Annotated in this window: 46 protein-coding genes, 2 tRNA genes and 11 pseudogenes (2 of these 59 only partly in view); 34 read left to right on the top strand and 25 right to left on the bottom strand. The window is 71.4% G+C overall.

Features of this window, described 5'->3' with window-relative positions:
- Positions 1 to 403, bottom strand: partial view of a 2,3,4,5-tetrahydropyridine-2,6-dicarboxylate N-succinyltransferase gene (gene dapD / locus JN350_RS07680; RefSeq protein WP_205464132.1) — the 5' end (the start) only. Its footprint begins 584 nt before the window's first position; the window shows 403 of its 987 coding nt (coding positions 1-403); the start codon lies at positions 401 to 403; its stop codon lies beyond the left edge, outside the window.
- A gap of 131 nt (positions 404 to 534) precedes the next feature.
- On the opposite strand from dapD, the gene dapE reads away from it, so the two are divergent.
- Both dapE and JN350_RS07690 read left to right on the top strand, forming a co-directional pair.
- The gene (dapE, locus tag JN350_RS07685; protein WP_205464133.1) at positions 535 to 1,617 is read left to right on the top strand and encodes a succinyl-diaminopimelate desuccinylase; all 1,083 of its coding nucleotides are present in this window, start codon (positions 535 to 537) and stop codon (positions 1,615 to 1,617) included.
- Entirely contained in the window at positions 1,602 to 2,846 is a 1,245-nt protein-coding gene (locus JN350_RS07690; RefSeq protein WP_205464134.1) for a hypothetical protein, read from the top strand. Before dapE ends, JN350_RS07690 begins: the two co-directional genes overlap by 16 nt.
- Here JN350_RS07690 and JN350_RS07695 read toward each other — a convergent pair.
- A complete protein-coding gene (locus JN350_RS07695) occupies positions 2,825 to 4,051 on the bottom strand; it encodes an AI-2E family transporter (protein ID WP_240347609.1) in 1,227 nt (408 codons plus the stop codon). The two genes, JN350_RS07690 and JN350_RS07695, sit on opposite strands and share 22 nt — an antisense overlap.
- Before the next feature lie 127 nt (positions 4,052 to 4,178).
- Between JN350_RS07695 and JN350_RS07700 the strand changes: the two genes are divergently transcribed.
- Positions 4,179 to 4,349: a DUF3117 domain-containing protein gene (locus tag JN350_RS07700; protein WP_017887054.1), complete on the top strand. Its 171-nt coding sequence runs from the start codon at positions 4,179 to 4,181 to the stop codon at positions 4,347 to 4,349.
- A 92-nt stretch (positions 4,350 to 4,441) separates the two neighbouring features.
- A complete protein-coding gene (locus JN350_RS07705; RefSeq protein WP_240347610.1) occupies positions 4,442 to 5,155 on the top strand; it encodes an AAA family ATPase in 714 nt (237 codons plus the stop codon).
- Positions 5,156 to 5,171: 16 nt separating this feature from the next.
- Here JN350_RS07705 and JN350_RS07710 read toward each other — a convergent pair.
- Positions 5,172 to 5,803 (bottom strand): annotated as a pseudogene (locus tag JN350_RS07710) (O-methyltransferase).
- Positions 5,804 to 5,867: 64 nt separating this feature from the next.
- Here JN350_RS07710 and JN350_RS07715 point away from each other — a divergent pair.
- Positions 5,868 to 6,242, top strand: coding sequence for a Sec-independent protein translocase family protein (locus tag JN350_RS07715; protein ID WP_205464136.1), 375 nt, complete (start codon positions 5,868 to 5,870; stop codon positions 6,240 to 6,242).
- Positions 6,243 to 6,322: 80 nt separating this feature from the next.
- Here JN350_RS07715 and JN350_RS07720 read toward each other — a convergent pair whose 3' ends face one another.
- The 6 genes and pseudogenes from JN350_RS07720 to JN350_RS07745 form a co-directional block, all read right to left on the bottom strand.
- The gene (locus JN350_RS07720; RefSeq protein ID WP_205464137.1) at positions 6,323 to 7,228 is read right to left on the bottom strand and encodes a glycoside hydrolase family 18 protein; all 906 of its coding nucleotides are present in this window, start codon (positions 7,226 to 7,228) and stop codon (positions 6,323 to 6,325) included.
- Positions 7,225 to 7,608 carry a carbohydrate-binding protein gene (locus JN350_RS07725; protein ID WP_205464138.1) on the bottom strand — a complete coding sequence of 128 codons (384 nt, stop codon included), beginning with the start codon at positions 7,606 to 7,608 and terminating at the stop codon, positions 7,225 to 7,227. The genes JN350_RS07720 and JN350_RS07725 overlap by 4 nt, the downstream gene beginning before the upstream one ends.
- A 168-nt stretch (positions 7,609 to 7,776) precedes the next feature.
- Positions 7,777 to 8,280 (bottom strand): class I SAM-dependent methyltransferase, encoded by a 504-nt coding sequence (locus tag JN350_RS19130; RefSeq protein WP_240347611.1) that lies wholly within the window; start codon positions 8,278 to 8,280, stop codon positions 7,777 to 7,779.
- A 354-nt stretch (positions 8,281 to 8,634) separates the two neighbouring features.
- Positions 8,635 to 9,839, bottom strand: a pseudogene (locus JN350_RS07735) (Mrp/NBP35 family ATP-binding protein).
- On the bottom strand, positions 9,787 to 10,287 hold the full coding sequence (locus tag JN350_RS07740) for a DUF1003 domain-containing protein (RefSeq protein WP_111085044.1): 501 nt from the start codon (positions 10,285 to 10,287) through the stop codon (positions 9,787 to 9,789). Before JN350_RS07740 ends, JN350_RS07735 begins: the two are co-directional and overlap by 53 nt.
- Before the next feature lie 52 nt (positions 10,288 to 10,339).
- Positions 10,340 to 11,658 (bottom strand): annotated as a pseudogene (locus JN350_RS07745) (magnesium transporter MgtE N-terminal domain-containing protein).
- An 83-nt stretch (positions 11,659 to 11,741) separates the two neighbouring features.
- Between JN350_RS07745 and JN350_RS20700 the strand changes: the two are divergent.
- Positions 11,742 to 12,020 (top strand): annotated as a pseudogene (locus JN350_RS20700) (YflT domain-containing protein); the annotation flags it as partial.
- A gap of 660 nt (positions 12,021 to 12,680) precedes the next feature.
- Here JN350_RS20700 and JN350_RS07750 read toward each other — a convergent pair.
- Complete coding sequence (locus JN350_RS07750; RefSeq protein ID WP_240347613.1) at positions 12,681 to 12,986, bottom strand: GNAT family N-acetyltransferase; 306 nt, start codon at positions 12,984 to 12,986, stop codon at positions 12,681 to 12,683.
- A gap of 191 nt (positions 12,987 to 13,177) precedes the next feature.
- A pseudogene (locus JN350_RS07755) lies at positions 13,178 to 14,660 on the bottom strand (aminopeptidase P family protein).
- A gap of 69 nt (positions 14,661 to 14,729) precedes the next feature.
- On the opposite strand from JN350_RS07755, the gene JN350_RS07760 reads away from it, so the two are divergent.
- Positions 14,730 to 15,602, top strand: coding sequence for a PHP domain-containing protein (locus JN350_RS07760; RefSeq protein WP_205464139.1), 873 nt, complete (start codon positions 14,730 to 14,732; stop codon positions 15,600 to 15,602).
- A 148-nt stretch (positions 15,603 to 15,750) separates the two neighbouring features.
- On the opposite strand, the pseudogene JN350_RS07765 reads toward JN350_RS07760, so the two are convergent.
- Positions 15,751 to 17,252, bottom strand: a pseudogene (locus JN350_RS07765) (DEAD/DEAH box helicase).
- 90 nt (positions 17,253 to 17,342) lie between these two features.
- Between JN350_RS07765 and JN350_RS07770 the strand changes: the two are divergent.
- On the top strand, positions 17,343 to 18,059 hold the full coding sequence (locus JN350_RS07770) for a ferritin-like fold-containing protein (protein WP_240347614.1): 717 nt from the start codon (positions 17,343 to 17,345) through the stop codon (positions 18,057 to 18,059).
- On the opposite strand, the gene JN350_RS07775 is transcribed toward JN350_RS07770, so the two are convergent.
- Both JN350_RS07775 and JN350_RS07780 read right to left on the bottom strand, forming a co-directional pair.
- Entirely contained in the window at positions 18,056 to 18,352 is a 297-nt protein-coding gene (locus JN350_RS07775) for a hypothetical protein (protein WP_123294090.1), read from the bottom strand. The two genes, JN350_RS07770 and JN350_RS07775, sit on opposite strands and share 4 nt — an antisense overlap.
- A 4-nt stretch (positions 18,353 to 18,356) precedes the next feature.
- The gene (locus tag JN350_RS07780) at positions 18,357 to 18,581 is read right to left on the bottom strand and encodes a DUF3107 domain-containing protein (protein WP_205464140.1); all 225 of its coding nucleotides are present in this window, start codon (positions 18,579 to 18,581) and stop codon (positions 18,357 to 18,359) included.
- Between the two features lie 127 nt (positions 18,582 to 18,708).
- Between JN350_RS07780 and JN350_RS07785 the strand changes: the two genes are divergently transcribed.
- From JN350_RS07785 to JN350_RS19155, 5 genes are read left to right on the top strand one after another with little or no spacing between them, the layout of a single operon-like run.
- Complete coding sequence (locus JN350_RS07785; protein ID WP_205464141.1) at positions 18,709 to 21,864, top strand: UrvD/REP family ATP-dependent DNA helicase; 3,156 nt, start codon at positions 18,709 to 18,711, stop codon at positions 21,862 to 21,864.
- Positions 21,861 to 23,675: an ATP-dependent helicase gene (locus JN350_RS19140; protein WP_240347615.1), complete on the top strand. Its 1,815-nt coding sequence runs from the start codon at positions 21,861 to 21,863 to the stop codon at positions 23,673 to 23,675. The genes JN350_RS07785 and JN350_RS19140 overlap by 4 nt, the downstream gene beginning before the upstream one ends.
- On the top strand, positions 23,633 to 23,896 hold the full coding sequence (locus JN350_RS19145) for a hypothetical protein (protein ID WP_240347616.1): 264 nt from the start codon (positions 23,633 to 23,635) through the stop codon (positions 23,894 to 23,896). Before JN350_RS19140 ends, JN350_RS19145 begins: the two co-directional genes overlap by 43 nt.
- Positions 23,848 to 24,480, top strand: a complete 633-nt coding sequence (locus tag JN350_RS19150; protein WP_240347617.1) for a 3'-5' exonuclease — start codon at positions 23,848 to 23,850, stop codon at positions 24,478 to 24,480. Before JN350_RS19145 ends, JN350_RS19150 begins: the two co-directional genes overlap by 49 nt.
- On the top strand, positions 24,408 to 25,148 hold the full coding sequence (locus JN350_RS19155; protein ID WP_240347618.1) for a PD-(D/E)XK nuclease family protein: 741 nt from the start codon (positions 24,408 to 24,410) through the stop codon (positions 25,146 to 25,148). Before JN350_RS19150 ends, JN350_RS19155 begins: the two co-directional genes overlap by 73 nt.
- Positions 25,149 to 25,380: 232 nt before the next feature.
- Here JN350_RS19155 and JN350_RS07795 read toward each other — a convergent pair whose 3' ends face one another.
- Complete coding sequence (locus tag JN350_RS07795) at positions 25,381 to 26,379, bottom strand: phosphotransferase (RefSeq protein ID WP_205464142.1); 999 nt, start codon at positions 26,377 to 26,379, stop codon at positions 25,381 to 25,383.
- Between the two features lie 117 nt (positions 26,380 to 26,496).
- On the opposite strand from JN350_RS07795, the gene JN350_RS07800 reads away from it, so the two are divergent.
- The 3 genes from JN350_RS07800 to JN350_RS07805 are packed head-to-tail and all read left to right on the top strand — an operon-like array spanning position 26,497 to position 29,344.
- On the top strand, positions 26,497 to 27,231 hold the full coding sequence (locus JN350_RS07800) for an NUDIX-like domain-containing protein (RefSeq protein WP_240347619.1): 735 nt from the start codon (positions 26,497 to 26,499) through the stop codon (positions 27,229 to 27,231).
- Entirely contained in the window at positions 27,171 to 27,431 is a 261-nt protein-coding gene (locus JN350_RS19160; protein ID WP_240347620.1) for an NUDIX hydrolase, read from the top strand. Before JN350_RS07800 ends, JN350_RS19160 begins: the two co-directional genes overlap by 61 nt.
- Positions 27,428 to 29,344, top strand: coding sequence for an ATP-dependent helicase (locus JN350_RS07805; protein ID WP_240347621.1), 1,917 nt, complete (start codon positions 27,428 to 27,430; stop codon positions 29,342 to 29,344). Before JN350_RS19160 ends, JN350_RS07805 begins: the two co-directional genes overlap by 4 nt.
- Before the next feature lie 702 nt (positions 29,345 to 30,046).
- Here JN350_RS07805 and JN350_RS20705 read toward each other — a convergent pair.
- Positions 30,047 to 31,529 (bottom strand): annotated as a pseudogene (locus tag JN350_RS20705) (zinc-dependent metalloprotease).
- A gap of 152 nt (positions 31,530 to 31,681) precedes the next feature.
- Between JN350_RS20705 and JN350_RS07815 the strand changes: the two are divergent.
- From JN350_RS07815 to JN350_RS19175, 4 genes are all read left to right on the top strand, one after another.
- Positions 31,682 to 32,791, top strand: coding sequence for a S16 family serine protease (locus tag JN350_RS07815; protein WP_240347622.1), 1,110 nt, complete (start codon positions 31,682 to 31,684; stop codon positions 32,789 to 32,791).
- Positions 32,792 to 32,905: 114 nt separating this feature from the next.
- On the top strand, positions 32,906 to 35,917 hold the full coding sequence (locus tag JN350_RS07820) for a UPF0182 family protein (protein ID WP_240347623.1): 3,012 nt from the start codon (positions 32,906 to 32,908) through the stop codon (positions 35,915 to 35,917).
- 63 nt (positions 35,918 to 35,980) lie between these two features.
- Positions 35,981 to 36,057 (top strand) — tRNA-Met (locus JN350_RS07825).
- A gap of 102 nt (positions 36,058 to 36,159) precedes the next feature.
- Positions 36,160 to 37,119: a carbon-nitrogen hydrolase family protein gene (locus tag JN350_RS19175; RefSeq protein WP_240347624.1), complete on the top strand. Its 960-nt coding sequence runs from the start codon at positions 36,160 to 36,162 to the stop codon at positions 37,117 to 37,119.
- Between the two features lie 170 nt (positions 37,120 to 37,289).
- Here JN350_RS19175 and JN350_RS07840 read toward each other — a convergent pair.
- Positions 37,290 to 38,491, bottom strand: a pseudogene (locus tag JN350_RS07840) (aminotransferase class I/II-fold pyridoxal phosphate-dependent enzyme).
- Between the two features lie 191 nt (positions 38,492 to 38,682).
- Between JN350_RS07840 and JN350_RS19180 the strand changes: the two are divergent.
- The 6 genes and pseudogenes from JN350_RS19180 (at position 38,683) to JN350_RS20710 (ending at position 44,952) form a co-directional block, all read left to right on the top strand.
- On the top strand, positions 38,683 to 40,704 hold the full coding sequence (locus JN350_RS19180) for a trypsin-like peptidase domain-containing protein (protein WP_240347625.1): 2,022 nt from the start codon (positions 38,683 to 38,685) through the stop codon (positions 40,702 to 40,704).
- 183 nt (positions 40,705 to 40,887) lie between these two features.
- Positions 40,888 to 41,932 (top strand): annotated as a pseudogene (locus JN350_RS07850) (glycosyltransferase family 2 protein).
- A 4-nt stretch (positions 41,933 to 41,936) separates the two neighbouring features.
- Complete coding sequence (locus JN350_RS07855; protein ID WP_123313359.1) at positions 41,937 to 42,758, top strand: CDP-alcohol phosphatidyltransferase family protein; 822 nt, start codon at positions 41,937 to 41,939, stop codon at positions 42,756 to 42,758.
- Positions 42,755 to 43,678 carry a glycosyltransferase gene (locus JN350_RS07860; protein WP_240347626.1) on the top strand — a complete coding sequence of 308 codons (924 nt, stop codon included), beginning with the start codon at positions 42,755 to 42,757 and terminating at the stop codon, positions 43,676 to 43,678. The genes JN350_RS07855 and JN350_RS07860 overlap by 4 nt, the downstream gene beginning before the upstream one ends.
- Before the next feature lie 42 nt (positions 43,679 to 43,720).
- Entirely contained in the window at positions 43,721 to 44,680 is a 960-nt protein-coding gene (locus JN350_RS07865; RefSeq protein ID WP_461964211.1) for a hypothetical protein, read from the top strand.
- Between the two features lie 2 nt (positions 44,681 to 44,682).
- Positions 44,683 to 44,952, top strand: coding sequence for a hypothetical protein (locus JN350_RS20710; protein WP_333926617.1), 270 nt, complete (start codon positions 44,683 to 44,685; stop codon positions 44,950 to 44,952).
- 17 nt (positions 44,953 to 44,969) lie between these two features.
- Here the strand turns inward: JN350_RS20710 and JN350_RS07870 are convergent, their stop codons facing one another.
- The 4 genes and pseudogenes from JN350_RS07870 to JN350_RS07885 form a co-directional block, all read right to left on the bottom strand.
- Positions 44,970 to 45,272 carry a hypothetical protein gene (locus JN350_RS07870; protein ID WP_111085009.1) on the bottom strand — a complete coding sequence of 101 codons (303 nt, stop codon included), beginning with the start codon at positions 45,270 to 45,272 and terminating at the stop codon, positions 44,970 to 44,972.
- A 115-nt stretch (positions 45,273 to 45,387) separates the two neighbouring features.
- The gene (locus JN350_RS07875) at positions 45,388 to 46,158 is read right to left on the bottom strand and encodes an ABC transporter ATP-binding protein (protein WP_205464143.1); all 771 of its coding nucleotides are present in this window, start codon (positions 46,156 to 46,158) and stop codon (positions 45,388 to 45,390) included.
- Positions 46,158 to 46,957, bottom strand: a pseudogene (locus tag JN350_RS07880) (ABC transporter permease). The gene JN350_RS07875 and the pseudogene JN350_RS07880 overlap by 1 nt, the downstream one beginning before the upstream one ends.
- Positions 46,958 to 47,025: 68 nt before the next feature.
- Positions 47,026 to 47,721 carry a phosphocholine cytidylyltransferase family protein gene (locus JN350_RS07885; protein ID WP_111085011.1) on the bottom strand — a complete coding sequence of 232 codons (696 nt, stop codon included), beginning with the start codon at positions 47,719 to 47,721 and terminating at the stop codon, positions 47,026 to 47,028.
- Positions 47,722 to 48,019: 298 nt separating this feature from the next.
- Between JN350_RS07885 and JN350_RS07890 the strand changes: the two genes are divergently transcribed.
- From JN350_RS07890 to JN350_RS07905, 4 genes are all read left to right on the top strand, one after another.
- Positions 48,020 to 49,336, top strand: coding sequence for an ABC transporter ATP-binding protein (locus JN350_RS07890; RefSeq protein WP_240347627.1), 1,317 nt, complete (start codon positions 48,020 to 48,022; stop codon positions 49,334 to 49,336).
- The gene (locus JN350_RS07895) at positions 49,312 to 50,652 is read left to right on the top strand and encodes an ABC transporter permease (RefSeq protein ID WP_205464144.1); all 1,341 of its coding nucleotides are present in this window, start codon (positions 49,312 to 49,314) and stop codon (positions 50,650 to 50,652) included. The genes JN350_RS07890 and JN350_RS07895 overlap by 25 nt, the downstream gene beginning before the upstream one ends.
- Positions 50,649 to 50,882 carry a hypothetical protein gene (locus JN350_RS07900; RefSeq protein WP_205464145.1) on the top strand — a complete coding sequence of 78 codons (234 nt, stop codon included), beginning with the start codon at positions 50,649 to 50,651 and terminating at the stop codon, positions 50,880 to 50,882. Before JN350_RS07895 ends, JN350_RS07900 begins: the two co-directional genes overlap by 4 nt.
- Before the next feature lie 61 nt (positions 50,883 to 50,943).
- Positions 50,944 to 51,204, top strand: coding sequence for a DUF3039 domain-containing protein (locus JN350_RS07905; RefSeq protein ID WP_111033217.1), 261 nt, complete (start codon positions 50,944 to 50,946; stop codon positions 51,202 to 51,204).
- 79 nt (positions 51,205 to 51,283) lie between these two features.
- Here the strand turns inward: JN350_RS07905 and JN350_RS07910 are convergent, their stop codons facing one another.
- Entirely contained in the window at positions 51,284 to 52,534 is a 1,251-nt protein-coding gene (locus tag JN350_RS07910; protein ID WP_240347700.1) for a nicotinate phosphoribosyltransferase, read from the bottom strand.
- Positions 52,535 to 52,612: 78 nt separating this feature from the next.
- Here JN350_RS07910 and murI point away from each other — a divergent pair, with 78 nt between their 5' ends.
- The 3 genes from murI (at position 52,613) to rdgB (ending at position 54,845) form a co-directional block, all read left to right on the top strand.
- Positions 52,613 to 53,452 carry a glutamate racemase gene (gene murI, locus JN350_RS07915; protein WP_205464146.1) on the top strand — a complete coding sequence of 280 codons (840 nt, stop codon included), beginning with the start codon at positions 52,613 to 52,615 and terminating at the stop codon, positions 53,450 to 53,452.
- Positions 53,453 to 53,526: 74 nt separating this feature from the next.
- A complete protein-coding gene (gene rph / locus JN350_RS07920; RefSeq protein WP_205464147.1) occupies positions 53,527 to 54,258 on the top strand; it encodes a ribonuclease PH in 732 nt (243 codons plus the stop codon).
- Positions 54,255 to 54,845 (top strand): RdgB/HAM1 family non-canonical purine NTP pyrophosphatase, encoded by a 591-nt coding sequence (gene rdgB, locus JN350_RS07925; protein WP_205464148.1) that lies wholly within the window; start codon positions 54,255 to 54,257, stop codon positions 54,843 to 54,845. The genes rph and rdgB overlap by 4 nt, the downstream gene beginning before the upstream one ends.
- 81 nt (positions 54,846 to 54,926) lie before the next feature.
- Here the strand turns inward: rdgB and JN350_RS07930 are convergent, their stop codons facing one another.
- The 3 genes and pseudogenes from JN350_RS07930 to JN350_RS07940 form a co-directional block, all read right to left on the bottom strand.
- Positions 54,927 to 55,628, bottom strand: a complete 702-nt coding sequence (locus tag JN350_RS07930) for a DedA family protein (protein WP_205464149.1) — start codon at positions 55,626 to 55,628, stop codon at positions 54,927 to 54,929.
- A gap of 117 nt (positions 55,629 to 55,745) precedes the next feature.
- Positions 55,746 to 55,826: transfer RNA gene (locus tag JN350_RS07935), tRNA-Leu, on the bottom strand.
- Between the two features lie 172 nt (positions 55,827 to 55,998).
- Positions 55,999 to 57,290, bottom strand: a pseudogene (locus JN350_RS07940) (MFS transporter).
- A gap of 56 nt (positions 57,291 to 57,346) precedes the next feature.
- On the opposite strand from JN350_RS07940, the gene mnmA reads away from it, so the two are divergent.
- A protein-coding gene (gene mnmA / locus JN350_RS07945; protein ID WP_205464150.1) for a tRNA 2-thiouridine(34) synthase MnmA crosses the window boundary here: on the top strand, positions 57,347 to 57,671 show its 5' end (the start). Its footprint extends 782 nt past the window's final position; 325 of the gene's 1,107 nt are visible here — the first part of the coding sequence; it begins with the start codon at positions 57,347 to 57,349; the stop codon falls past the right edge of the window.

A 57,671-nucleotide genomic window follows, 5' to 3' on the forward strand; every position in this document is an offset into this window, starting at 1 on the left:
GGCGGGTCAGGGACTCCGGGTGGACCGGCCCCGCGTTCGTCCACGCGACGATCGGCAGGTACCCGAAGACACCGTCGAGGTTGATGGTGTTCGGACGCACGTGCAGGTGGCTCAGCAGGTGCAGGCGCAGGTACGCGTCCTCGGTGCTGGTCGGGGCGGCGTCGATGGTGACCTCGGTGGTGACGGCCTCGATCCGGACCTCGCGGCGGGGGTCGTCGCCGACGTGCGCCTGCAGTTCTGCAGGGAACACCGCGTCGGTGGGCAGCGGGCCGAGGTGGGTCTCCGGGTACCAGGTGTCGAGCGTCGTGCCGTCGGCGGCGATCGTCGCGAGGCCGTGGCCCCAGGCGTGCGTCGGGCGATCGGCGGTGGCGGTCGGGTCGGTGGCAGCGGTCGTGTCGGTCACCGCACCAGGGTACCGACGCACTGGACGGGAGCACCGGACCGACCGGACGGACGCTGCGGAACCGCACCGTGCCTCCCGGCCGCCGTGCCGTGGGCCAGCGCGACGGGGGCGACGGCAGATAAGGTGACCGCATGCCGGAGCAGCTCGACCTCACCGCCTCGTCCATCGACATCACCCGTGCCATCTGCGACATCGAATCGGTGTCGGGGAACGAGCAGGCCCTCGCCGACGCGATCGAGGCGGTGCTCGCACCGCTGCCGCACCTCGAGGTGATCCGCGACGGCGACGCGATCGTCGCCCGCACGAACCTCGGCCGCGACCGCCGTGTCGTCATCGCCGGGCACATCGACACCGTGCCGCTCAACGACAACCTGCCGACCGAGTTCCGCACCACCGAGGACGGCACCGAGATCCTGTGGGGTCGCGGCACCGTCGACATGAAGGCCGGCTGCGCGGTGCAGCTCAAGCTCGCGTACGACCTGGTCGAACCCTCGGTCGACGTCACGTGGGTCTGGTACGACCACGAAGAGGTCAGCGACCTGCTGAACGGCCTCGGCCGTCTCGCCCGGACCCGGCCGGAACTGCTGGCCGCCGACTTCGCCATCCTGGGGGAACCGTCCGGCGCGCAGATCGAGGGTGGCTGCAACGGCAACCTCCGCGCCGAGATCCGTACGTTCGGCAAGCGCTCGCACAGCGCTCGCAGCTGGATCGGCGACAACGCGATCCACAAGACGGCACCGATCCTGGCCACGCTGGCCGCCTACGAGCCCCGCACCGTCACGGTCGACGGGCTCGAGTACCGCGAGGGCCTCAACGCCGTCGGGATCAGCGGCGGCATCGCGGGCAACATCATCCCGGACGAGGCGATGGTGCACGTGAACTACCGCTTCGCGCCGTCGCGTTCTGCCGAAGAAGCCGTAGCGCACATCCGCGAGCTCTTCGACGGCTACGACGTGACCATCGTCGACCTCGCTGCCGGTGCCCGCCCCGGCCTCGACGCCCCGCTCGCGCAGGACTTCGTGTTGGCGGTCGGTGGCCCGGAGCCCCGCCCCAAGTACGGCTGGACCGACGTCGCGCGCTTCTCGGCGCTCGGTGTGCCGGCGGTCAACTACGGCCCGGGTGAACCCGTCTTCGCCCACCACGACGACGAGCAGGTCCCGGTCGCGCAGATCACCGCGGTCGAGGCCGGCCTCCGTCGGTGGCTGACGGCCTGACGACGGCCGGGGCCACCCGGCCGACCCCTGCACGCACCCGCTGGCGCGCCCGATACCGGGTGGTGCCGTGGTGGGTCCGCATCACGGTCGTCTACGTGCTCGCCCGGTTCGTCACCGGACTGATGATGCAGGCCTTCGCGAGCGTGCAGGCGGCGAACTCGTTCACCGTCCAGCACCCGGCGTACCTGTCGTTCGCGTCCATCTGGGACGGCGCCTGGTACCGCGTGATCGCAACCGGTGGCTACCCGTCGACCCTGCCCGTCGACGCCGCAGGGCACGTGACCGAGAACGCGTGGGCCTTCATGCCCGCGTACCCGTTCCTGGTGCGCGGTCTCATGCTGCTCACCGGCGCATCGTTCGAGCTCGTCGCGGTGACGGTCTCGCTGCTCGCCGGGCTCGGCGCTGCGCTCGTGTTCCGGCGCCTGATGGGGCGCTTCCTCGACCCCGCGCGGGCGACCTTCGCCACGGTGCTGTTCTGCGTCGCGCCCGTGTCGGCGATGTTCCAGGTGGCGTACGCCGAGTCGATGGGGCTGTTCCTGCTGCTCGTCGCGCTGCTGCTCATGGTCGACCGGCGGTGGTGGACGATGCTGCCCGTCGTGCTGCTGCTCGGCATGACCCGGCCGACCGGGCTCGCGTTCGCGCTGCTCGTCGTGCTGTTCGTCGGCGCGTGGGCGATCCGGCCCGCGTGGGTGCGGTCGTCGGAGCCGCTCACCCTGCGCCGGCTGGTGCCGCCCGCCGTGGTCGCGGTCGTGTCCGGACTGGTCGGCCTGGCGTGGCCGGCGATCGCCTGGGCCGTCACCGGGGTGCCCAAGGCCTACACCGACACCGAGCTCGCGTGGCGGTCGTCCTACGTCGGGTGGCAGGAGCTCGTGCCGTTCGCGCCGTGGATCCAGGGCTTCGGGTGGTGGTTCCACCAGCCGGCCGGCGGGATCCTGCTGGCCGTCGTGGTCGTCGGCTTCGCGGCGTTCGTCTGCATGCCCGCGGCACGACGGATCGGGATCGAGCTGCGGCTCTGGGGCATCGCCTACGTCGTGTACCTGCTCGCCGTGTTCTTCCCGCAGTCGAGCACCTGGCGGATCCTGGTGCCGATCGCGCCGCTGCTCGGCATCGTGGCGCTGCCGCGGTCCCGCGTCTACCGGGTGGCCGTCGTGGTGGCGTTCGTCGGGCTGCAGTGGGTCTGGCTGTACTACTGCTGGTGGATCGACGGCTACGACTGGACCCCGCCGTGATCGGCACGGCGCTCACGCGCCTGCGCGCGGGCCAGGAGCCGTGCGGCGGGACCGCTCCGCTCGCGCTTCGGCACCGTCGCTGACATCGGCTCCGGGTCACCCGGCCGCCAGTTCGCCGCCGCCACGACCATCGCGTTGACGGTGGCGATGAACGGCACCGCGAAGAACGCGCCGACGACGCCCGCGATCGTCGTGCCCGCGGTCACCCCGAGGACGACCCCGAGCGGGTGCACCTTCACCGCTGTCCCGGTCAGGAACGGGTGCAGGACGTGGCTCTCGAGCTGCTGCACGACCACCACGATGCCGAGCATCACGAGCGCCGGCACCCAGCCGTTGAAGACCAGGGCGATGAGCACCGCGACCGCACCGGCGACGATCGCCCCGACGACGGGGACGAAGGCGCCGAAGAAGACGATGACGCCGATCGGGATCGCCAGCGGGATCTGCAGGGCGAGCGCGCCGATGGTCACACCGAGTGCATCGGTGACGGCGACCACCAGCTGGACGCGGATGAAGCTCGTCAGGGTCTTCCAGCCGGCGTGCCCGGCGACGTCGATGCGAGCACGTGCCCGGCGCGGGAAGAGCCGGACGACCCACCCCCAGATGCGCGGGCCGTCGATGAGCACGAACAGCGTCGTGAACACGATGATGAACAGCCCCTCGAGCACGTGCACGGCGCCGGTGCCGGCGGCCTGGAAGCCTGACAGGATCGTCGCGGCGTGCGCCTGCAGGTAGTCGAAGCCGTTCGACACCCATCCGTCGACGTCCTTCGCCGTGATCCCGAACGGCTCGCTGTCGAGCAGGGTCCGCAGGGACTGCACGCTGTGGTGGAGCCGGCGTTCGAGCGACGGCAGGTCGGACCGCACCTGCTCGGTGACGAGCAGCGCCAGCCCACCGAGCGCCAGCACCAGGGCCACCAGGCTCGACAGCACCGCCGTCCACTTCGGCCACCGGTGCCGCTGCAGGAACGACGACATCGGCATGAGCAGTGCGCACACGAGCAGCGCGATGAGGAACGGCACCACGATGTCCTGCAGCAGCACGACCAGGGCCACCAGGACGGCGAGGCCGGCACCCACGACGAGGATGCGCCAGGTGAACGCCGCGCCGATCCGCAGGCCGGCGGGTACCGCGTCGTCGGACCGACCGGTCCGCTCGGATCGTCCGCTGGGGGACTGACGGTGCATGGAGCGGATGTTCGGCATCCGCCAAGGTTACGAACGGAACCCGCGAAGAACCGCCGATCCGACACCCCCAACCTGGGCGGTTTCGCAGTTGCCCCATCAATACGAGATAATGAGCGGGCATGTACTGCACGAAAGGGGACATCTGATGGCAGCCATGAAGCCGAGGACCGGTGACGGGCCGATGGAGGCTGTTAAGGAGGGTCGACTCATCATCGTGCGGGTTCCGCTCGAAGGAGGAGGCCGCCTGGTCGTCTCGGTCAACGATGCCGAGGCCAAGGAACTCCATGACGCACTCGCTGAGGTCGTCTCGGCCTAGTAGTCGAAAGCACCAGAACGACGGGCCCGGAGCGTGTACGCGCCGGGCCCGTCGTCTGCGTCCGGCAGGATGTGCTCGTGCCGAGGACCCACATGCCGATCCGCCGCGTCGAGGAGTACCGCGACCCTGACCCGATGCCACGCGACGTGTGGCCTGCGACGCTGCCCCCGGTGCGGCAGCTGCTCGACGAGGGACTGGACCTCGACCCGGTGACGGTGTTCGTCGGCGACAACGGTGTCGGCAAATCCACCCTGATCGAGGCGATCGCGCTCCGGTTCGGCATGTCACCCGAGGGTGGCTCCACCCTGGCGAACCACTCGACGCGTCCGTCCGAGTCGTCGCTGTGGGAGCACATCGTCCTCCGCCGCGACTTCGGTGCGCCCCGCGGTGGGTTCTTCCTGCGCGCCGAGACCATGCACGGCTTCTTCACCTACCTCGAGGACCACCCCAACCACTCCCGCCCCGAGCCGGTGTTCCACGAGCGCAGCCACGGTGAGTCGTTCCTCGACTTCGTGATCGACCGCGCGCAGTGGCCGGGGCTCTGGATCCTCGACGAACCCGAGTCGGCGCTGTCCTTCTCCGGGTGTCTGACGCTCATCGCGCTCCTGCGGTCGATCGTCGACAGCGGGGTCGGGCAGGTCGTGCTCTCGACGCACTCACCGGTCCTGGCGGCGTTCCCCGGCGCGACGATCCACGAGGTCGGCGAGTGGGGGTTCCGGCGCACCGAGTGGGAGGACCTCGACCTGGTGCGCAACCAGCGGTCGTTCCTCGAGTCCCCGGAGCGGTACCTGCGGCACCTCGAGTGACCGACAGGGGACGCCGCTACGCGGTGACCTTCGTCAGCTGCAGCAGCCCGTCGCCGGCCGGCGAGAGCGCACTGCGCACCGCACCCGACGTCGACACCTCGGTCAGCAGCAGCCGGAAGTCCGTGGTCGCCCGGTCGCGCTTGACCGGGTCGGCGACACGTCCGCGCCACAGGGCGTGCGGCACCAGGACGGTGCCGCCGAGGCGCGCGAGCCGCAGCCCGTGCTCGACGTACTCGATGACGTGCTCGGGGTCGGCGTCCACCAGGACGACGTCGTACGACGCTTCGTTCATCCGGGGAGCACCTGGTTCGCGCGGCCAGGGATGAGCCGGATCCGAGCGGGGGCGGTGCCGGCGCTGATGTAGGCGTCGCGGGCGAACTGCTGGTGGTCGACCTCGACGTCGATCGTGGTCAGGGTCGCGTCCGGCGCGCCGCCGAGCAGGTACAGCCCGGAGACTCCCAGGCCCGTCCCGATCTCGATGATGCTCGTGGCTCGGGAGGCTGCGGCGATCACGCCGATCTGCGCGCCGATCGCGGGCGAGATCGCCTCGACACCGAGTTCCAGGGAGTGCTCACGAGCGCGGGCGATCGCCTCGGACTCCGAGACGATGTCCTCGGCGAACTTCCAGTTCGACTCTTTCTCTGACACGCACACTCCGTTCGGTTGACAACTCTAGGGGTGCATCGGAGCCGTACGGGTTAGGCTCGCTCACGTGAACATCCCGCTCGACAAGATCCTGATCATCGGGATCATTGCCGTGCTCTTGCTCGGGCCGCAGCGTCTGCCGATGTACGCCCAGAAGTTGGCCGAGTTCGTGAAGGCCGTCCGCCGGTTCGCCGACACCGCGAAGGAGCGGATGCGCGACGAGATGGGCCCCGAGTTCGATGACATCGAGTGGCAGAAGCTCGACCCGCGGCAGTACGACCCCCGCCGGATCATCCGCGATGCACTCCTCGACTCCGGCAGCGCCAGCAGCGCCGCCGCGGTCCAGACCGCGCAGGTGACTGCGTCCAGGGTGCGCGCGACGGCTCCCGTCGTGCCGCTGGCCGCGGGAGAAGCGCCACCCTTCGACGCGGAAGCGACCTGACGCCCGTCACGTGACCACGAGACGGACGGGAGGCCCGGTGCCAGCTGGCACCGGGCCTCCCGTGTTCGGTGTGGTGACGACTACTTCAGGTCGGCGAGGAAGCGATCCGTCCAGGCGAGTGCCGGTGCGCTCGGGACGGAACTGCAGGTGGACGACGCCGTGGTCGAGGCGCAGGGCGTGTCCCGGTCGAGCGACCAGTAGTGGATCCCGGCGAGGCCGTTCGCCTTCGCGTAGGCGGACAGGGTGTCGACGTCGGCGAGGGTGAAGACCTCGTCGGTGGTGTCGTTGACGCCGATCATCGGGGTGACCTCGATCTTCGACGACGCGATGCCGTACGTGTGCTGCAGGTTCGTGACGGCCTGGATCGAGGACTTGCCCATCTGGCAGGTGGAGCCGGAGAGCACGCAGTTCGCGGCGGTCGCGCGGCCGAAGTCCATCGTCATGAGGTTGATCGTGTAGTTCGTCAGGGTCGACGCCTTGATCGCCTTCACGGTGGCGTCGCCGGTGCCGTTCAGCCCGCCGTACGAGCCGTCGCTGGCGGCCAGGGTCGCGAGCGTGAACGAGAAGCGCATGCCCGGGTACTTCGCCTGGGCGAGGGCTGCGGCGCTGACCAGGTTCTGCACGTCCGCGGCGGACTGGCCGCTCTCGATGTCGAAGTCCACGCCGATCATGTGCGGGGTCGCGTACCGGGCGATGAAGCTCTGCAGTGCGGCGCCCGAGCACTTGAACGAACCGGCGGCTCCACCGGTGCTGACGATGTAGTTCACCCCGGCGGCATCGAGCTTCGGGATGTTGGCGTTCGCGAAGGCATCCGCCGCGACACCGCCCCAGTTCTCGCTGCCGCACGTGCCGGTCGCGAAGGCGAGGGTGATGGCCTTGAGGCCGGGCTCGCGGGTGGACACCAGGCTGTTGCTCGCCCCGACGACCGGGATGCGGGTGCCGGTGACCGCGGTGTTCATGACGTTCGTGTTCCAGTCGAGGTTCACGGTGATGTCCTTGTACGGGCTGAACACCAGTCCGCTGGCCGTGCCGCCGCTCCCGCCCGTGCCGGGGGTCGTCGTCCCCCACCGGGAGGAGTGGTGCCGCCGCCCGTGCCGGAGCAGGCACCGGTCGACGTCCACGGCTGGCCGCTGCCCGTCGCCCCGGAGTGCGTCGCGGGGTCATCGCCCTGCGTCCACCAGTTCGCGGTGTAGTTCGATCCGTTCTCGCTGACGGTGGCACCGCCGGAGTACGCGGTGCCGGCGGTCCACGCGGTCGCGCACGACGGTGTCGCGGCGATGGCCGGTGCTGCTGCGAGTGATCCCCCGGCGATCACTGCGGCGACGGTGGCCACGAGGCCGATCCGTACTCGGGTGTTCTGGTTCACACGGTTCTCCTGTCCTCGGCCGGACGTCGTCGTCCGGCGGGTGGAGCCCAGGCGGTCACATTCCGCAAGGGCATTGTGCAATGCCCTTGCATAATGCTCCGGGGTGGAACGACCTGTCCATGAACGAACGTACAGCTGTGCGCCGAGCGGACGGCAGGACGCCCGTCGTCAGTCGCGGGTAGCGACGACCGTGTACGTCAGGGGGACCCGGTCGCGGTCGGCGTCGGGCCATGCCCACGAGCCGTCACCGGTGTCCTCCATGCGAGGACTGAAGCGCCAGGGCAGGGTGCGCCCCTCGTCCAGGCGGCGGAGTCGGAGTCCGGCGTCGAGCAGGGCGTTCACGATCTCGGACAGCGGGTGCGGCCACTCGAACGTGCGGGTGTTCGCCACGGTGCCGTCGCCCGCGTAGGTACCGGCGTCGTCCCACTGCTGCGCGGTGCCGTCCGGGAAGTACCGGTACCGGGTGACGAGTTCGTCGGCGGTCTCGTCGAGGGCGTAGAGCGCGGGGTGGCCGTCGCGGATGAAGAACACCCCGCCCGGGCGCAGCAGGCCGGCGACCTGTGCGGCCCAGCGGTCGAGGTCGGGGAGCCAGCAGATCGTGCCGATGCTCGTGTAGACGACGTCGAAGTCGCCGGTGACCGCAGCGCGCGCGTCGAGCACGTCGGTCTCCACCCAGGTGACGTCGAGTCCGAGCCGCGTCGCGAGGCCGGCGGCGGAGGCGAGCGCCGCGGGGAGAAGTCGACACCGGTCAGTCGGGCGCCCTCGCGGGCGAGCGACACGGTGTCGGTGCCGATGTGGCACTGCAGGTGGCAGACGTCGAGGCCGGCGAGCGTGCCGTTCGGCAGCCACGGCGTCAACACCGGCAGGTCGTCGCGCACGACGTCGGAGCGGTGCGCCGGGTCGGACAGTTCGTCGACGGCGTAGGCGCCCTCGTGGATGGGGACCCGGTCGTCCCAGTTCGCCCGGTTCGTGTCGCGGGCGCGGTCCCAGTCGACGCTGACGTGATCCATGCTCATGCTGACGAGCCTAGGACAGCGACAGACCCAGCTTCCGTCCGGCCAGTCCGCGCCCCATCGTCGTGATGCCGTCGGCGATCGCGGCGAGTGCGACGGCCGCGGGGTCCTCCGGCGCGCCGAGCACGACCGGCAGGCCGGTGTCCCCGCCCTCGCGGAGCGGCACGGACAGCGGCACGCTGCCGAGCACCGGCACGGCGGCGTCCTGCCCGCGGGACAGCCGTGCGGCGGTCTCGGCGCCGCCGCCCTCGCCGAACAGGTGCAGGACCGAGCCGTCGGGCTGCACGAGCCCGGCCATGTTCTCGATGACCCCGATCACCCGCTGGCCCGTCTGGCGTGCAACGATCCCGCTGCGCTCGGCGACGTCGGCCGCAGCGGCCTGGGGGTGGTGACGACCAAGACCTCGGCGTGCGGGAGGAGCTGGCCGACCGAGATCGCGACGTCACCGGTACCGGGCGGCAGGTCGAGCAGGAGCACGTCCAGGTCGCCGAAGAACACGTCGGTCAGGAACTGGTTCACGGTGCGGTGCAGCATCGGGCCGCGCCAGGACACCGCGGTGGAGGCGTCGTCGACGAACATGCCGATCGACACGACCTTCACGTCGTGGGCGACGGGCGGCAGGATCATGCTGTCCACCCGGGTCGGACGCGGCGCGACGCCGTGCTCGTCGGTCAGGCCCATCAGCCCGGGGATGCTGAAGCCGTGGACGTCCACGTCGACGATCCCGACCCGCAGGCCGCGGCGGGCGAGCGCGACGGCGAGGTTGGCGGTGACCGTCGACTTGCCGACACCGCCCTTGCCGCTCGTGACGGCGATCACCCGGGTGAGCGAGTCCGCCGTGAACTGGACGCCGTTCGGCCGGCCGGCCCGCAGCCGTTCGGTCAGCGCGGCACGCGTCGCGGGGGCCATCACCGACACGTCGACGTCGACCGACGACACCCCGTCCACGGAACCGGCGGCGACGCGCACGTCGCGCTCGATGGTGTCGGCGGCGGGGCACCCCACGATCGTGAGCTGCAGGTCGACGCGCACCGCGCCTCCTGGCTGCACGTCGACACCACGGATCATGTCGAGCTCCGTGACGGGCCGACGGATCTCGGGGTCGATCACGCGGCCGAGCGCAGCGAGGACCGCCGTGCCCAGCTGCTCGTCGGCGGGGGCCGCGTCAGCCACGGGTGGAGCTGCCGGGCTCGTTCGCGTAGCCGGCGTCGTCGGCATCGCGCCGGTCGAGTTCCTCGAGCAGGGACCGCAGCTCGGCACGGATGAAGTCCTTGGACGCCATGTCGCGCATCGCCAGCCGGAGCGCGACGACCTCGCGCGCCAGGTACTCGGTGTCCGCCAGGTTGCGCTCCGCACGCTGCCGGTCCTGCTCGAACTGCACGCGGTCGCGGTCGTCCTGCCGGTTCTGCGCGAGCAGGATGAGCGGGGCGGCGTATGAGGCCTGCAGCGACAGCACCAGGGTCAGCGCGGTGAAGCCGATCGCGGCGGAGTCGAACTGCCACGGCTTCGGCGCGAGGGTGTTGTACCCCATCCAGACCACGCAGAACAGGGTGAGGCCGATGAGGAACCACGGCGTGCCCATGCCCCGCGCGATGCCCTCGGTCGCGCGACCGAACGTGTCACCGCGTCCGCCGCGGCGGCGGGTCGGGAGCACGCGCGTGCGCATGCCTTTGGGGGAGTCGAGGCGGACGTCGGAGCGCTCGCGATCACGACGGTTCTCATCCGTTCGGGCCACGGGTGGTCCTCCTTCCCGTCGTCACGGGTGTCTTGCGCGGGCGTTGGCGTGGAAGCGGTGAGGGTTCCCCCTCGCCCTGACTTCGCCAGTCGTCCGGCAGGACGTGGTCGAGGACATCGTCGATCGTCACCACCCCGACGAGGCGGTGGGCGTCGTCGACCACGGGGACGGACAGCAGGTTGTAGGTCGCCATCACGCGGGTGACCTCGGCGGCGCTCGCGTCGACCCGGACCGGCTCGGTCTGCTGGTCGATGAGCGTGCCGAGCCGTTCGTTCGGCGGGTAGCGGAGCATGCGCTGGAAGTGCACCAGCCCGAGGAACCGACCGGTCGGCGGCTCGTACGGCGGCAGCGTGACGCACACCGCGGCGCCGAGCACCGGCGCGAGGTCGTGGCGGCGGACGAGCGCGAGCCCCTCGGCGACGGTCGCGTCGGCGGAGACGATGACGGGCTCGGTGGTCATCAGACCACCGGCGGTGTCCGGCTCGTACTCCAGGAGCATGCGGACGTCCTGCGCCTCCTCCGGCTCCATGAGCTGCAGGAGCGCCTCGCTCCGTTCGTCGGAGAACTGCGCGAGGACGTCGGCGGCGTCGTCCGGCTGCATCTGGTCGAGCACGTCGGCCGCGCGGGAGTCCTCGAGCCGCGACAGGATCTCGACGCGCTCCTGGTCGGGCATCTCCTCGAGCACGTCGGCAAGTCGGTCGTCGAGGAGCTCTTCGGCGACCTCGAACCGGCGTTCCTCCGGCAGGTCGAGCAGCGTGCTCGCCAGGTCGGCGGGTACCAGGTCGGAGTACGCGGCGATGACGTGCTCGGCGGACTGGGCCTCGCCGGGAGCTCGTCCTCGGTGACCTCGTTCCACGTCGCGAACGTCGTCGGGCCCTTGCCGAACGGCGATGGGGTGGTCTTCGGCTTGCGGAGGAAGAGCTGCGCGACCTCCCAGTCGCCCTGCCCACGGTCCTCGATCGCGACGTCCTCGATGGTGGCGCGGATCCGCTGGTTCTTGATGAGCACCTTGCGACCGAGCATCTCGGCGATCACCCGGACCTCGCCGCCGCGCTGCTCGAAGCGGCGCATGTTGACGAGCCCGGTGGTGATGACCTGGCCGGCACCGATCGAGGTGATGCGGCCGACGCTGACGAAGATGCGGCGCTTGCCCGGTACCTCGACGATCAACCCCACGACGTGCGGGGGATCGGCCCGGCGGTAGACCACCAGGACGTCCCGGACCTTGCCCACGCGGTCGCCCGCGGGGTCGAAGACGGAGCACCCGGCGAGGCGGGCGACGAAGACCTTCGTGGCGCTCACCCGACCCAGCGTAGTCGGTCGCGTGCTGGCGCTTCCCCGGCGGTGCACGTGCGATTGCAAGGTGCGCGGTGAATGATGGCTGTGTGAGCAATCAGAGTCCCTTCGCCGGCAGGACCGCCCAGGCCTTCCCGACGCTGCCCAAGGGCGACGTCCTCGGCACGTACGACAGCTACCCCGATGCGCAGCGCGTCGTCGCGAAGCTCGCCGACGCCGACTTCCCGGTCAACCAGCTCTCGATCGTGGGCAACGACCTGAAGACCGTCGAGCGCGTCACCGGCAAGATGACCTACGGCCGTGCAGCCATCGCCGGAGCCCTGTCCGGTCTCTGGCTCGGCATCTTCTTCGGCATCGTGCTCACCCTGTTCTCGCCGAGCGCCGGCGGCCTGATCCTCGCCGCAGCGATCATCGGTGCCGCGTTCGGCATGCTCTACGGCATCGTCTCGTTCGCGATCACGAAGCGCCAGCGCGACTTCACGAGCGTCCACCAGGTGCTCGCCACGAACTACCAGATCGTCGTCAACCCGCAGCTGACCGGTCAGGCGCAGCGGATCCTCGGCGAGCACGGCGCGACGCCGTCCACGCACTGGAACGAGCGGCCCCAGCAGGGCGCTCCAGGAGCGCCCGTGCAGGGACAGCAGCCGTGGCGTCCCGCCCCGCCGCAGCAGTCGCCGTACGGCGGGCACGCCACACCCCACCAGCAGCCGGGAGGCCCGCAGCAGCCCGGCACGTCGGCCCCCGGCGGGCAGGCGGATGCGCCCACGGCCCCGCCGCGCTACGGCACCAACGACGGGCCCCGGTACGGGAGAACGCGGACCCGGCCGCCGCCGCCCCCGCGGACCGCCCGACCTCGGGTGGGCCGGCGATCCCCGAGCGTCGTCCGCAGGACCCGCCGCAGTACGGCGAGCGGGTGCCCGGTGCGACGCCGCCGGCACCGTCGTCTTCGTCGACCCCGTCGTCCCCGTCGTCTCCGAAGGGCGACGAGCGCCCCTGACGCTTGCGTGCTCGGGGCCGATGTGGTCGGGCTACAGCACCTTCGAGTAGCAGATCGACAGCGGGGCACCGACGTACGGCCCGAAGTTGGCGATGCGCGTGAAGCCCTCGCGCTCGTAGAACCCGACGGCGCGCTTCTGCTCGTTCCCGGTCTCGAGCACGAGCGCCGGTGACCCGAGGTCGAGCGCGGCTTCCTCGAGCCGGCGCAGCAGCGCGGCCGCCACACCCGAGCCGCGGGACTCCGGCCGGACGTACATGCGCTTGATCTCGGTGATGCCGTCGGCGACGACCCGCAGCCCGCCGCACGCCAGCGGCGTGCCGGCCTCGTCGCGCGCCACGAAGAACACCGCGATGGAGTCGGCCGTCGGCTTCTCGCCGGGTTCGGTGTCGCCGCCGTAGGCACGGTCGATCTCCAGGCGCTGCGCGGCTCGGAGTCGCTGCGCATCGGGGAGTCGAAGTGCTCGACCTCGATCGAGAACTGCGGCGTGCGGGAGTCGGTGGAGGCGTCGGGCGTCGTCACCCGCTCAGGCTAGCGGCCGGAGCGGGCGATCCACCCCTCCACTTCCGAGGGGGTCCGGGGATGCCGATCGACAGGTTCTCGGCGCCGTCCGCGGTGACCAGGATGTCGTCCTCGATCCGGACGCCGATGCCGCGGAACTCCTCGGGCACCGTCAGGTCGTCCTGCTGGAAGTACAGACCGGGCTCGATCGTGAACACCATGCCGGGCTGCACGACGCCGTCGATGTACATCTCGCGACGGGCCTTCGCGCAGTCGTGCACGTCGAGGCCGAGGTGGTGGCTCGTGCCGTGCACCATGTAGCGGCGGTGGAACTGGTTGTCCGGCTCGAGCGACTCTTCTGCCGAGACGGGCAGGAAGCCCCACTCGGCGGTCTTGCGGGCGATGACCTCCATCGCCGTGGCGTGCACCTGGCGGAACGTGATGCCCGGCTTGACGATCGCGAACGCGGCGTCCGCCGCTTCGAGCACGGCGTCGTAGACCATGCGCTGCACGGGGAGAACGTGCCGCTGACCGGCAGCGTGCGGGTGATGTCGGCCGTGTAGAACGTGTCGACCTCGACCCCGGCGTCGATGAGGATCAGGTCGCCCGGCTGCACGGCGCCGTCGTTCCGGGTCCAGTGCAGGATGCAGGCGTGGTGGCCCGAGGCGGCGATGGTGTCGTAGCCGACCGTGTTGCCGTCGGCACGAGCCCGGCGGTTGAAGGTGCCCTCGACGATGCGCTCGCCCCGGGGGTGTGCCAGGACGGCGTCGAAGTCGGCGATCACGTCGTCGAAGCCGTGCTTGGTGGCGTCGACGGCCTTGCGGAGCTCACTGACCTCGTACGCGTCCTTCACCAGGCGCTGCTCGGACAGGTCGCGGGCGAGGACGTCGTCGGTCGCCGGTGCGTCGTCGGTCTCCGGTGCGCCGCCGACGGCGCTGCCGAGTCGTGCGTCGAGGGTGCGGGTCAGGTCGTCGTCGGCCTCGCGCACGAGCAGTGCCGAGGCGTCGAGCCCGTCGGCGACGTCCGGGAAGGCACCGAGGTCGGCCGTGGCCAGCCCGAGGTCGGCAGCGACGGCGTCGAGCGAGGGACGCGGGCCGACCCAGAACTCGCCGATCTCGGGGTTCGCGTAGAACTCTTCCGAATCACGACCGGCCGTGGCGCGGAAGTAGAGCGTGGTGTCGTGCCCGGAGCCGTTCGGCGTCATCACGAGGACGGAGCCGACGACGGTGTCGGTGCCCCATCCGGTCAGGTGCGCGAAGGTGGAGTGTGGGCGGAACGGGTAGTCGCAGTCGTTCGAGCGGACCTTGGCCTGCCCGGCGGGGACGACGATCGTGCGGCCCGGGTGCAGCTCGGAGATGCGGGCCCGACGCTCGGCGGCGAAGGCGGCCTGTTCGCGGGGCTCGGGGATCGTCTGCTCGCGGTCGGCCCACTGCGACCCGATGAAGTCCTTGAAGGTCGAGGACCCGGGGGTCGTGGAACGGTTGCTCGTCGCGCGGGGAGTCGTGTCGGCCATGCCCCCATCATCGCACCGCGCTGCACCGGCGTCCTGTGCGGCCCCTCACCTGTGGATAGCATTGTCGACGTGCCCGACCCGTTCATCGACCTGCACGCGCACTCGAGTGTCTCCGACGGCACCGAGCGACCCGCGGAGCTCGTCCGAGCGGCCGCGGCCGCCGGCCTGGACGCCGTCGCGCTCACCGACCACGACACGACCGCCGGTTGGGCCGACGCGTCGGAGTCCGCACGCGAGCTGCCGCTGACGCTCCTGCCGGGTCTCGAGCTCAGCACGCGCATCGGTTTCCGCAGTGTGCACGTCCTCGGGTACCTGGTCGATCCGCAGGACCCGGGCCTGGTCGAGGAGACGGACCGCATCCGCTCCGGCCGCCTCTCGCGCGCACACCGCATGGTCGACCGCATCGGCGAGGACCACCCGATCACCTGGGCCGACGTCCTGGCGCAGGCGAGCCCCGGGGCCACCATCGGCCGCCCGCACATCGCCGACGCGCTCGTCGCGCGGGGCCTCGAGTCCGACCGGAGCGCGGCGTTCCGCGGCATCCTGCACCCGGCGTCCGGCTACTACGAACCGCACGAGGCGCCGTCGCCCCTGCGCGGCGTCGAACTCATCCGACAGGCGGGCGGTGTGCCGGTCATCGCGCACCCGGCAGCCTCGTCGCGGGGGATCGTCATCGACGAGCCGATGCTCCGCGACCTCGTCGACGCCGGGCTCGGCGGGCTCGAGGTCGACCACCGCGAGAACCTCGCGCACGGCAAGCGCACCCTGCTCGACTGGGCATCGCGCTACGGTCTGTTCGTCACCGGTTCGAGCGACTACCACGGCACGGGCAAGCCGAACCGGCTCGGCGAGCACCGGACGGCGCGGGCCGCGTTCGACGCAATCCTGTCCGAGGCCACCGGCAGCGCGCCCGTGGTCGGCCCCGGTTCGCGCTTGTCCTGACCCGAGGGCCGTCACCACCAGCCCGAGACTCACGTTCAGCGACAGTTCTCGTGTCCGCGGACGCGAGGAATGTCGCTCAGCCCGAGTCTCGGGGTGGGGACGACGAAGGGCCCGTCGCGTCAGCGACGGACCCTTCGGTCTGGAGGCGCTACTCGCCGTCCGACGAACCCTGCGGTGCCGAGGCGGTCGCCGAGGCATCGCCGGTGCCGGCCCCGCGACGGCGGCGACGACGGCGACGCTTCGCGGCGCCGTCGGTGGTCCCGCCCTCGGTGGCCGACGTGTCGTCGGCGGGCGCGGAGGTCGGAGCCGCGGACTCGGTGGCGGGAGCCTGCGAGGCGGGCTGCTCAGAGCCTCCTGACCGGGTGCGACTGCGCGACCGCGAACGTGACGCGTCACGCGGACCGGAGGCCGGACGGTCGCTGCTGCGCTTCTCGGCGGGGGCGCCGGCCGACGCGGCGTGCGACGAGGCACCGGGCAGACGGCCCTTGGTGCCCTTCGGGATGTCGAGCTCCTCGAACAGGTGCGGCGACGACGAGTAGGTCTCGACGGGCTCGGGGATGCCGAACTCGAGGGCCTTGTCGATCAGCGTCCACTTGTGCAGGTCGTCCCAGTCGACGAACGTGACCGCGATGCCGGTCTTGCCGGCACGGCCGGTGCGGCCGGCGCGGTGCAGGTACGTGTCCGGGTCGTCCGGGATCGTGTGGTTGATGACGTGCGTGACGTCGTCCACGTCGATGCCGCGGGCGGCGACGTCGGTGGCGATGAGCACGTCGCGCTTGCCGGCCTTGAAGGCGGCCATCGCGCGCTCGCGCTGCTCCTGGTTGAGGTCGCCGTGCACCGCTGCGGCGTTGAACCCGCGGTCCTTGAGCTCCTCGACCAGCTTCGCCGCCGCACGCTTGGTGCGCGTGAAGATCACGGTCTTGCCGCGGCCCTCGGCCTGGAGGATGCGGGCGATGACCTCGTCCTTGTCCAGGGAGTGCGCGCGGTAGATGAGGTGCTTGATGTTGGCCTGCATGAGGCCCTCGTCCGGGTCGGTCGCCCGGATGTGCACCGGACGGCTCATGAACCGGCGGGCGAGGGCGACGATCGGCGCGGGCATCGTGGCCGAGAACAGCATCGTGTGCCGCACCTCGGGGATGGCCTGGAAGATGCGCTCGATGTCCGACAGGAAGCCCAGGTCGAGCATGCGGTCGGCCTCGTCGAGGACGACTTCCTGCACGTGGGACAGGTCGAGGAGTCGCTGGCGCTGCAGGTCGATGAGGCGCCCGGGCGTGCCGACGACGATCTGGGCGCCGGCCTTGAGCTGCTCGATCTGGCCCTCGTACGCCTTGCCGCCGTAGATCGCCGCGATGGTGGTCGGGCGGTTCGAGGTGGCGACCTCGAGGTCCTCGGTCACCTGGACCGCGAGTTCACGGGTCGGGACGACGACGAGGGCCTTGACACCGGGGGCCGGGTCGGCACCGAGTCGCTGGATGAGGGGAGGCCGAACCCGAAGGTCTTGCCCGTACCGGTCTTGGCCTGGCCGATGATGTCCTGGCCGGTGAGGGCGAGCGGGATTGTCTGCTGCTGGATCGGGAAGGGCTCGAGGATGCCCTTGCCCGCGAGCGCGTCGACGATGTCCTGCTCGATGGAGAGGTCTGCGAAAGTCAAAGAATCACCTTAGTTCTGGTGGAAGTCCGGGCCAGTCTACCGATGGGCGGGTGGAGCGGGGCGCGAGGCGGTTCCCGCTATGCTCTCCGGGTGGTGTCGTGGTGGAACCGGAAGCGCGCGGCGCAGCTCGCAGCAGCGTGGCTCGCGTCGCGGAACCCGCGGAACGCAAGCCAGGTCAAGCGTCTGGCGCTCGACGACGTCACCCCCGAGCTCGACGTCTACCTGGGGCAGGCCGCGTACCTGCAGCTCTCCGTCTACGAGACGATGGGCCGTGCCGGTGCCTCGGCGCCGACCCTGTCCGGCCGCCTGGTGACCGGTGTGCTCGCGACGACGGCGCTCGACCGGCACCGCACGATCGTCGCCGAGATCGAACGGAACGGTTCGGACCCGGCGGAGCTCATGGCGCCGCACCGCGAGGCGATCGACCGGTTCCTCGAGCGCACCAGCGGCGCCGACTGGTACGAGTCGATGCTCACCGGTTACGTCACGGCCGGCATCCTGAACGACCTGTTCGGCAACCTGCTGCGGTCGCTGCCGAACGACGTGCGGCAGCGCTTGCGCTCCGTGTTCGACGCGCGTGAGGAACCCGCGGTCGTCGAGGAACTGAGCGCCCGGATCGAGGACGACCCCGAGGTCGGCTCGCGCCTGGCGATGTGGGGCCGACGCCTGGTCGGGGACACGCTGCTCGTGGCACGGTCGGCGCTGGCGTCGCACGCGCGCGAAGACCAGGAGCGGCTCGAGCCGGTCTGGACCGAACTGATCGCGGCGCACACCCGGCGGATGGACGCACTCGGCCTGACGGCCTAGGCCCCGCGGGCCTTGAGTCGTTCGTAGTACTCGACGTCGCTCTTGTCGCGACGCGTCCCGAGCAGCCACTCGACGACGAGGGCGACGACGCCCGCGCCGACCAGGGCCACGACCCAGATCCAGGTGGCGTCGTACCGCCACCCGGCCCAGGTCAGTGCCTCCCACAGCACGGCAGCGGCGATGCCGCCCACGGCGGGCCCGATCAGGACGCCACGACTGGCGCGCCACGGCAGGACCACGTGCGCGATCCCACCGATGATCAGGCCGCCGAGGACGGCGAAGAGCAGTTCCACGTCGTCAGGCGACGAAGCCGATGCGGCGTGCCTCTTCCGCGCCGACCTCGACGTACGCCAGGGCGGCGACCGGAACGATGAAGCGACGGCCCTTGTCGTCCTGGAGCGACAGGTGCGTCGCCTTCGACGCGAGGGCCTCAGACACGGCCTTCTCGATCTCGTCGGCGGTCTGGGCGGTCTCGAACGCGATCTCGCGCGGGCTGTTGATGATGCCGATCTTGATGTCCACGAGCACAGCGTATCCGAGCGGTCCCGGAGGACATCGGACGTTCGCCGCGGGCGCACTCGGCGGCCCGGGTACGCGCCGCGCCCGCGCCGAGCCGGGTGGTGTCGGCGGTCGTGGGTACCGTACGAGCGTGCCGCAGACCACGCTGACGCCAGCCCCCGCAGACGTCGGCGTCGCACGCGCCCTGGTCGACGACCCGTCCCAGACCGCCGTGCTCGCGCTGCCCGACGGCCGGCACGCGGCGGTCATCGGCGCCCCCGGCACGGGCAAGACGACCACGCTCGCCCGGCTCGTCGCCGACCGGTTGCGCCGACCGGGCGCGATCAGCCCCGACGGGCACGCCACCGTGCTCGCGCTGACCTCGTCGCGGACCGCTGCGACCGCTCTGCGTGACCGCCTCGCCGCTGCCGTCGACCGCGTGGTGCCCGGGGCGCTCGCCCGGACCGTGAACTCGTTGGCCTTCCAGATCGTCGCGCACGCCGCCGCGGTCCAGGGACAGGAAGCGCCCACGCTGCTGACCGGTGGCGAGCAGGACCGCATCATCGCCGACCTGCTCGCCGGCCACGAGCTGGATGGCACTGGTCCGGACTGGCCCGAACCGATCACCGCGGTGGTGCGCGAGCGCGCCGGGTTCCGGACCGCGCTGCGCGACGTCATGATGCGTGCGGTCGCGGCGGGCGTCGAGCCCGAGGACATGCGCGAGCTCGGGGACGAGGGCGGTCGACCCGAGTGGCGGGCGGTCGGTGACTTCGTCGACGAGTACCGGGCCTCGGTCACCGCGTTCCGCGCGACCAGCCTCGACTCCGGCGAGCTCGTCGCGTTCGCCACCGCGGCCGTGTTGCGCGGTGAGCTGCCCGCGAGCATCGCAGCCCTCGGACTCATCGTGGTCGACGACACCCAGGAACTCGTCGAGGGCGAAGTGGCACTGCTCGGTGCGCTCGCCCGGTCCGGCGTGCAGGTCGTGGCGTTCGGCGACCCGGACATCGCCGCCTCGGCGTTCCGCGGGGCCGAGCCGGACGTGCTCGGGCGCCTGGCCGTGCGACTCGGCGTGGACCGGGTCGACGAACTCTTCCTCGGCACCGTGCACCGGTACCCCGCGCCGATCCGGTCGCTGGTCTCGGGGATCACGGGGCGCATCGGCACGGCAGCGGCCGGTCGGCAGCGCGCCGCGACGGCGAGCGACGAGGACGCCCGAGCAGACGCCGTCGTGCACCTCGAGGCGGCGAGCCGCTCGGCGCTGCTCGTGGCCGTCGCGCGGAGGCTCCGGGAGCACCGCCTGCTCGACGGTGTGCCGTGGCACCGGATGGCCGTCGTCACCCGCAGCGGTGCCGCGATCCCCGAGCTCGTCCGTGCGCTCTCGGTGGCCGAGGTCCCCGCGACCGCCGGTGCCGCGCCCGTCCGCCCCCGTGACGACTCGGCGGCGCGGGCGCTGCTCGACGCCGCGGCGGTCGCCCTCGGGGTCCTGCCCCTCGACGCCGCCCTGGCCACGGCGTTCGCCACCGGGCCGCTCGGCGGGCTCGACACCCTGGCGATGCGCCGGCTGCGGCTCGCCCTGCGGCGTGAAGAGCTGGCCGGCGACGGCACCCGCACGGCCGACGAGCTCCTGATCGACGCGCTCGGTGCCCCGGAGCGTCTGGCCACGGTCGACGCCGGCTTCGCCAGACGGGCGACCCGACTCGCACGCAGCCTGGTGCAGGCACACGCCGACGCCGAGGCCGGATCGAGCATCGAGGAGATCCTCTGGGGCCTGTGGGAGCGCAGCGGCCTCGCGAAGTCGTGGGGCGGGCAGTCCGCGGCAGGCGGGGTCGGAGCCGGCGAAGCCGACCGGCACCTCGACGCCGTCGTCGGCCTGTTCACCGCCGCCAAGCGGTTCGTCGAACGCACCCCGGACGCCCCGGCCCGGGTGTTCGTCGACGACCTGCTCGGCGCCGACCTACCCGAGGACTCCATCGGACCCGACCGCACCGCCGGCCGGGTGCGGGTGCTCACCCCCTCGGCGACGATCGGACTCGAGTGCGACGTCGTCGTGGTGCTCGGACTGCAGGACGGCGTGTGGCCGAACACCCGGGTGCGCGGCAGTCTGCTCGACCCGGACGGGCTGGTCCGCGCGGCTTCCGGGGCCGAGCGTTCGCCGATCGACGACCGCGCCGCCGTGGTCGCCGACGAACTCCGCCTGTTCGCCCGCGCCGTCTCCCGCGCGACCACGCAGGTCGTGATCGGCACCGTCGCCAACGACGACGAGTCCCCGTCGCCGTTCGTCCGCCTGGTGCCGGTGCCGCCGGACCGGCAGCCGACCGTGCACCCGCTGTCCCTGCGCGGTCTGGCCGGGTCCCTGCGGCGGCGCGTGGTGCTCTCCGGCGACCACGAGGCCGCCTCGGCGCTCGCCCGACTGGCCGAGGCAGAGGTCCCCGGGGCCGCTCCGGACGACTGGTACGGCCTCGCCGAGCCCACCACCGACGAGCCTCTGGTCGACCTCGACGCCGACCCGGCCCCAGAGGTCGAGGGCGGCGAACCCGTCGCCCCGACGGTGTCCGTCTCGCCGTCGCGCATCGGCACGTTCGAGGAGTGCCCCGTGCACTGGTTCGTGCAGACCTTCGGCGGCGGTGCACCGAGTCCGGCGATGGGGATCGGCACGATCGTGCACGAGGCCATGGAGCACGCGACCGAGATCGACGTCGAGTCGCTGTGGGAGCGGGTCGAGGCCCGGTGGGACGAACTGACCTTCGAGTCGCCGTGGGTGGCCGATCGGGAGCGCGCACGCACCCGCCGCATGATCGAGGGGCTCAGTGACTACCTGCGGACCTTCGCGGGCGCCGGCCGCCGGTTGCTCGGCGCCGAGACCTCGTTCGCCCTGGTCACCGGCCCCGCCCGGATGCGCGGCAGCATCGACCGCATCGAGGTCGACCCCGAGGGCCGCGTCAGCGTCGTGGACCTGAAGACCGGACGCTCGATGCCGAGCGAGAAGAACGACATGCCGGAGCACCCGCAGCTCGGCGCGTACCAGCTGGCGATCGAGGACGGCGCGGTCGAGGGCGTGCCCGCCGGCTCGGCCATGACGGACGCCCGACTGGTCTTCGTGCAGAACCCCCGCGGCGGGCAGGCCTACTCGGAGCGCACCCAGCACGCGTTCGACGCCGAGGCGCGCGACGCCTACCGGGAGCGCCTGCACGGAGTCGCGCGCGGCATGGCCGGACGGACCTTCCTGGCGAACGTGGACGACCACTGTGAGAAGGCCCGGACCGGCGTCGAGTGCCGCATCCACGTGGTCTCGGAGGTGACCTGGTGACCGAAACGACGGGCACGACGGACACGACGGGCACGACGGACACGACGGGCACGACGGACACGACTGCCGCGCTCGGACCCGCCGCGCCCGCGATCCGGCACGGGGCCGACGCCATCGCCGACGCCCTCGGCCGCCCGCGTCCGACCGCACAGCAGCGCGCCGTCATCGAGTCCCCGCTCGCCCCCGCCCTCGTCGTCGCCGGAGCCGGCAGCGGCAAGACCGAGACGATGGCGTCGCGGGTGGTCTGGCTGCTCGCGAACGGCATGGTCCGCCCCGACGAGGTCCTCGGTCTGACCTTCACCCGCAAGGCCGCCGGCGAGCTCTCGGTGCGCATCAACGACCGCATCCGTGCGCTCGAGGACGTCGGCCTGATCAGCCCGGGCGACGCCTTCGAAGCGCCAACGGTCTCGACCTACAACGCGTTCGCCAACGCCGTCTTCCGCGAGAACGCCCTGCTCGTCGGGCGCGACGGCGAGTCCCAGGTCCTGACCGAACCGTCCGCCTGGCAGCTCGCCCGCCGCGTCGTGGTGGCCGCGCGTGACGACCGACTGGCCGGACTCGACCGCGACGTCGACACCCTCACCGCGGCCGTCGTGGCGCTCGCGGGCGCCACGTCCGAGCACCTCGTCGAACCGGAGGACCTCCGCCGCTTCGCCGTCGAGTTCTCCGACCTGCTCGAACTGCCCGGCAACCGGGGCAAGCCCTACAAGGCGATCACCGACGCCGTCGCCGCGATCGGTGCACTGGAACCCCTGGCCGACCTGGTCGCGGAGTTCCGGCGGCAGAAGGTCGACCGCGGCTTCGTCGAGTTCTCCGACCAGATCGCGCTGGCGCTCGCCGCGGCCGAGTCCGCGCCGCGGGTGGTCACGGACCTGCGGCAGCGGTTCGGCGTCGTGCTGCTCGACGAGTACCAGGACACCTCGGTGGTGCAGACCCGGTTCCTCGCCCGGCTGTTCCGCGGGCACTCGGTGATGGCCGTGGGCGACCCGCACCAGTCGATCTACGGGTTCCGCGGTGCGAGCGCCGCGAACCTCGCACGCTTCCCGCACGACTTCGGCGGCACCGATCCGGGTGCGGTCCGGCCCGTGACGTTCGCGCTGTCGACGAGCTGGCGGAACCCGGTCGACGTCCTCGCGGGGGCGAACGCGATCGTGGCACCGCTGTCCGAGGCGTCCGAGGTCGACGTCGAGCGCCTGTCACCACGACCCGGTGCGGACGCCGGGACGGTCCGGGTGGAGTTCCCGGAGACCCTGCCGGAAGAGGCCGACGCGGTCGCCGCGTGGTTCCAGGACCACCGGAAGCGGAACCCGACCGGGTCGATGGCCCTGCTGCTCCGCGCCCGCAAGGACCTGGCGTCGTTCACCGCGGCGCTCGGAGCGCGCGCGGTGCCCTTCCACGTGCTCGGCACCGGCGGCCTGCTCCAGCGCCCCGAGATCGTGGACCTGGTCGCCTGCCTGCGGGTGCTGCACGACCCGGCTGCCGGCAACGACCTCATCCGGTTGCTCGCGGGCGCCCGGTGGCGGGTGGGCGCAGCGGACGTCGTCGCCCTGCACCACCTCGCGCGGTGGCTGTTCCAGCGCGACCACACCCAGCAGCGGCTCGACGACGAACTGACGGCGGCGTTCCGCGCCTCGGTGGCTGCGGGGAGCACGGTTCGATCGTCGACGCCCTGGACTTCGTGGCCACCGCGCCGGACGAGCACGGCGCGCTCGAGGGCATCACGCCCGCCGGCCGCAGCCGGATGCGTGCGCTCGGCGCGCAGCTCGCGATGCTGCGGTCGCGGGCCGGCAGCGACCTGGTCGACTTCGTGACGCTCGTGGTGCAGGAGATGCGGCTCGACATCGAGGTCGCGGCGCACGAGCAGGGCAGCGGGGCGTACCTGGACGCCTTCATCGACGAGCTCGCCGGGTTCGTCTCCACTGACGACCGCGCCGACCTCGGGTCGTTCCTGGGTGGATCGACGCCGCCGCGCGTCGTGACGACATGGGCCCGCGCTCCGAGGAACCCGAAGCCGGCACGGTCCAGATCCTGACGATCCACGGGTCGAAGGGCCTCGAGTGGGACGCCGTCGCGGTGCCGCGCATGGTCGAGGGCGGGCTGCCCGCGCGTCCGCAGGAGGGCTCGTCCGGGTGGCTCGGCTTCGGCCGTCTGCCGTACGAGTTCCGCGGTGACGGCGCCGAGCTGCCGAGCCTGGCGTGGCGCGGGCAGGAGACCCAGAAGGACGTCACGACCGCGATCGACGCCTTCAAGGAGCAGGTGAAGGCCCGCAACGAGGACGAGGAACGCCGACTCACGTACGTCGCGCTGACCCGTGCCCGCCACGACCTGCTCGTGTCCGGTTCGTTCTGGGCCGGCGGCGTGCGCCCCACCGAGCCGAGCCGGTACCTGCACGACCTGGTCGAGGCCGGGGTCGTCGACGGCACCGCGATCCCGGAGACCACCGTGCACGACGAGAACCCCTCGGCGAGGACGGCGCCCAGCAGCTCTGGCCGCACGTGCCGTTCGGGCAGCGGGCGCCTCGTGTGCTGGCGGCGGCCGAGCGGGTGCGGAACGCCAACCCCGGTGCCTCCGGCCGGTACGCGGCCGACATCGACCTGCTGCTCGCCGAACGACTAGCGACCCGGAACGCGAAGCACGCGGTCGTGGTCCCGCACCGCGTGCCGGCCTCCGGCTTCAAGGACTACCTGACCGAGCCGGACAAGGTGGCCGAACGCCTGCGTCGGCCGATGCCGGAGCGTCCGTACCGAGCGACCCGGCTCGGCACGCTCTTCCACCAGTGGGTGGAGCAGCGTGCCCGCACGGGCGGGTCGCTCGAGACCCTCGACGTGTGGGGCGACGAGCTCGACCTCGACGCCGACGACCTGCTCGACGCCTCACCCGACGCCGTGGTCACGGACGACGACGCCCGACGGCTGGCGGACTTCCAGGCCACCTTCGCCCGCTCACGGTGGGCCGGCCGCACGCCGGTGGAGGTCGAGCGCGAGATCCACATCCCGTTCCTCGGGCACAGCGTCGTCTGCAAGCTCGACGCCGTCTACGAGATCGACGGGCGTGCCGAGGTCGTCGACTGGAAGACGGGCAAGGCGCCGTCCGGTGCCGACGACCTGGCGCGACGGACGCTGCAGCTCGCCCTGTACCGGGTGGCGTACGCCGAGTTCACCGGTCGACCGCTCGACCAGGTCGATGCCGTGTTCTACTTCGTCGCGGACGACCTCGAGGTGCGTCCGACCGAGCTGCTGGACCGTGCCGGACTCGAGCGCGCCTGGACGGCCGCGATCGGCTGACGGACCCTCGGGCCACCGAACCGCCGGGTCGCCGGGTCGCCGGGTCGCCGGGTCGCGGCTGGTCGGCGACGTACCGCCCGGCAGACGTGACCGCTCGGCGGAGCGCCCCGCGCCCGTCCGGCGACGCACTGGAGGCCCGGTGCCGGTCCGCCGGACCGGCACCGGGCCTCCAGGCGGTCGCGGACACCGCTTCTCAGCCGACCGACGTCGGCCGCTCGACCGACACGTGGGGTCAGCCGTGTCGGCGTTCGGTCGACGACAGCAACTGCTCGACCTCGCCGATCTCCATCGTCTCGGGGGACACCGACTGCAGCGGCTCCGCGCTCGGCGCGTGCACCGCGTCGACCAGCCGGTGCATCATCGCGACCGCGTCGTCGACGACCTCGGTGCTCTTCGCCTGCACGCCGTGCAGCAGCCAGTGCGCCGTCTCGAGTTCGTGGTGCACGCGGGCGCGCTGCGCGAGCTGGCGGTCGCGGCCGCCGCCGTTCGCCTCGTAGGCGCTGAGGACGGTGTCGAAGGCGTCACGTCGACCGGCGAGCACCCACGCGAGGTCCTTCGCCGGATCGCCGAGTCGGAGCTCGCCCCAGTCGAGGACCCCACTGACGGCATCGCCGTCGACGAGCAGGACGCCGGTGCCGATCGAACCGTGCACGACGGTGGGGGTGAACTGCCACAGCTGCTGGTCGCGCGCGGCACCCTCCCACCGTTCGACCAGGGCGGCGGGCACGAGCTTGGTGGCGACGGCGCGGTCCATCACGGACACGGCGGAGCGCAGCACCTCGAACGGGGTGAGCGACGGCAGGCCGGCGTCCGAGACGAAGCTCGTCGGCAGCTGGTGGATCGCGGCGAGGGCGCGGCCGACGCTCGTGGCGAGTTCGGGGCGCTCGGCGAACGACGCGAGCGTCGGGTGCGCGCCCGGCAGCCGGGTGGTGACGATGGCGCGGGTCGATCCGATCGGCGCCTGACCGCGGTACTCGGCCACACCGAACGGGAGGCGCGTGCGGATCCCGGCGCTCAGCGCACGGATCGCGACGAGGTCGGCCGACTGTCGGGCTTCCGCCCGCTGGTTCCGGGGACGTCGGATGACCGTCAGGGCGCCGTCGGCGTCGCGGAGGAGAGCCGACTCGTAGTCGCCGGCCGCGGCCGAGCCGAGCGTGCGCGTGCCCGTGACGACGAGACCGGGCACGGCCGTCGTCGCCAACGCGGCTAGAGTGAACTGGGATCCCGCCATGCCCCTCAGGGTAGGTGCGTGACGCCTGCACCGGTGCACGCCACGCTGTTCCCGAAGCCTTCCCAGCACGCCTTGCCCGCAGGCCCCGCCTGCACCCGAACCGAGGAGCCCTCTGCCGTGACCGTCGAGTTCGCCTCCCGGCTCCCGCTGTCCCGAAACGAACTCGACCGCGACGCCGAGTTCCGCACGACGCCGGACCTCGACCGGGTCCTGCGCGAGGACTCCGCGACCCGGTACCTGCCGGTGCACGGCTCGGAGATGCTCCGGAACGCCGACGGCACCCTGCGGTTCGTGACCGCGGCCGACGTGCCCGACGGCACCGTGACGCTGTACCTCGGCCGCGCGGTGTCCGACGCTGCCGACGCCCCCGCCGGCACCCGCTTCGTCGCGGCCCTCGTCGACGACGCCACCGCGTCGACCATCGAACCGTCCGACGACGCGTGGGAGAGCCTGCGCATGTTCGGCACCGAGCTGTCCCCGCGCGACCAGGGCCTGGCGGTCGAGGCCGTGGCGATGGCGAACTGGCACGCCGTCCACGGTTTCTCGCCCCGCACCGGGTCCGCGACCGACGTCGTCACCGGCGGCTGGGTGCGCCGTGACCCCGAAGGACACGAGCACTTCCCGCGCACCGACGCCGCGATCATCGTCGGTGTCGTCGACGCCGACGACCGCATCCTGCTCGGCTCGAACGCCGCGTGGGACGCCGACCGCTACTCGCTGCTCGCCGGGTTCGTCGAACCGGGGAGTCGCTCGAGGACGCCGTCCGCCGCGAGGTCTTCGAGGAGTCAGGCGTGCACGTCGAGGAGCCCGAGTACCTCGGCTCGCAGCCGTGGCCGTTCCCAGCGTCGCTGATGGTCGGCTTCCGTGCCCGCGCGGTGGACGGCGACCCGTCGACCGCGCGGCCCGACGGCGTCGAGATCCTCGACGTGCGCTGGTTCTCGCGCGAGGACATCCGGGAGCGTGCGGGGGACACCCTGCTGCTGCCGGGTCGGACCTCGATCGCCCGCGCCATCATCGAGGAGTGGTACGGCGGGCCGCTGGACCTGCCGTGAGCAGCGTTGGTCGTGGGCCGGTGCCGGCTGGCGCTGGTCCGGGCGGTTCGGGCGGGTCGGCCGGTCCGGCCGAGGTCCGTCCGCCGTCGCCCGATGAGCTCCTCGCCGCCCTCGACACCGAGCAGCGCACCGTCGCCCGGACCCTGCTCGGCCCCGTCGCGGTCCTGGCGGGCGCCGGCACCGGCAAGACCCGTGCGATCACCCACCGCATCGCCTACGGGGTCGCGACCGGCACCTACGCGCCGAACCACGTCCTCGCGCTGACGTTCACCACCCGCGCCGCCGGCGAGCTGCGGTCGCGGCTCCGCTCGCTCGGCGCCGGCACGGTGCAGGCGCGCACCTTCCACGCCGCGGCGATGGCGCAGCTCAGCTACTTCTGGCCGGACACCGTCGGCGGGCACGCACCGAAGATCGTCGAGTCCAAGGGCCGGATGATCGCGCACGCCGCGGACACCGTCGGCATGTCGGTCGACACCCCGGTGCTGCGCGACCTGGCCGCCGAGGTCGAGTGGCGCAAGGTGCAGATGCTCTCGCTCGAGGAGTACGAGGCCGCCGCCGCCGAACGCGTGATGCCGCGCGACACCTCGCCGCGCCGGGTGATCGACCTGATGAAGGCCTACGAGCGCCTGAAGGACGACCGTCGGCAGCTCGACTTCGAGGACGTCCTGCTCGCCACGCTCGGCATGGTCGAGTCGGAGCCGCGGGTCGCGTCCTACGTGCGGCAGCAGTACCGGTTCTTCGTCGTCGACGAGTACCAGGACGTCTCGCCCGTGCAGCACGACCTGCTGCGCGCCTGGCTCGGCGGCCGCGACGACCTGTGCGTCGTCGGCGACGCCAGCCAGACGATCTACTCGTTCGCCGGCGCCTCGAGCGACTACCTGCTCGGCTTCGGCTCGGAGTTCCCCCGCGGCTCGGTCGTGCGACTCGAGCGGAACTACCGCTCCACCCGCGAGGTCGTGCACGCCGCCAACGCCCTGATGCGCGGGCAACCTGGCGCGCTCGACCTGGTCGCCCAGACGGAAGAGCCCGGCCCCGACCCCGTCGTGGTGCCGTGCGTGCACGACGGCGACGAGGCGCAGACCATCGCCCGACGGATCGCGGAACTCGTCGCCGGCGGGGCGTCGTACGGCGACTGCGCGGTGCTGTTCCGCGTCGGCGCCCAGTCCGCGGCCCTCGAATCCGCGCTCGGACGCAACGGCATCCCCTACCGGGTGCAGGGCGGCACGCGCTTCTTCAACCGGCCCGAGGTGAAGCTCGCCGTGCACCACATGCGCGGCGAGGCGATCCGGCAGACCGACGACGAACTGACGCGCCGTGTCCGCCTCGTGCTGCAGGTCAGCGGGTGGACGTCGACCGCCCCCGAGGGCACCGGCGCCGTCCGCGACCAGTGGGAAGCCCTGCAGGCGATCATGGGCCTCGCCGAGGACGCCCCCGCCGGCACGACCATGCAGCAGTTCACCCAGGACCTGGTGGACCGTGCCGCGACCCACCACGAGCCCGAGGTCGACGCCGTCACCCTGGCGACCCTGCACTCGTCCAAGGGGCTCGAGTGGCCGAACGTGGTCATCGCCGGTGCGGCCGAGGGACTCCTGCCGATCTCGCACGCCACCACCGACACCGAGGTCGACGAGGAACGGCGCCTGTTCTACGTCGGCCTGACCCGTGCTCGGCGGACCGTGACGATCACGTGGTCGAGACAGGGTTCCACGCGTGGGGAGCCCGCGCTCCGAGTCGGTTCCTGGCAGCGCTCGGCACGCGCACCGCGGATGGAGCGGCACCGACCACCGGCTGACGGCCAGGTCGTCGCGGTCGAACACCACCTGGTCCGGGTCGGCACGTTGCGACCGGAGCGGCAGGCGCTGCACGAGCAGCCGGGTGGCGGCCGCGGCCACCGCGGCGGACCGCCACGGTGACAGCGGCGCCGGTGGTCGTCCCCACAGCTGCGACGCGATCGCCGGCCACGCCGGGTCGTCGTCCACGCGTGCGAACTCCGCGCACTGGAGGCACGGGCCGGCTCCCGGGACCACGAACGGGCCGAGGCGGATGCGGCCGTCGCCCACCACGACGGCCAGGTGCGGCACGCCCCTGCGGGTCCAGGCGGCGCGGAGCGCCGGGTCGACGACGTGGTCGGCGACCACCACGGCGAGTCGGGGCTCGTGCTCCGGCAGGTCGACGGGGCCGCCCCGCGGCGACGAGGTCCGCGCGACGGTCACGCCCTCGCCGGAAAGGTGCGCCGCGATCGTGTCAGCCAGCACGCCGGACCCGTGCACCTCGACCCGTTCGAGTGGTTCGGGCAGGACGTCGATCACCGCGGGGGACGCCGCACCGAGCACCCGCGCGGCGACGTCCGGTGGGCAGCCCGAAGTGACGGCGAGGCCGCTCAGCGCCTCGCGCCCCGTCTCACGACGGAGTGCACTGAGGAACCGTTCCTCGCCCGTGGTCGGGACGTCGACGACGGCACGAGGCGGATCGACCCCGAGCTGCACCGTCGTCGGGTCGCGCCAGACGAACTCGAGTGTCGGATCGATGCGGATGCCCATCACCCCACGGTGCCCGACTCGGGGGCACGCGTGGGGCCGGGTGGTGGATCTGTGGAGAACTCGGCGGCGCTGGACTCAGCGGGGCTGGTCGCCGGGGCGGTCCTCGTCCGTGCCGCTCTCGTCGGTGCCCGTTCCGTCGGTGCCCGTCTCGTCGGGAGCCGTCTCGCCGGTACCCGTTCCGTCGGTGCCTGGGGCGCCGTCGTCGATCCGACCGGACTCGTCCTCGTGCGGACGGGCGCCGGTGGCGTCGTTGAGGAGGTCCTCGAGCGCCTTGTCGAACGCGTCGTCCTCCTCCGTCTGCGCGGGGTTCCGCAGGCGGGCGACCAGGGCGTCCGGCGCGTCGACGTCCTCGGACGTGGGGACCAGGTCGAAGTGCGACCAGAGCGCGTCACGCTGCTCGGCACCGAGTTCGTCCGTCACCCGCTGCCACATCACGGCGGCCTCGCGCAGACGGCGGGGTCGGAGTTCGAGGCCGACGAGCGTCGCGAACGCGGACTCGGCGGGTCCTCCGGCTGCCCGGCGACGGCGGACCATCTCGGCGATGGCGCCGCTCTTCGGCAGCCGGACGGTGGCGGCGGCGGTCACCGTGTCGACCCAGCCCTCGACGAGCGCGAGCATGGTCTCGAGTCGTGCCAGCGCGGTGTCCTGGTCGGGCGTGCGCGGCGGGATGAGCGCACCCGAGGCGAGCGCGTCCGCGCAGCTGCTCCTGGTTGGTCGGGTCGATGTCCGCGGCGAGCTCCTCGACGCGGTCGAAGGGGATGTGGATGCCCCGGGCGTAGTCCGTGATCGACGAGATGATGTGCAGTCGCAGCCACCGTGCCGAGCAGAAGAGCCGTGCGTGGGCGAGTTCGCGGACCGCCAGGTAGATGCGGACCTCGTCCTCGGAGACGTCGAGTCCCTCGGCGAACTCGGCCACGTTCTGCGGCAGCAGTGCAGCGACCTGCTCGTCCAGCAGCGGGACACCGACGTCGCCGCCGGACACCACCTCCTTCGACAGCTGACCGACGACCTGGCCGAGCTGGATGGCGAAGAGCGCACCGCCGACACCGCGCATCGCCTTCGAGACGTCGCCGAGCATCGCCTTGAGTTCTTCCGGAGCACGCTGGTCGATGGCCTCGGTCAGGGCATCGGCGATGCTGAATGCCACGGGCTCGGCGATCTGGGTCCACACCGGAACCGTCGCCTTCGCCCACTGCTCCCGCGTGTACAGGCTCGGGGTGGCGGTGAGCTCGGCCACGGTCGTGACCTCGTCCAACCAAAGGGCGGCGACCTGGAACGCCTGGTCGGCCGCCTGCGAGGCCACCGGGTCGACGGCGTGGCCGCCTTCACGGGCGATCGCGGTGGCGCGCTCGGCGGTCGCGGAGAAGTCGATGCCGTCGCCGCCGGACTGCGCGGCACGCTGCAGCTGGCTCATCAGGTTCGCGACGAAGGCCGGGTCGTTCGGCAGGCCGGCTGCACCGGCGAGCTGCGACGGGTCGATCTGGCCCTCGCCCGAGAGCAGCTTGCGCAGCATCTCCTGGAAGTCGTCGTCCGGCCCCGGCTGTGGTTCATCAGGCATGCCGACTACGCTAATCGCTGCTCACGGGGCCGCACCTGGGATGCCCCCGTGGGAACGCCCGAACCGCTGCGCCGAGGGCGAACAGTCCCGCCGCACGGCGCGGACGACCGCCCCGCCGTCAGGCCCGGCGACCGCCCCTGGAAGGACCCCGCGTGACCCTCTTCACCCCCGCGCCCCGTCGTCGTTCGCGTGCCAGGACCGTCGGGTGGGCGTTCGTGATCGGTGCCGTCGTGCTGGGGATCCTGGCGAGCGTGCTGCCGAGCCCGTACCTGATCGAGGTCCCCGGACCGGTCTACAACACCATCGGGACCCAGAAGCAGGGGACGGGCAAGGACGCGAAGGACGTCAAGCTGATCCAGGTGTCCGGGCACGAGACCTACCCCACCGCCGGAGCGCTCGACATGCTGACGGTCGGCATCCAGGGCGACGCGACGAACCGTCCGTCGTGGACCAGCGTCGTCCGGGCGATCTTCACGAAGTCCGAGGCCGTGATCCCGGTCGAGGCGATCTACCCGACCGGCACCACGACCGAGCAGGTGAACCAGCAGGACTCCGCCGACATGCAGGCGTCGCAGCAGTCCGCCGTGGCCGCAGCACTCATCCAGCAGGGCAACGACCTGCCGACGGAGCTCGAGGTCGGCACGGTGCAGAAGGGTTCGGCTGCCGACGGCCCGATCGAGAAGGGCGACGTCATCACGGCCTTCGACGGCACCTCGCTCACGACGAACGCCGACGCCACCTCGCTGCGGGAGCTCGTCGCGAAGCACGGCACGTCGACCCCGGCCACCGTCACCGTCGAGCGCGACGGCGCGACGAAGGACGTCCGGGTGACCCCGCGCGACGAGCAGGGCACCGCGCTCCTGGGCGTCGGCGTCACGGAGAAGTACGACTTCCCGTTCGACGTCTCGATCAAGCTGCAGGACGTCGGCGGCCCCTCTGCCGGCATGATGTTCGCGCTCGGGATCATCGACGAGATCACACCAGGCAAGCTCAACGGCGGCAAGCACGTCGCGGGGACGGGCACGATCACCGCCGACGGCGAGGTCGGAGCCATCGGCGGCATCCGGCAGAAGCTCTACGGAGCGCGGGAAGCGGGGGCGACGGTGTTCCTCGCCCCGGCCGACAACTGTGACGAGGTCGTCGGGCACGTGCCGGACGGGCTCGACGTCTACAAGGTGTCGACGCTCGACCAGGCCGTCACCGACCTGCAGACCATCGCCGACGGGAAGAGCACCGCCGAGCTCGCCCGCTGCGGTTCCTGACCGGGTTCCTGAGTCCTCGCACAGTTTCACAGTCCGCCCGGTCCAATAGGATCAGTGCACTGACGGCCCGCCGCGAGCCGGGCCCGCCGGTCCGACACGTCTGGAGCACATCAAGTGACGACAACCTCGTCCACCTCGGGGCGGCGTTCGCCGCGGGTCCCGATCGTGGTCACGATCATCGTGCTGGCCGCACTGGTGATCGGCTTCTTCATCTTCGCCAGCCTGTACACCGACTACGCGTGGTTCGCGCAGCTCGGGTTCCAGCAGGTCCTCACGACGCGGTGGATCGCAGGGACCCTGATGTTCCTCGCGGGCTTCCTGGGCATGGCGGTGCCCGTCTTCCTGAGCATCGGGCTGGCCTTCCGGTACCGCCCGGTCTACGCGAAGCTCAACTCGCAGCTGGACCGGTACCAGCAGGTCATCGAACCGCTGCGCCGCGCAGTCATGATCGGCATCCCGGTGGTGCTCGGCATCTTCGCCGGGCTGTCGACCTCGGGGCGCTGGAGCATGGTGCTCGAGTACTTCAACCGGACCCCGTTCGGCAAGACGGACCCGCAGTTCGGCCTGGACATCGGCTTCTACGTCTTCGAACTGCCGTTCTGGCGCTCGATCGTGGCGTACTCGTCGGCCGTGGTGCTGATCGCGGGGCTCGCCGCCCTCGCTGCCTGCTACCTGTACGGCGCGCTGCGCTTCGGGGGACGTGAAGTCCGGATCTCCCGTGCCGCGCGCATCCAGCTCGCCGTCACCGCCGCGCTCTACATCGCGCTGCAGGCGGTCAGCCTGTGGCTCGACCAGTACGCGGCGCTCACCAAGTCGAACTCGCTCATCACCGGCGCGCAGTACACCGAGGTCAACGCGGTCATTCCGGGTCGCGAGATCATGGCGGGCATCGCGGCGATCGTGGCGATCCTGTTCATCGTCACCGCGGTCATCGGCCGCTGGCGCATCTCGATCGTCGGCACCGGCCTGCTGCTCGTCGCCGCGATCGTGATCGGGGGCGTCTACCCCTGGATCGTCCAGCGCCTGCAGGTCAAGCCCTCGGAGCGTACCTACGAGTCCGCGTACATCGAGCGGAACATCAAGGCCACGCGTGACGCCTACGGTGTCTCCGACGTCAAGGAACAGAACTACGACGCCACGACCGAGGCCAGCTCCGGCGCCCTCGCGCAGGACGCCCAGACGACGGCGAACATCCGCCTCATCGACCCGAAGATCGTCTCCGACACCTTCAGCCAGCTGCAGCAGTACCGGCAGTACTACCAGTTCCCGGACGAGCTCGACGTCGACCGGTACGACGTCAAGGGCGAGACCGAGGACACCGTCATCGCGGTGCGTGACATCGACCTCGACGGCCTGAGCTCCGCCGCGAACACCCAGTACAACCGGGCGTTCGTGTACACCCACGGCTACGGCGTGACCGCGGCCTTCGGCAACCAGCGCGCGAGCGACGGCAAGCCGGTCTTCCTCGAGTCTGGCATCCCCTCGAACGGTGCGCTGGGTGACTTCCAGCAGCGCGTGTACTTCGGCGAGACCTCGCCGGCGTACTCGATCGTCGGCGCGCCGAAGGGTTCGAAGGACGTCGAGCTCGACTACCCGTCCGGATCCGACGACGACAACGGCGGCAACGCCACCACGACGTACTCCGGCGACGGCGGACCGAGCGTGGGCAACTTCTTCAACCGACTCGTCTACGCGGCGAAGTTCCAGTCGGAGCAGGTCCTGCTGTCGGACGCGGTCAACAAGGACTCGCAGATCCTCTACGACCGCGACCCGATCACGCGTGTCCAGAAGGTCGCTCCGTACCTGACGGTCGACAGCGACGCCTACCCGGCGATCGTCGACCACCGCATCCAGTGGGTCGTCGACGGCTACACGACGAGCGACGCCTACCCGTACTCGCAGAGCCAGAGCCTGTCGGACAGCATCGCCGGTTCGGAGTCCTCGGCGTACCGCACCGACCAGGTGAACTACATCCGCAACTCGGTGAAGGCCACGGTCGACGCCTACACGGGCAAGGTGACCCTCTACGCGTGGGACACCAAGGACCCGGTGCTGAAGACGTGGGAGAAGATCTTCCCGACCTCGGTGAAGTCGGTGTCGAGCATGAGCGCCGAGCTGCTGGACCACGTCCGGTACCCGACGGACCTGTTCAAGGTGCAGCGGTCGATCCTCGGCACGTACCACGTGACGAACGCGAACTCGTTCTACTCGGGCGACGACGCGTGGAACACGCCACAGGAGCCCACCACCACGGGGTCGACCGACACGGAGTCGAGCGCCGCCGACACGTCGACGACCACGAACGCCCTGGGCGCGCAGACGACGACGACCGCGAGCAAGGCGAACCTGCAGGATCCGTACTACTTGACGATGAAGGTGCCGGGGCAGGAGACCGCGTACAACCTGTACACGACCTACATCCCTCAGCAATCCGCCGGTGCGAACAACCGCAACGTGCTGACGGGGTACCTGGCCGCCGACTCCGACGCGGGAGGTGCGGGCAAGGGCAAGAAGGCGTCGGGCTACGGCAAGCTCACGTTGCTGACGATGCCGAAGACCGACAACATCCCGGGCCCGGCGCAGGTGCAGAACCTGTTCAACTCGGACACCACGGTGTCGCAGGAGCTGAACATCCTGAAGCGCGGCAACTCGACGGTGAAGCAGGGCAACCTGCTCACCCTGCCGGTCGGCGGCGGCTTCCTGTACGTGCAGCCCGTGTACGTCCAGTCGACGTCGAGCGGTTCGTACCCGCTGCTGCAGAAGGTGCTCGTCGCGTTCGGCGACAAGATCGCGTTCGAGGACACCCTCGACGAGGCGCTCAACTCGCTGTTCGGCGGTGATTCGGGTGCTGCTGCCGGAGACTCCGATGCCAGTGGTTCGGGGAGCGACTCCGGTTCGGGCTCGTCCGGCTCCGGCTCCGATTCGGGTTCCGGTTCGACCGGTGGCTCGTCCGGCTCGGGCACCGTCGACAACGACGCGCTCCAGAAGGCGCTGTCCGACGCGAAGGCCGCACTGCAGGACCGTCAGGACGCCTACGCCGACAACGATCTGGTGGCCGCTGCCGAGGCCGACAAGCGCCTGCAGGACGCGATCGAGGCCGCGACCGCAGCCGAAGACGGCAGCTGACACGCCGTGGCGGGGCACACGATTTGTGCCCCGCCACGACCGTGTGTAGGCTATTCAACGTGCCGCGGGGTGGAGCAGTTCGGTAGCTCGCTGGGCTCATAACCCAGAGGTCGTAGGTTCAAATCCTGCCCCCGCAACCAAGCGTCACACGAAAGCCCCGGTCCGAATGGACCGGGGCTTTCCTCGTTCGTGGACCTGTTCCAGGACGCGTGCGTTCCGGAGCCCGCCGGTACGCTCGGCGAATGGGCACCCTCACGATCGCCGCCGCGCAGTTCGCTCCCGTGGACGACCCGGAAGCCAACCTCGAGACCGTCCGGACCGCCGCAGCCGACGCAGCGGCGCGGGGAGCGGCCCTGCTCGTCACGCCGGAGTACTCGTCGTACTTCACCCCCGACATCGACGACCGGTTCGTCGCCGCAGCGCAACCGCTGGACGGCCCGTTCGTCTCCGGGCTCCGCGACATCGCCCGCGACACCGGGGTCGCGCTCGTCGTCGGGATCGCCGAGACGACCGGCGCCGTGACGACCGGCGCCGTGACGACCGGCGCCGTGACAACCGGCGCCGTGACGACCGGCGCCGTGACGACCGGCGCCGTGACGACCGGCGCCGAGACGACCGGCGCCGCGCCCGCGGACGTACCCGCGCGCTTCCGCAACACCCTGGTCGCGGTGCTCCCCACGGGCGAGCTCGCGGCGACGTACCGGAAAGTGCACCTCTACGACGCCTTCGGGTCGCGGGAGTCCGACCGCATCGAGTCCGGCGACCCGGAGCAGCTGCCGGTCTTCGAGTTCGAAGGCCTCCGGATCGGGCTCGAGACCTGCTACGACCTGCGCTTCCCCGAGGTCACCCGCCGGCTGGCTGCACCCGAGCACGGTGCGGCCGACGTCGTCGTGCTGCCGGCCGAGTGGGTGCGTGGCCCCGGCAAGGAGCACCACTGGCGGACCCTGCTCACCGCGCGGGCGATCGAGAACACCGTGTGGGTCGTCGGTGTCGGCCAGACGCCGCCGATCGGCATCGGCGCCTCGGTGGTGCTCGACCCCTCCGGTGTCGCTGTGGCGTCGGCCGGCTCCTCGCCCGGCACGCTCGTCGCGACCGTCGACACCGCCGTGACCGAGGCGGTCCGGCAGGTCAACCCGTCGCTGGCACTCCGCCGGTACGACGTCGCGCTGCTCGCCCAGCCTGGAGGCACGGCTCGCCCCTGACAGGCGCGTTCCGTCCCATCGCGGTCGCCCTGCAATGCCACAACGCGCGTGGAGAGCAGGAACATCCGGCCTCCCACGCGCGGGACGTCCTCCCACGGGGCGGGACGTCCTCCCACGGGGCGGGACGTCCTCCCATGCGCGGAACGTCCTCCCACGGGCGGACCGTCTCGCTACGCGCCAGAGGCCAACTGTGCCAGGCGGTCGGCGGCGTCCGCGAGGACGGAGCGCCGCTTGCAGAACGCGAAGCGCACGAGGGACCGGTAGCCCGCGGCGTGGTCCGGCCGGACGAAGGCCGACACCGGCACGCCGACGACCCCGGCCAGGGCGGGCAGTCCGAGGCAGAAGGCCCGTGCGTCGTCGTACCCGAGCGGCGCGGTGTCGGCGATCACGAAGTACCCGCCGTCCGGCCGCATGACGTCGAAGCCCGCTGACCGGAGCCCCGAGGCGAGCAGTTCGTGCTTGGCGGCGAGTTCGGCGGCGATCCCGGCGAAGACGGCGTCGGGCAACCGCAGTCCGACGGCGACGGCCGGCTGGAACGGTGCGCCGTTGACGAAGGTCAGGTACTGCTTCACCGTGGTGATCGCGTCGACGAGCGTCGGGGAGCAGTGAGCCAGCCGATCTTCCAACCGGTGGTGCTGAAGGTCTTGCCGGCGCTCGAGATCGAGACCGTCCGCTCGGCGGCTCCGGGCAGTGTCGCGATCGGCGTGTGCGGGACGGTGAACGTCAGGTGCTCGTAGACCTCGTCGGTGACGATGAGGGCGTCGTACCGCGTCGCGAGCTCCACGATCGTGCGCAGGACCTCGTCGGGCAGGACCCGGCCGGTCGGGTTGTGCGGCGTGTTGACGAGCACGACGCGGGTGCGGTCGGTGAACGCGGCGCGCAGGGTGTCCTCGTCCGGCAGGAAGTCCGGAGCGGTGAGGGGCACGGTGACGTGGGTGCCGCCGGCGAGTCGGACGAGCGCACCGTAGGCGTCGTAGAACGGCTCGAACGTGATGACCTCGTCGCCCGGTTCGACCAGGGCGAGGAGCGTCGCGGCGAGGGCTTCGGTGGCGCCGGCGGTGACCAGGACCTGTCGGTCGGGGTCGACCCCGAGGCCGTACCACCGCTGCTGGTGTTCGGCCACGGCGGTGCGGAGGTCGGCCGTCCCGCGTCCGGGCGGGTACTGGTTGACGCCGTCCCTGATGGCGCGGACGGCGGCCTCGAGCACCTCGGCGGGGCCGTCCTGGTCGGGGAAGCCCTGCCCGAGGTTGATCGCCCCGGTGCTCGCGGCGAGGGCGCTCATCTCGGCGAAGACGGTGGGCGCCGGGACGCCGTCGGGTCCCAGGAGCATCGCTCCCTCGGCTGCTCGCAACCAGGGTCCTGCCTGCCGCATGTGGTTCCCTCCGGTGACGGCGACGACGTGTCGCGCTGAACGGACCCCAACCTAGCTGGCCGTCCGACGGCGATCCGGGAACGGACCCACAGCCCACGCATAAGATCGGCAGAGGATGCTTCCAGCGTCGCCAGAAGCACCGCTCAGGTGGCTGCGACAGACTGCACGAGCTTGAAAGGAGCACGTCCAGCATGACCGACACCACGCCCAACGGGCAGGGCGACGACCGCCGTCCGGACGATGCGGCATCGCCTGCCGCCAGTGAGGACGCCGCCGCAGCGGCCACGAAGGGGAACACGTCGATGCCGAACGACTCCGAGCAGTTCAACGACGCCGAGCGGTCCGACGACGCCGCGCAGCACACGGCTCCGTCCGACGACGCCACGAACGCCGACCACACCGACGTGATCCCGTCGGCGACCGACCACCCCACGGACCGCTACACGGCTCCGTACCCCACGCTCTCGGGCGACCAGCAGCGCGATGCCGGCCAGCAGCCGGCCGGGTACGGCCAGCAGACCTCGCCGTACGGGCAGGCGGCCCAGTACGGCCAGCAGCCCGCGGCCGACCAGACGAGCCAGCACGGCCAGGCCCAGCCGAGCCAGTACGGACAGTCCCCGTACGGCCAGCAGTCCCCGTACGGCCAGCAGAGCCAGTACGGCCAGCAGGCGCAGTACGGCCAGAACCAGCCGAACCAGCAGTCCCAGTACGGGCAGGGCCAGTACGGCCAGCAGAGCCAGTACGGCCAGAACCAGCAGAGCCAGTACGGCCAGAACCAGCAGCCGCAGTACGGCCAGCAGCCGACCGCGGGCCAGCCGCGGTACGGCGAGTACGCCCAGCCGGCATCTGCTGCTGCCCCCGCGTCCTCGTCGGAGTACGCGACGGCGTCGGCGCAGGCGCCGCAGTCCGCCACGAGCGCCTTCGGCGACGTGGACGGCGCGAACCAGCGCAACGGCCACTACTTCGCCGACGGGACAGCGGGTGCAGCGGCCACCACGACCACCACCCGCTCCGGTCGCAGCAAGCTCGTCCTTCCGATCATCGCCGGACTGGTCGTCGCGGGTCTGGTCGGCGGCGGCGCCGGGTGGCTCGCCGGGTCGTCGCAGGGCGGCACCGTCACGTCGTCGTCCGGTTCGTCGCAGGGCGGCAACCTCACGGTCAACGACTACGACTCCGCGACCGTCGTCACCGCGGTCGCTGCTCAGGCGACGCCGTCGGTCGTGACGATCAACGTGTCGTCCAGCAACGAGGCCGGCACCGGTTCGGGCGTCGTGATGAGCAAGGACGGCTACATCGTCACGAACACCCACGTGGTGACGCTCGACGGCGACAGCTCGAACGGTTCGATCACCGTGACGACCTCGAACGGCAAGATCTACGAGGGCAAGCTCATCGGCACCGACCCGACGGTCGACCTCGCGGTCATCAAGATCGACGCGACCGACCTCAAGCCGATGGAGTTCGCGGACTCCACGAAGCTCAACGTCGGTGACACCGCGGTCGCGATCGGTGCGCCCCTGGGCCTGTCGAACACGGTCACGGACGGCATCGTCTCGACCCTGAACCGCAGCATCCAGGTCACGTCGAGCGCTCCCAGCGAGGGTGGCGACTCCAACGAGGGCGGCAACGGCGGCAGCGGCCCGTTCGACTTCTGGGGCAACGGCGACAACGGCAGCAGCTCGTCCGCGAACACGACGGTCTCGCTGCCCGTCATCCAGACCGACGCGTCGATCAACCCGGGCAACTCCGGTGGCGCCCTGCTCGACGCGAAGGGCAAGCTGATCGGCATCAACGTGGCCATCGCCTCGGCTGGCAGCTCGTCGTCGTCGGACTCGGCGGCCGGCAGCATCGGCGTCGGCTTCTCGATCCCGTCGAACCTGGTGAAGCGCGTCGCGAACGAGATCAAGGACAAGGGCTCGGCCACGCACGGCCTGCTCGGTGCCACCGTCGGCGACGCCTCGGAGAACGCGAGCGCGACCCAGATGGGTGCGCTCATCAAGTCGGTCTCGTCCGGCGGTGCGGCGGCCAAGGCCGGTCTGCAGAAGGGCGACGTCGTCACGAAGATCGGTTCGGCGACCGTCTCGGACGCCACCGACCTGACGGCGCAGGTCCGCTACTTCGCGGGCGGCGCATCGACGACGATCAGCTACCTCCGGAACGGCCAGTCCCGCGAGGCGGACGTGACCCTGGGCACGTACGACAGCAAGGGCTGACGCCACCACGGACAAGACGGGAGGCCCGGTGCACGACGTGCGCCGGGCCTCCCGTCCGTCGGCGGGTCGCGTCGCGGGCGCCCCGCAGGTTCCGGGTTCGGGTCTTGATAGGCTCATGGTCGCTCTGCGGGGCGGCACCGCCCCGGTGCGTCCCGTGCACCCAGCCAGCACCCCGAGGTACGCATGCAGACAGACGGACAGCCCCTGCCGGGCGTCTCGTACGTGATGCCCGTGCTCAACGAGGTCACCGAGGTCCGCGCTGCGGTCGCCAGCCTGCTCGACCAGGACTACACCGGCGTGTTCGAGGTCATCCTCGCGCTCGGACCCTCGATCGACGGTACGAACGAACTCGTGGCCGAGATGAGCGCGGCCGACCCACGCATCCGGGCGATCGAGAACCCGGTCGGTTCCACGCCGGCCGGACTGAACGTCGCGATCACGGCGTCGGTGCACCCCGTGGTGGTCCGCGTCGACGCGCACTCGGTGCTGCCCCCGGACTACACGCGCATCGCGGTCCGCACCCTGCTCGAGTCCGGTGCGGACAACGTCGGCGGCATCATGCGCGCCGAGGGCCGGAGCCCGTTCGAGCGGGCCGTCGCGTTGGCGTACGGCAGCCGCGTCGGACTCGGCGGCACCCCGCACCACGTCGGTGGGACCGCCGGCCCCGCAGAGACCGCGTACCTCGGCGTCTTCCGTCGCGACCGTCTGTTCGAGGTCGGCCTGTTCGACGAGGGCATCAAGCGCGGTCAGGACTGGGAACTCAACCGGCGTCTGCGCCAGACCGGCGGCACGGTGTGGTTCACGCCCGAGCTGGTCGTCACCTACCGCCCACGGCCGAGCCTGAAGCGCCTGGTGCGGCAGTTCGTCGCGACCGGGTTGTGGCGCGGCGAGCCTCGCCCGTCGGTTCCCCGCGAACAACGGCCTGCGGTACTTCGTGCCGCCCGCGATGGTCGCCGCCATGGCCGTCGGGATCCTGGCTGGCGTCGTCGGTGTCGTCGGTGCGGCCCTCGGCAGCCCGGTCGCCTGGGCGCTGCTCGGGTTCGCCGTGCCCGCCGTGTACCTGCTCTTCGTCGTCCTCGGGTCGGTCGCCGTCGCGCGCCGGTCCGGGGTGGCGACCTTCCTCTGGCTGCTCGTGGTGCTGCCCTGCATCCACGTGGGATGGGGGCTCGGTTTCATCATCGGGTTCCTCACCCGCACCTCTGAGCTGACCACCCACACCGGACGGTGACCCCATGACCGACCACGCCACCCCCGGCCGCGGATCCGCACGCCCGACGTCGATCGCCGAGCTGCGGGCCGTCGCCCAGCCGGACGAGGTCCGCGCCCGCGCCAACGCCGAGCACTGGACGGCTTCGCTGTACCTGCGCGACGTCTCGCCCTACCTGACCTGGGTGCTGCTGAAGACCCGCGTCAGCGCCAACCAGGTGACCGGCTTGATGATCCTGGTCGGGTGGAGCATCGCCGCGGCCCTGCTCATCCCCGGCATCTGGGGCGCAGCGCTCGCCCTGGTGCTCGGACAGCTGCAGATGCTCGTGGACTGCTGCGACGGCGAGGTCGCACGGTGGCGTGGCACCCGCTCGCCCGCCGGGGTGTTCCTGGACAAGGTCGGGCACTACACGACCGAGGGACTGATCCCGGTCGCGCTGGGCATCCGGGCCGCCACCTGGCCGATCCACGGCGCCGACTGGATGTGGACCACGATCGGCTGCGCACTCGGTCTGGTCATCGTGCTCAACAAGGCCCTCAACGACATGGTGCACGTCGCCCGGGCGAACGCGGGGCTCGACAAGCTCGTCGACCGACGCGACGCCTCGACCGCGCCGTCCGGCCGGAAGCTCGCCTCGCTCCGCCGCCTGGCCCGGTTCCTGCCGTTCCACCGCCTGTACCACTCGGTCGAGCTCAGCATGCTCGCGTTCCTGTTCGCGCTCATCGGACTGGCGATCGGCGACACGCTCGCCAGCCGGATCCTGGTCGGCGCGCTGCTGCCCCTGGCGGTGCTGGCGACCGTCGGGCACTTCCTGGCGATCATCGCGTCCAAGCGGGTCAAGGCATGACCGACGACGCGGTGACCCCGAGCACCGTTCGTCGCCACGCGGTCGCGCACCCGCAGCGACCGCGCGTCGCCGTCGTGAGCCTGTCGCAGGGCACCCGGCCCGACGACCTGCGCCGCGGGCTCGACAGCGTGCTCGCGCAGCAGGGCGTCGAACTCGACGTGGTCTGCGTCGGCAACGGCTGGGAGCCGACCGGCCTGCCGGAAGGGGTGCGGACGCTGGCGCTGCCGGAGAACCTCGGGATCCCGGCTGGCCGCAACGCCGGTGCCGCGGTCGTCGACGGGGACTACGTGTTCTTCCTGGACGACGACGCCTCGATCCCCTCGGTGACGTTCCTGCAGGACGCCGTCGGCCGCTTCGAACGCGACCCCTCGCTCGGACTGCTCCAGCCGCGCGTGGTCGACCCGACCGGTGCCGCCAATCCGCGGCGCTGGGTCCCGCGCATCCGCAAGGGCGAGCCAGACCACTCGTCGCCGGTGTTCTCGGTGTGGGAGGGCGCCGTCGTGCTGCCGATGGACGTGTACCGGGTCGTCGGGGGATGGGGCGCGGAGTACTTCTACGCGCACGAGGGCATCGAACTCGCGTGGCGCGTGTGGGACGCCGGTCGACGTGCCTGGTACGCCGGCGACCTGGTCGCCCACCACCCGGCCATCGACCCGGCGCGGCACACCGAGTACTACCGCCTGAACGCCCGCAACCGGGCGTGGCTGGCCCGACGGAACCTGCCGGCACCGCTCCGGCCGCTCTACGTCGGCTCGTGGGCCGCGATCCAGGTCGCGCGCTGGTGGCGGCACCCGCGACGCCTGGCGACGTGGTTCGCCGGGATCCGCGAGGGATGGGCCACCGACTGCGGGCCGACCCGACCAATGAGCTGGCTGACCGTCGCCCGGATGACGCTCGCCGGGCGCCCGCCCGTCGTCTGACCACCCCGAACCACACCGCCACCGCAGAACGGGAGACAGTCCATGCCGATCACCAGTGACGTGCGGACCGCCGTGCGCCTGGCCCAGCGCCTGCTCGCCACGCGCCGGAGTCGCCGAGCGCTCGCCCGTCGCCTGCCGTCGGTGCCGGTGCCGGCGCCCGGCACGGTCGAGATCGCGGTCTACTTCGCCGACGGCCCCGTGAACATGTACCAGGTGCGCCAGTGGTACGCGCCGCTGGCCGAACTGGCGAAGACGCACCCGGTCGCGATCATCGCGCGCAGCCCGGGCACCATGACCACGCTCATCGACGAGTCGCCGGTCCCCGCGGTGTACGCCCGTCAGGTCGTCGACCTGGAGCAGTTCGTCGAGACCCAGGCGCCGAAGGTGGTGCTGTACGTCAACCAGAACGCCCGCAACTTCCAGATGATGCGGTACGGGCGCATGTGGCACGTCTTCGTCAACCACGGCGAGAGCGACAAGATGTACATGACGACGAACCAGTTCAAGGCGTACGACTACGCGTTGATCGCCGGGGACGCCGCGCGTGGCCGGCTCGCCGAGGCGCTGTGGGACTACGACCTCGACGCCAGGACCATCGCGATCGGCCGCCCCCAGGCCGACCACTTCGCCGGCGCGGCACCGTACCCCGCCGACGAGCGCACCGTCGTGCTGTACGCACCGACGTGGGAGGGCGACCGCGGCGCCGCTGCGTACGGCTCGATCGCGTCCCACGGCACCACCATCGCCGAGCAGGTGCTCGCGTCGCCCCGGCATCGCCTGGTGTACCGACCGCACCCGCGGAGCGGCGTGCTGGACCCGGCGTACCGTGCTGCGCACGAGCGGATCGTCGCGGCGATCACGGGGGCGAACGCGGCCGACCCCACCGCGCACCACGTGCACGACGAGGGCGAGGAGCTCGGTTGGCAGCTGGCCGACGCCGACGTGGCGATCACCGATATCAGCGCGATGATCTACGACCGCCTGGCGGTCGGGAAGCCCTGATCGTGACCCGTCCGGTGTCGCCGGAGGCGGACGTGGACGAGCGGGGCTACCTGAGCGACGCCAACTGGCTGACCGCGGCCGACGCACCGTCGGTGCTCGCGCGGATCGACGCCGCCGTGGGGGACGCCGCCGAGCTCGCCAAGCTGCAGCAGTGGGTTGCGCGCTACTTCGGCGACACCACGCCCGGTGCCGCGACGGCTCGGTTCCACGCCGCCGTCGAGTGGCTGCTGGAGCGCTGGCGCACCGTCGCTGCCGAGCGCGGCGAACGCTGAGCCCCGGCCGGACACGGTCACGGGTGCAGCCCCTGACCGACCAGTGACATCCGCCACACGTACTCGGAGCGGTCCGGGCGGCGCCAGCGGACGATCACGACGCCGGTGTCCTGCGGATCCGCGCCGAACACGGCGACGGACAGACGTCGACCCGGTTCGAGCCGGTGCACTGCCAGCGGCGGGCTGTAGCCGTTGCCGAGGTGGGTGAGGGTCAGCCCGTCGACCGGTTCGTCCCCGGTGTTGACGAGGTCGTACCGGCGCGGGGCCTGCGAGCGGTCGATGGTGAACGGGACGGCGTACGCGGGTGCTGGGTGGTGCATGGGGGGAACGCTAGGGGAGGGTCCGACGGTGGGGCCCCGGCGCAGCACCGGGGAACCCGTCGCTGTGGAGGGGACACCGTGGTGCCCTGGTTGTGGAGGGGGAGTACCCGACCGGTCAGACGCCGTAGTCGGCGGAGTACTGCGCCAGCGCTTCCTCGATGGTGCCGTCGAGCTGCAGCCGGCCCTTGTCGAGGTACAGACCGCGGTCGCAGAAGCGGCGCAGGTCCTTGTCGCTGTGGGACACGAAGAAGAGCGTCCGCCCGCCGGCCAGGAGCTCCTCGATCCGCTTGTAGCACTTCTCGCGGAAGGCCTTGTCGCCGACGGCGAGGACCTCGTCCACCAGGATGACGGGCTCGTCGAGCCGCGAGATCACCGCGAACGCGATGCGCACCTTCATGCCGCTCGACAGGTGCTTGTACGGGGTGTCGACGAAGTCCGCGATCTCGGCGAAGTCGATGATCTCGTCGAAGGCGGCACGGATCTCGGCGCGCGACATGCCGTGCAGGCCGGCGGTGAGGTAGACGTTGTCGCGGACGGACAGGTCGCCGACGAACCCACCGGTGATCTCGATGAGCGGCGCGACACCGGCCCCGACGTCGATCCGGCCCTCGTCCGGCAGCATCACCTGGGCCACGAGTTTCAGGAGCGTGGACTTGCCCTGACCGTTGCGACCGACGACGCCGATCGCCTCGCCCGGACGGACATCGAACGACACGTTGCGGAGCGCCCAGAACTCGTCGGCACGCTTGCGGCGGCCGCGTCCGGCGAAGAGGTCCTTGAAGTTGCGGCTCGCACGTCGGTTGCGCTTGAAGCAGATGCCGGCGTCGCGCACGGAGATCACCGGTGCGATGGTCTCGGTGCGTCGGGTCTGGTCGGTGGCGGTCATCACAGCTCCTTCAGCACGCGGTGCTCGCTGCGTCGGAACACCGCGAAGCCGATCGCCAGGACGATGCCCGTGATGACCACCGACGCCCCGACCTCGAACCAGTCGAGCTGACTCGGGAAGAACGCGGCACGGTACATCCCGAAGATGCCGGTGAGCGGGTTGACCGCGGCGATCGGTCGCAGGGCGTCGGGCAGCGCGTGCGTGCCGTAGATGATCGGCGATGCGTAGAACAGGAAGCGCAGGACGAGCTTGGTCGCACGCTCGAGGTCGCGGAAGAAGACGACGAGCGGCGCGACGATCAGGCCGAGGCCGTACACCAGCGCGCACTGCAGCACGATCGCCAGCGGGAAGAAGACCACCTGCCAGTGCAGGTGCGCACCCGTCACGATCGCGAACGCCGCCAGCACCGGCAGGCTCAGCAGGAACTCGATGCCCTTCGACGCGTCGATCCGCGCGACCCAGATGGTGCGGGGATCGTCGTCGAGCGGATGAGCTTCGACTCCTTGATGAACGCCCGCGTGGAGTCCGAGACGCCCCCGGTGAACCACATCCACGGCAGCAGCGCGGAGAGCAGGAAGACGATGTACGGGTCTTCACCGACCGAGCCGCGGTGGAACACCTGGGTGAAGACGAACCAGTAGATCGCCGACATCACGAGCGGGTCGAGGATCGACCAGACGTACCCGAGCGCCGACGTCGAGTACCGGACGCGGAGATCGCGGACGGTCAGCAGCCAGAGGGCATGACGATAGCGCCGACCGGCGCTCCGGGTCGCCGCTGGTGCGGCAGCCGTGGGCACGGTCGGCGCGCTCGCTGTGGTCACGGTTTCCCTTCGGGCGGAACCGCCGAAGGGGTCCTGACGGGGGTTCAGGCGAACAGGTTGTTCGCGCGCTCGAGGTCCTCGGCGAAGTCGATCTCGACCGCGTACAGGTCCGAGATGTCGATCGGGGACCAGCGTAGCCCGTCCTCGGCGATGGCAGCTTCGATGCCGCCCTCGAAGTACTCCTGGTCGTCGACGCGACCGAGCTGGCGGATGAGGGCCTGCTTGTCGTTCGCCGACACGTAGTTGATGCCGACGGCTTCGCCGAGCCCGCCGACGACCTGCTTGGAGAGCTTGTGGATGAAGCCCTCGGCGTCGACGGTGTACTTGACCTCTTCGTCGGAGACCTTGTCGGTGTTGACGCTGACGAACGAGTGGTCCTCGTCGATCATGTCGGCCGCACGGACGAGCGCCATCGGGTCGAAGACCACGTCGCCGTTCATCCAGAGGACACCGCTCTTGCCGGTCGCCTTGAGGGCGCGCAGCAGGCTCTTCGAGGTGTTGGTGGAGTCGTAGGACTCGTTGTAGACGAAGGACGCGTCGGGGAAGGCCTCGACGATGTGCTCCGACTTGTAGCCGACGACGATCGTCACGCGGGCGCTCGAACCGAACGCGGCGCGGATGTTGTCGAACTGCTGCTGCATGATGGTGCGGCCGTCACTGAGCTCCGTGAGCGGCTTCGGCAGGCTGCGGCCGAGCCGGCTGCCCATCCCCGCTGCGAGGATCACGATCTGCGTGGTCATGCTGGTCCCTTCTGGTGTCCGCCCGCGCGCCCTGGGGCACGGGCGGGCCTCGTCGAGTCTGCTCGCGGAACGTCCGAGTTCGCCGAGAACCGGACGCCGAGGGCCACGGGGGCCGGCTGCTGCGCGGTGTCGGAGAGCCCGCCGGAGCAGGTTTCCAAGTGGTGAACACTCCTTCGTGCCCTGGTGAATGATACGGAAACACCCGCTCAAGGGGTAGGTCTGCCGCGCTTCGTACTCATTTCGTGACACTGGAGCGGGCGGTTCCCCGCTGTCCGGAGAGCGTTGGTACGGTTGGGCGATGGCCGCCAGAGCAGAGAACGAGGACGTGTACGCCACGACCGACGCTGCCTGGATGACCGAAGCGAGTGACACCGACGAGCAGGACGCCGACGAGCGTGCCGCCGATCGGGTGGACGCCGCGGCGGGGGACGACGCCGACGACGACGACATGGGGGATCCGGATGCGCGCGACGCCTCCGTTGATGACGAGATGACCGACGACACCACGGCCGCCGACACCACGGCCGCCGACACCGATCCGGTCACCGAGCCGCAGTCGGGCGCAGCGCCCGGTCCCGCGGCACGTGCCGCGGCAGCGGCGACGACGACGACCACGGGCGCCCGACCCGCGAAGGCGCGCACCACGAAGCAACGCACCAAGCGACCGGCGAAGGCCGCCGGCGCGACCGGCACCGTGCCTCCCGGCCCCGCGGCGAGCGACGCGACGTCCGCGACCGCGCACACGGCGCAGGGCGGACCGGAGACCGACGCACCGGAGACCGACACCGCGTCCAGCCCCGCCGCGAAGAAGCGTGCTCCTCGGGCCACCGCGTCCAAGGCCCCGCAGAAGCTGCAGCCCGTCGTGCTCGCCGCGGACGGCCTGGTCAAGCGGTACGGGCAGACCCTCGCCGTCGACGAGGTCGACCTCGAGATCCGCCAGGGCTCGATCTTCGGCGTGGTCGGCCCCAACGGCGCCGGCAAGACGACCACCCTGTCGATGATCACCGGCCTGCTGCGTCCCGACGCCGGGTCCGTCACGGTCCTCGACCACGACGTCTGGGCCGACCCCACGGCCGCCAAGCGCAGCCTCGGCGTGCTGCCGGACCGCCTGCGGCTGTTCGATCGCCTCACCGGTGCGCAGCTGCTCTACTACTCGGCCACCCTGCGCGGTCTCGACGGTGCCACGGCCCGTGAGCGCAGCACCGACCTGGCCGAGGCGTTCGGGCTCGGCGAGGCGCTCGGTCGCCAGGTCGCCGACTACTCGGTGGGCATGGCGAAGAAGATCGCCCTGGCCGCCACGCTCATCCACTCGCCGCGGGTCCTCGTGCTCGACGAACCGTTCGAGTCGGTCGACCCCGTGAGCGCTGCGACCATCACCGACATCCTGCGCCGCTACACGCGCGGCGGTGGCACCGTCGTGCTCTCCAGCCACTCCATGGAGCTCGTGCAGCGCACCTGCGACTCCGTCGCCATCATCGTCGGCGGCAAGGTCCTCGCCTCGGGGACCATGGCCCAGGTGCGCGGTCGCAAGAGCCTCGAGGACAAGTTCGTCGAACTCGCGGGCGGCCGCGTCGTGGCAGAGAGCATGGAATGGTTGCACAGCTTCTCCGGCTGAGGGCCGACCTGCTCGCGGGCGAGGTCCGCGGCAGCGCCCGCCGGTCCGTGCTCGTCGTGCTCGGCAGCCTCGCCGGGCTCCTCGCCGCCGTGTTCGTCGCGACGCAGACGGTCGCGCTGCGCTCCGCCGACCCCGACACGGCCCGCGCGGTCACCGTGCCGGTCGGCACGCTCATCGCGTTCGCGTTCACCGTCGTCCCGCTCGTCGTCGGACGGAGCGACCAGCTCGACCCGCGGCGCTTCGCGGTGTTCGGCATCGGCCGTCGAGGGCTCGCGATCGGCCTGGTCGTCGCCGGGCTGATCGGCGTGCCCGTGATCGGGGTCGTCGTCGTGGCCGTCGCGCAGTCGGTCGCCTGGGCGCGTGACGCCGGTACCGGTGTGCTCGCGGTGATCGGCGGCCTGCTCGCGATCGCCACCTGCGCGCTGCTGATCCGCGTGTGCTGCACCGTCGGCTCGCGGCTGATCGGTCCGCACCGGTCCCGCGACGCCGGGTGGCTCGTCGCGCTCGTGATCATCGTGCTCGCGATCCCGGCGGCCTCGCTGCTGCTCCGCGTCGACTGGCTCGACCCCGAGGGCACCGAGATGCAGCGCGTCGCGAACGTCGCGGGGTGGACGCCGTGGGGCGCCGCCTGGGCCGTGCCCTCCGAGGTCGCCAGCGGCCACGCCGGCACCGGGTTCCTCAAGCTGCTCGTCGCGATCGCCGTCGTCGCCCTGCTGACCTGGGCGTGGTGGGCGCTCGTCGGTCGGGCGCTCGACACCGTCGACGGTCGCACCCGGACCCGGCGCTACCAGGGGCTCGGCTGGTTCGACCGGCTCGGCTCGACCCCGGTCGCCGCCGTCGCCGCCCGCGCCCTGACCTACTGGGTGCGAGACCCGCGGTACCGCACCTCGTACCTGATCATCCTGTTCGTCCCGCTCGTCGTCATCCCGCTCGGGGTCGCCGGGGTGCCGTGGCACTGGACCGCGCTCGTGCCGTTGCCGCTGATGGCGCTGATCGCCGGGTTCCTGCCGCACAACGACGTCTCGTACGACAACACCGCGGTGTGGCTGCACGTCGCCTCCGGGGCTCCCGGGTGGAGCGACCGTCTCGGCCGTGTCGTCCCGGTGCTCGTCGTCGGTGCTCCGGCGATCGTGGCCGGTTCGGCGGTGTCCGCCTGGTTGTTCGACGACTGGACGGTGTTCCCGCTGCTGATCGGCGTGAGCGCCAGCGCCCTGCTGTCCGGACTCGGGCTGTCGAGCATCGTGTCCGTCCTGCTGCCCTACCCGACCGTGCGGCCGGGGACCACCCGTTCCAGCAGCCACAGGCCGCGGGTGTGACGGCGACGGTCGCGCAGTCGATGATGGTGATCGGCATCGTGCTCTGCACCGTCCCGGCGGCGTGGCTCGCGGTGTTGGCCTTCGTCCGCGGCGCCGAGCCGTGGTCGATGCTGACGCTCGCGGTGGGCATCGGGGTCGGCGTCGTCGTGCTCGTCATCGGGATCTTCGCGGGCGGGCGGCTGTTCGACCGGCGCGGCCCGGACCTGCTGGCCGCGGCGCAGCGCAACTAGCGTTCCGGAACGAGCGCACGGTGCGCAGACCAACGTGCGCAGACCGTCGTACCCTGGAGCCATGAGCATGACGGAACCAGGCGGCGGCCTCGACGTGATGGACCGGGAGCTCGAGAAGCTCCTCGAAGACGAAGCGATCGAACCCGGCGACCACGAGCGGTTCTCGCACTACGTCAAGAAGGACAAGATCCTGCAGTCCGCCCTGTCCGGCAAGCCGGTCAAGGCGCTGTGCGGCAAGAAGTGGATCCCGGGCCGCGACCCGGAGAAGTTCCCGGTGTGCCCGGACTGCAAGGCCATCTACGAGAAGATGAAGTCCGAGTAGCAGCGACCCCAGGACGGACGGGAGGCCCGTGGCGACGCCGCCACGGGCCTCCCGTCCGTCGTCTGCGTCCGCAGACCGCTCAGATCACCAGGGTGGGGATCGCGGGGTCGCCGCGACCGATGCGCGCGGCGTCCGCCGGAAGCTCGGCCTTCGCCCGCTGGTGGTGCGCTCGCGCGGCCTCGACGCCCTGCGCTCCGAGGAACGCCGGATCGACCACGCCGCCGGTGACCACGGGCACGAGCAGGGGGCGCTCGTCGGGGCCGACCTGTCCGGCGGTGAGCACGACCTCGGCCGTGGCGACACCGTTGCGCAGGCGTCGGCCGGCTTCCTTGCGCCCGCCGATCGAGGCCTTGTCCGCCGACTTCTTCGCCACGGCGACCCAGTCCTCGCCGTCGGCGGACCGGTGCGCCACGAGCTTGAAGACCATGCCGGCAGCGGGGTGCCCCGAGCCGGAGACCACCGAGGTGCCGACGCCGTACGAGTCGACCGGGGCCGCACGGAGAGCCGCGATCGTGTACTCGTCCAGGTCGTTCGTGACCGTGATCTTCGTGTCGGTCGCGCCGAGCCGGTCGAGCTGCGCCCGCACGGCCGCGACGACCGAGGGCAGGTCGCCGCTGTCGATGCGGACACCGCCGAGCTTGCCGTCGGTCAGCCGGACCGCGGTCTCCACGGCCTGCTCGATGTCGTAGGTGTCGACGAGCAACGTCGTGCCGTTGCCGAGGGCGTCGAGCTGCGACCGGAACGCCGCCTCCTCGGAGTCGTGCAGCAGGGTGAACGCGTGCGCCGCGGTGCCCATCGTCGGGATGCCCCAGGTGCGACCAGCCTCGAGGTTGCTCGTCGCGCCGAAGCCGGCGATGTAGGCGGCCCGGGCTGCTGCGACGGCGTTCCACTCGCCGGTGCGGCGGGAGCCCATCTCGGCGAGCGGACGACCGTCGGCGGCGGAGACCATGCGCGCGGCGGCCGAGGCGATGGCGGAGTCGGCGTTGAAGACCGACAGGGCGAGCGTCTCGAGCACGACGGCCTCGGCGAACGTGCCCTCGATCTGCAGGATCGGGGAGTTGGGGAAGTAGACCTCGCCCTCGCGGTAGGCACGGACGTTCCCGGTGAACCGGTAGTCGGCGAGGAACGCCGCGGTGCCCTCGTCGATGACCCCGCGGTCGCGCAGGAACCCGATCTCGTCGTCGCCGAAGCGGAAGTCGCCGAGGGCGGTCAGGAACCGGCCGAGACCCGCCGCGACGCCGTAGCGACGGCCGTCGGGGAGCCGCCGGGCGAACACCTCGAAGACGCAGCGCCGGTGGGCGGTGCCGTCCTTCAGGGCGGCGTCGACCATGGTGAGTTCGTACTGGTCCGTCAGGAGCGCGCTGGTCACCTCCCCGACACTACTGCGAGCGTCGGTACGCTGGTCACCGTGACGGATGCACCGATCGGAGTCTTCGACAGCGGGGTCGGCGGGCTCACGGTGGCCCGCGCGATCATCGACCAGCTGCCGCGCGAGAGCATCCGGTACGTCGGCGACACCGTGCACTCGCCGTACGGCCCGAAGCCCATCGCCGACGTCCGCCGCTACGCGCTCGAGGTCATGGACGACCTGGTCGAACTCGGCGTCAAGGCCCTCGTCATCGCCTGCAACACCGCGTCGTCGGCCGTGCTCCGCGACGCCCGCGAACGGTACGAGCAGGCGTACGGCATCCCGGTGGTCGAGGTCATCCAACCCGCTGCCCGCGCCGCCGTGAAGCAGACCCGGACCGGGCGCATCGGCGTCATCGGCACGGTCGGCACCATCACCTCGCGCGCCTACGAGGACGCCTTCGCGGTCGCCTCGGACGTCACCCTGACCCTGGCGGCGTGCCCGCGGTTCGTCGAGTTCGTCGAGGCGGGGGACACTTCGTCGCCGCAGCTGCGCGAGGTCGCCGCCGGGTACCTCGACCCGATCCGCGCCGCCGACGTCGACACCCTCGTGCTCGGCTGCACCCACTACCCGCTGATGTCCGCGGCCATCCAGTACGTGATGGGCCCGGACGTCACCCTGGTGTCGAGTGCCGAGGAGACCGCCAACGACGTGTACCGCCGGCTCGTCGAGCACGGCCTCGAACGCACCTCCACCACCGCCCCGACGTACTCGTTCGAGTCGACCGGCGACGACGAGGACGGGTTCCTGCGGCTCGCCCGCCGGTTCCTCGGCCCCGAGATCGTCCGCGTCGGCCACCTCGAGACCGGCGCCATCACGCTGCCCCGTGGGCGGGCCTGAGCGGCGACCAGCCGCCAGCCGCCGCCCGCCCCGATGACCCGCACCGCGCCTCCAGGCCGGACCGAAAGGACACCATGACCACCCGCATCGACGGCCGCCAGGCCGAGGAACACCGTCCCGTCACCATCGAGCGGGGGTGGAGCACGCAGGCCGAGGGCAGCGCGCTCATCTCGTTCGGCAACACCAAGGTGCTCTGCACCGCCTCGTTCACGAACGGCGTGCCCCGTTGGCTCGCCGGCAAGGGCACCGGCTGGGTCACCGCCGAGTACTCGATGCTGCCGCGGTCGACGAACGAGCGCATGCAGCGCGAGTCGATCAAGGGCAAGGTCGGTGGCCGCACGCACGAGATCTCCCGGCTGATCGGGCGTTCGCTCCGTGCCGTGGTCGACACGAAGGCCCTCGGCGAGAACACCCTGGTCATCGACTGCGACGTGCTGCAGGCCGACGGCGGCACCCGCACGGCGTCGATCACGGGCGCCTACGTGGCGATGGTCGACGCGGTCGAGTGGGGCCGCGGCAAGGGCTTCATCGGCAAGAAGGCCACCCCGCTCACCGACAGCGTGCAGGCGATCTCGGTCGGCATCGTCAAGGGCGAGCCGATGCTCGACCTGGCGTACACCGAGGACTCCGCCGCGGACACCGACATGAACATCGTCACGACCGGGTCGGGCAAGTTCATCGAGGTGCAGGGAACCGCCGAGCACGCGCCGTTCGACCGCGACGAGCTGAACGTCCTGCTCGACCTGGGCCTGGCCGGCAACCAGTCGCTCGCGGCGATCCAGAAGACCGTGCTGGGGCTCGCGTGACCGGCACCGTCGTCCTCGCCACCCACAACCAGGGCAAGGTCGTCGAGCTCCGCGAGATCCTCGGGTCGACGCTGGGCGAGGGTGTCGAGCTCGTCGGGTACGACGGCCCCGAGCCGGTCGAGGACGGTGACACCTACGCCGCGAACGCCCTGATCAAGGCCCGTGCCGCGGTCGCCCACACCGGGCTGCCGGCGCTCGCCGACGACTCCGGCATCGCGGTCGACGCGCTCGACGGCGCCCCGGGCATCCACTCGGCGCGGTACGCGGGCACCCGGTCGGACGCCGACAACATCGCGTTGCTGCTGCAGAACCTGGACGGCGTCGTGGAGCGGACCGCTGCCTTCGTGTGCGCGGCCGCGTTCGTCACGCCCGACGGGTTCGAGCACGTGGTCGAGGCGGTGTGGAACGGCGAGGTGCTGACCGCGCCGGTCGGCGACGGCGGACACGGCTACGACCCGGTGTTCCGGCCGGACGACGCCGACCGCTCGTCGGCCGAGCTCACCCGCGACGAGAAGAACGCCCTCTCGCACCGCAGCAAGGCGTTCCGGGGCATCGCGCCGGTCGTGCGGGAGCACTTCGGGCTCTGAACCGCCCAACCGCGACGAGGACAGGCCCACATCGAACGGTGTGGGCCTGTCGCGTCCGGTCCGGTCCGGCGACAGCGACAGCTACAGCTGCGGGTCGACGGCCGTCGACTCGGCCTGGTGCTCGTGCTTCTTCGCCTTGCGGGCGTTCCGGATGTAGGTCAGCGCCATCGGCACGACGGTCACCACGACGGCAGCGAGCAGGATGATGTCGATGTACTCACGCACGATGTGGGCGACGAACGGGATGTGCCCGATGAAGTACCCGAGGAACGTCACGCCGACGCCCCAGACGACGGCTCCGATCGCGTTGTAGAGCGAGTACTTCTTGTAGTCCATGCGGCCGACGCCGGCGGCGATCGGCGCGAAGGTGCGGACGACCGGCACGAAGCGCGCCAGGATCACCGCGAGCGGGCCGAACCGGTGGAAGAACGCGTTGGTCCGCTCGACGTTCGCCTTGGAGAACAGACCGCTCTCCTTGCGCTCGAAGATCGGCGGACCGGCCTTCTTGCCGATGTAGTAGCCGAGCTCCCCACCGAGGAACGCCGCCGCGCCGATCATCAGGGCCGCGACCCAGATCGGGATGCCGCCGATCTCGCCGCCGCGGTCGAACGCGAACAGGCCGGTGATGACGAGCAGGCTGTCGCCCGGGAAGATGAAGCCGATCAGCAGACCGGTCTCGGCGAAGACGATCGCACAGACGACGAGCACGGCGACGGCCCCGAAGTGGTCGAGGATGTACTGCGGATCCAGCCATGGGATCAGGGCGAGTGCGACGGAGTGCATGTCTCTTCCGGTCGTGCAGATGCGGTGACGGGAGGGTCACCCGCACGACGAGGGTACCGTCCGCCGATGACGCGGACGTCCCTCGGTGGTATGAGATGCGCGAGCACGCAACGTCGGTGCGGAAGGAGGGACTCGAACCCTCACGCCTGGGGCACAGGAACCTAAATCCTGCGTGTCTACCGATTCCACCACTCCCGCGAGCAGCGGCAGTCTACCGAGCGGTCCCTGGTCGGCGGACGTCGGCCGGCGTCGCTGGTGCGAGGTTGATCACTCCGTGCGGCGCAGAAAGCGCGCACGGAGTGATCAACCTCGCACGGAGTCGTGGGGGACGGCGGCGCGCAGCACGCAGCGCGCGTCAGCGCAGCGCGCGTCAGCGCAGCGCGCGCGGCAGGTACCGCGGCACGTAGCGCAGCAGCACACCGGCACCGATCAGGCCCAGCACGCCCATCACACCGCTGGCCACCGCGATCGTCGCGACGGCCGTCACCCCGGAGATCACGAGCGGTGCCGCTGCCGACCCGAAGTCGCCGGTGAACCGCCAGGCTCCGAGGAACGGCGCCGGGTCGTCGCGCGGAGCCAGGTCGGCGCCGAGCGTCATGAGGATGCCGGAGCCGACGCCGTTGGCGAGCGACATCCCCATCGCGATCCCGACGAACCAGCCGACCCGCGCGTCGAGGTGCCCGCTCCAGGCGAGCAGGAAGTAGCTGATGCTCAGCCCGAGCATGCAGGGAGTGCGCTCGCCAACCGCCCCCAGCGGTCCATGATCTGGCCGCTCGTGTAGAACAGCGCGAAGTCGACGGCACCGGCGATGCCGATGATCAGAGCCGCCGTCGAGTCGTCCAACCCGACACTGACCGCCCACAGCGGCAGGATCACCTGGCGTCCGGCACGCATCGCGCCGATGAGCGCGGCACCGCTCCCGAGCCGCAGCAGCACGGCCCGGTTCGTGCGCAACGTCCGGAAGAGGCCGTGCGCCTCCTTGCCGACGAAGACCGCGCCGGTGTCGGTGGACGGCTCGGTCACGCCGGTCGCGTCCGACCCCGACCGGGAGGCCCGGGGCGGCATCCGCAGACCGCGTGCGCCCGTCGCGGGGTCGCGCAGCACCAGCAGCACGGTCGCCGCCGCCAGGCAGCACACGACGTGGATCCAGAACGCACTGGCGGTGGTGCCCGTCAGGTGGATCACACCGGCGGCGAGGAACGGTCCGACGAAGTACCCGAAGCGGAACACCCCGCCCAGGCTCGACAGCGCCCGGGCACGGATGCGGACGGGGATCGCGGTCGTCATGTAGGCGTGCCGTGCCAGGGCGAACACCGCGGTCGAGACACCGACCAGGAACACCCCGAGCGCCAGCACCCACGCGTTCGCCGCGGTCGTGCAGACGACGAGGCCGCCGACCGACACCAGGGCGGCGCCGATCATCGCGTTCCGCTCGCCGATCCGCGCCACGACGATGCCCGACGGGACGTCGCCGATGAGTTCGCCGACCAGGATGAGCGACGCGACGAAGCCCGCGAACGCCAGGGTCGCGCCGAGGGAGTCCGCGGCGATCGGGATGATCGGGATGATCGCGCCCTCGCCGATGGCGAAGAGCGCCGCGGGCAGGAACCCGGACAACAGGACGGACCGGAAGTCGAATGAGTCGTTCCCCGTCGTGGCCATCGCTCGACCAACGGTACGCCAGCGGTACGGGTTCGTCGGCGGGTTACCCTGGAGGCATGCGTGTTCTGGCGGCGATGAGCGGTGGGGTCGACTCGGCGGTGGCTGCTGCCCGGGCGGTCGACGCCGGGCACGACGTGGTCGGCGTGCACCTGGCGTTGAGCCGGATGCCGGGCACGCTCCGCACCGGCAGCCGCGGGTGCTGCACGATCGAGGACTCGATGGACGCCCAGCGCGCCGCGTCCGCCCTCGGCATCCCCTACTACGTGTGGGACTTCTCGGCCCGGTTCAAGGAGGACGTCGTCGACGACTTCGTCGCCGAGTACCAGGCCGGCCGCACGCCGAACCCCTGCATGCGGTGCAACGAGCGCATCAAGTTCGCCG

The sequence above is a fragment of the Curtobacterium sp. 24E2 genome (assembly GCF_016925595.1).
In the GTDB taxonomy this organism is placed as follows: domain Bacteria; phylum Actinomycetota; class Actinomycetes; order Actinomycetales; family Microbacteriaceae; genus Curtobacterium.

Bases quoted from the DNA above. Each gene is read 5' to 3' on its own strand.
- JN350_RS07890 (WP_240347627.1), top strand. From the start codon at position 48,020: ATGGCCGCCAGAGCAGAGAACGAGGACGTGTACGCCACGACCGACGCT.
- JN350_RS07740 (WP_111085044.1), bottom strand. From the start codon at position 10,287: ATGCGCACGCGCGTGCTCCCGACCCGCCGCCGCGGCGGACGCGGTGAC.
- JN350_RS19150 (WP_240347617.1), top strand. From the start codon at position 23,848: ATGGGCCCGCGCTCCGAGGAACCCGAAGCCGGCACGGTCCAGATCCTG.
- JN350_RS07895 (WP_205464144.1), top strand. From the start codon at position 49,312: ATGGTTGCACAGCTTCTCCGGCTGAGGGCCGACCTGCTCGCGGGCGAG.
- JN350_RS07855 (WP_123313359.1), top strand. From the start codon at position 41,937: ATGACCGACCACGCCACCCCCGGCCGCGGATCCGCACGCCCGACGTCG.
- JN350_RS19180 (WP_240347625.1), top strand. From the start codon at position 38,683: ATGACCGACACCACGCCCAACGGGCAGGGCGACGACCGCCGTCCGGAC.
- dapE (WP_205464133.1), top strand. From the start codon at position 535: ATGCCGGAGCAGCTCGACCTCACCGCCTCGTCCATCGACATCACCCGT.
- JN350_RS07700 (WP_017887054.1), top strand. From the start codon at position 4,179: ATGGCAGCCATGAAGCCGAGGACCGGTGACGGGCCGATGGAGGCTGTT.
- JN350_RS07930 (WP_205464149.1), bottom strand. From the start codon at position 55,628: ATGCACTCCGTCGCACTCGCCCTGATCCCATGGCTGGATCCGCAGTAC.
- rph (WP_205464147.1), top strand. From the start codon at position 53,527: ATGACCACCCGCATCGACGGCCGCCAGGCCGAGGAACACCGTCCCGTC.
- JN350_RS07860 (WP_240347626.1), top strand. From the start codon at position 42,755: ATGACCGACGACGCGGTGACCCCGAGCACCGTTCGTCGCCACGCGGTC.
- JN350_RS07795 (WP_205464142.1), bottom strand. From the start codon at position 26,379: ATGGCGGGATCCCAGTTCACTCTAGCCGCGTTGGCGACGACGGCCGTG.
- JN350_RS19175 (WP_240347624.1), top strand. From the start codon at position 36,160: ATGGGCACCCTCACGATCGCCGCCGCGCAGTTCGCTCCCGTGGACGAC.
- JN350_RS07885 (WP_111085011.1), bottom strand. From the start codon at position 47,721: ATGACCACGCAGATCGTGATCCTCGCAGCGGGGATGGGCAGCCGGCTC.
- JN350_RS07870 (WP_111085009.1), bottom strand. From the start codon at position 45,272: ATGCACCACCCAGCACCCGCGTACGCCGTCCCGTTCACCATCGACCGC.
- JN350_RS07865 (WP_461964211.1), top strand. From the start codon at position 43,721: ATGCCGATCACCAGTGACGTGCGGACCGCCGTGCGCCTGGCCCAGCGC.
- JN350_RS07905 (WP_111033217.1), top strand. From the start codon at position 50,944: ATGAGCATGACGGAACCAGGCGGCGGCCTCGACGTGATGGACCGGGAG.
- JN350_RS07695 (WP_240347609.1), bottom strand. From the start codon at position 4,051: ATGCCGAACATCCGCTCCATGCACCGTCAGTCCCCCAGCGGACGATCC.
- JN350_RS07705 (WP_240347610.1), top strand. From the start codon at position 4,442: ATGCCGATCCGCCGCGTCGAGGAGTACCGCGACCCTGACCCGATGCCA.
- JN350_RS19145 (WP_240347616.1), top strand. From the start codon at position 23,633: ATGCTGCGGTCGCGGGCCGGCAGCGACCTGGTCGACTTCGTGACGCTC.
- JN350_RS07910 (WP_240347700.1), bottom strand. From the start codon at position 52,534: ATGGTCGACGCCGCCCTGAAGGACGGCACCGCCCACCGGCGCTGCGTC.
- JN350_RS07875 (WP_205464143.1), bottom strand. From the start codon at position 46,158: ATGACCGCCACCGACCAGACCCGACGCACCGAGACCATCGCACCGGTG.